This window comes from Micromonospora sp. NPDC000207 (assembly GCF_040300925.1).
GTDB lineage: Bacteria > Actinomycetota > Actinomycetes > Mycobacteriales > Micromonosporaceae > Micromonospora.
On the sequence record NZ_JBEPEQ010000011.1, the window covers coordinates 1 to 57671 of the forward strand.

Annotated in this window: 45 protein-coding genes, 1 tRNA gene and 1 pseudogene (1 of these 47 running past the window's edge); 25 read left to right on the top strand and 22 right to left on the bottom strand. The window is 72.8% G+C overall.

Annotated elements, in window-relative coordinates; genetic code table 11:
* Positions 1-1120: carboxylate-amine ligase (locus tag ABT336_RS04885; RefSeq protein ID WP_502891106.1), on the bottom strand; the 1120-nt coding region annotated here is incomplete at its 3' end.
* Between the two features lie 233 nt (positions 1121-1353).
* On the opposite strand from ABT336_RS04885, the gene ABT336_RS04890 reads away from it, so the two are divergent.
* Positions 1354-2781 (top strand): carbohydrate-binding protein, encoded by a 1428-nt coding sequence (locus tag ABT336_RS04890; protein WP_350895176.1) that lies wholly within the window; start codon positions 1354-1356, stop codon positions 2779-2781.
* Between the two features lie 51 nt (positions 2782-2832).
* On the opposite strand, the gene ABT336_RS04895 is transcribed toward ABT336_RS04890, so the two are convergent.
* Together ABT336_RS04895 and ABT336_RS04900 are read right to left on the bottom strand one after the other, a co-directional pair.
* Positions 2833-3495, bottom strand: coding sequence for a DedA family protein (locus ABT336_RS04895; RefSeq protein ID WP_350895177.1), 663 nt, complete (start codon positions 3493-3495; stop codon positions 2833-2835).
* A gap of 117 nt (positions 3496-3612) precedes the next feature.
* Positions 3613-4227, bottom strand: coding sequence for a DUF1349 domain-containing protein (locus ABT336_RS04900; RefSeq protein WP_350895178.1), 615 nt, complete (start codon positions 4225-4227; stop codon positions 3613-3615).
* Positions 4228-4353: 126 nt separating this feature from the next.
* Between ABT336_RS04900 and ABT336_RS04905 the strand changes: the two genes are divergently transcribed.
* Positions 4354-6006 carry an alpha-amylase family protein gene (locus tag ABT336_RS04905; protein ID WP_350895179.1) on the top strand — a complete coding sequence of 551 codons (1653 nt, stop codon included), beginning with the start codon at positions 4354-4356 and terminating at the stop codon, positions 6004-6006.
* A 19-nt stretch (positions 6007-6025) separates the two neighbouring features.
* Here the strand turns inward: ABT336_RS04905 and ABT336_RS04910 are convergent, their stop codons facing one another.
* Positions 6026-6427: a hypothetical protein gene (locus tag ABT336_RS04910; RefSeq protein WP_350895180.1), complete on the bottom strand. Its 402-nt coding sequence runs from the start codon at positions 6425-6427 to the stop codon at positions 6026-6028.
* Positions 6420-6815, bottom strand: coding sequence for a hypothetical protein (locus ABT336_RS04915; protein WP_350895181.1), 396 nt, complete (start codon positions 6813-6815; stop codon positions 6420-6422). Before ABT336_RS04915 ends, ABT336_RS04910 begins: the two co-directional genes overlap by 8 nt.
* A gap of 171 nt (positions 6816-6986) precedes the next feature.
* Here ABT336_RS04915 and ABT336_RS04920 point away from each other — a divergent pair, with 171 nt between their 5' ends.
* Both ABT336_RS04920 and ABT336_RS04925 read left to right on the top strand, forming a co-directional pair.
* A complete protein-coding gene (locus ABT336_RS04920) occupies positions 6987-7886 on the top strand; it encodes a Gfo/Idh/MocA family protein (RefSeq protein ID WP_350895182.1) in 900 nt (299 codons plus the stop codon).
* A 74-nt stretch (positions 7887-7960) separates the two neighbouring features.
* On the top strand, positions 7961-9217 hold the full coding sequence (locus tag ABT336_RS04925) for an erythromycin esterase family protein (RefSeq protein WP_350895183.1): 1257 nt from the start codon (positions 7961-7963) through the stop codon (positions 9215-9217).
* A 56-nt stretch (positions 9218-9273) separates the two neighbouring features.
* Here ABT336_RS04925 and ABT336_RS04930 read toward each other — a convergent pair whose 3' ends face one another.
* From ABT336_RS04930 to ABT336_RS04950, 5 genes are all read right to left on the bottom strand, one after another.
* The gene (locus ABT336_RS04930) at positions 9274-11472 is read right to left on the bottom strand and encodes an MMPL family transporter (protein ID WP_350895184.1); all 2199 of its coding nucleotides are present in this window, start codon (positions 11470-11472) and stop codon (positions 9274-9276) included.
* An 86-nt stretch (positions 11473-11558) separates the two neighbouring features.
* On the bottom strand, positions 11559-12101 hold the full coding sequence (locus tag ABT336_RS04935) for a TetR/AcrR family transcriptional regulator (RefSeq protein WP_350895185.1): 543 nt from the start codon (positions 12099-12101) through the stop codon (positions 11559-11561).
* A gap of 91 nt (positions 12102-12192) precedes the next feature.
* Positions 12193-13437 carry a multidrug effflux MFS transporter gene (locus ABT336_RS04940; RefSeq protein WP_350895186.1) on the bottom strand — a complete coding sequence of 415 codons (1245 nt, stop codon included), beginning with the start codon at positions 13435-13437 and terminating at the stop codon, positions 12193-12195.
* An 84-nt stretch (positions 13438-13521) separates the two neighbouring features.
* Positions 13522-14424, bottom strand: a complete 903-nt coding sequence (locus ABT336_RS04945) for a TauD/TfdA dioxygenase family protein (RefSeq protein ID WP_350895187.1) — start codon at positions 14422-14424, stop codon at positions 13522-13524.
* A 64-nt stretch (positions 14425-14488) separates the two neighbouring features.
* Positions 14489-15229, bottom strand: a complete 741-nt coding sequence (locus ABT336_RS04950) for an SDR family NAD(P)-dependent oxidoreductase (protein ID WP_350895188.1) — start codon at positions 15227-15229, stop codon at positions 14489-14491.
* A gap of 234 nt (positions 15230-15463) precedes the next feature.
* On the opposite strand from ABT336_RS04950, the gene galE reads away from it, so the two are divergent.
* The 3 genes from galE to ABT336_RS04965 are packed head-to-tail and all read left to right on the top strand — an operon-like array spanning position 15464 to position 18605.
* Positions 15464-16486: a UDP-glucose 4-epimerase GalE gene (gene galE, locus ABT336_RS04955; protein ID WP_350895189.1), complete on the top strand. Its 1023-nt coding sequence runs from the start codon at positions 15464-15466 to the stop codon at positions 16484-16486.
* A gap of 59 nt (positions 16487-16545) precedes the next feature.
* Positions 16546-17802 carry an FAD-binding protein gene (locus ABT336_RS04960; RefSeq protein ID WP_350895190.1) on the top strand — a complete coding sequence of 419 codons (1257 nt, stop codon included), beginning with the start codon at positions 16546-16548 and terminating at the stop codon, positions 17800-17802.
* 17 nt (positions 17803-17819) lie between these two features.
* Complete coding sequence (locus ABT336_RS04965; protein ID WP_350895191.1) at positions 17820-18605, top strand: LLM class F420-dependent oxidoreductase; 786 nt, start codon at positions 17820-17822, stop codon at positions 18603-18605.
* Positions 18606-18651: 46 nt separating this feature from the next.
* On the opposite strand, the gene ABT336_RS04970 is transcribed toward ABT336_RS04965, so the two are convergent.
* Positions 18652-19851: a cytochrome P450 gene (locus ABT336_RS04970; protein WP_350895192.1), complete on the bottom strand. Its 1200-nt coding sequence runs from the start codon at positions 19849-19851 to the stop codon at positions 18652-18654.
* Positions 19848-22943 (bottom strand): non-ribosomal peptide synthetase, encoded by a 3096-nt coding sequence (locus ABT336_RS04975; RefSeq protein ID WP_350895193.1) that lies wholly within the window; start codon positions 22941-22943, stop codon positions 19848-19850. The genes ABT336_RS04970 and ABT336_RS04975 overlap by 4 nt, the downstream gene beginning before the upstream one ends.
* A 208-nt stretch (positions 22944-23151) precedes the next feature.
* Between ABT336_RS04975 and ABT336_RS04980 the strand changes: the two genes are divergently transcribed.
* The 4 genes from ABT336_RS04980 to ABT336_RS04995 all read left to right on the top strand — a co-directional run bounded on the left by ABT336_RS04980 (position 23152) and on the right by ABT336_RS04995 (position 29984).
* Positions 23152-26157 carry a type I polyketide synthase gene (locus ABT336_RS04980; protein WP_350895194.1) on the top strand — a complete coding sequence of 1002 codons (3006 nt, stop codon included), beginning with the start codon at positions 23152-23154 and terminating at the stop codon, positions 26155-26157.
* Between the two features lie 82 nt (positions 26158-26239).
* Positions 26240-28246, top strand: a complete 2007-nt coding sequence (locus ABT336_RS04985; RefSeq protein WP_350895195.1) for a non-ribosomal peptide synthetase — start codon at positions 26240-26242, stop codon at positions 28244-28246.
* Positions 28243-28968, top strand: coding sequence for a thioesterase II family protein (locus ABT336_RS04990; RefSeq protein ID WP_350895196.1), 726 nt, complete (start codon positions 28243-28245; stop codon positions 28966-28968). The genes ABT336_RS04985 and ABT336_RS04990 overlap by 4 nt, the downstream gene beginning before the upstream one ends.
* Positions 28965-29984: an alpha/beta hydrolase gene (locus ABT336_RS04995; protein ID WP_350895197.1), complete on the top strand. Its 1020-nt coding sequence runs from the start codon at positions 28965-28967 to the stop codon at positions 29982-29984. The genes ABT336_RS04990 and ABT336_RS04995 overlap by 4 nt, the downstream gene beginning before the upstream one ends.
* Before the next feature lie 58 nt (positions 29985-30042).
* Here the strand turns inward: ABT336_RS04995 and ABT336_RS05000 are convergent, their stop codons facing one another.
* Positions 30043-31329 (bottom strand): helix-turn-helix domain-containing protein, encoded by a 1287-nt coding sequence (locus ABT336_RS05000; RefSeq protein WP_350895198.1) that lies wholly within the window; start codon positions 31327-31329, stop codon positions 30043-30045.
* 242 nt (positions 31330-31571) lie between these two features.
* Between ABT336_RS05000 and ABT336_RS05005 the strand changes: the two genes are divergently transcribed.
* The 4 genes from ABT336_RS05005 (at position 31572) to ABT336_RS05020 (ending at position 36201) form a co-directional block, all read left to right on the top strand.
* On the top strand, positions 31572-32891 hold the full coding sequence (locus tag ABT336_RS05005; RefSeq protein WP_350895199.1) for an aminotransferase family protein: 1320 nt from the start codon (positions 31572-31574) through the stop codon (positions 32889-32891).
* 104 nt (positions 32892-32995) lie between these two features.
* The gene (locus tag ABT336_RS05010) at positions 32996-34063 is read left to right on the top strand and encodes a polysaccharide deacetylase family protein (protein WP_350895200.1); all 1068 of its coding nucleotides are present in this window, start codon (positions 32996-32998) and stop codon (positions 34061-34063) included.
* Between the two features lie 83 nt (positions 34064-34146).
* Positions 34147-34953 carry a phytanoyl-CoA dioxygenase family protein gene (locus ABT336_RS05015; RefSeq protein ID WP_350895201.1) on the top strand — a complete coding sequence of 269 codons (807 nt, stop codon included), beginning with the start codon at positions 34147-34149 and terminating at the stop codon, positions 34951-34953.
* A gap of 354 nt (positions 34954-35307) precedes the next feature.
* A complete protein-coding gene (locus ABT336_RS05020; protein WP_350895202.1) occupies positions 35308-36201 on the top strand; it encodes an aminoglycoside phosphotransferase family protein in 894 nt (297 codons plus the stop codon).
* A 106-nt stretch (positions 36202-36307) separates the two neighbouring features.
* Here the strand turns inward: ABT336_RS05020 and ABT336_RS05025 are convergent, their stop codons facing one another.
* The gene (locus ABT336_RS05025) at positions 36308-37429 is read right to left on the bottom strand and encodes a prenyltransferase/squalene oxidase repeat-containing protein (RefSeq protein ID WP_350895203.1); all 1122 of its coding nucleotides are present in this window, start codon (positions 37427-37429) and stop codon (positions 36308-36310) included.
* Positions 37430-37546: 117 nt separating this feature from the next.
* Here ABT336_RS05025 and ABT336_RS05030 point away from each other — a divergent pair, with 117 nt between their 5' ends.
* A complete protein-coding gene (locus ABT336_RS05030) occupies positions 37547-38725 on the top strand; it encodes a glycosyltransferase family 2 protein (protein WP_350895204.1) in 1179 nt (392 codons plus the stop codon).
* Positions 38726-38830: 105 nt separating this feature from the next.
* On the opposite strand, the gene ABT336_RS05035 is transcribed toward ABT336_RS05030, so the two are convergent.
* Positions 38831-39661, bottom strand: a complete 831-nt coding sequence (locus ABT336_RS05035; protein ID WP_350895205.1) for a glycosyltransferase family 8 protein — start codon at positions 39659-39661, stop codon at positions 38831-38833.
* A gap of 31 nt (positions 39662-39692) precedes the next feature.
* Positions 39693-40619, bottom strand: a complete 927-nt coding sequence (locus ABT336_RS05040) for an aminoglycoside phosphotransferase family protein (RefSeq protein WP_350895206.1) — start codon at positions 40617-40619, stop codon at positions 39693-39695.
* A 238-nt stretch (positions 40620-40857) separates the two neighbouring features.
* Between ABT336_RS05040 and ABT336_RS05045 the strand changes: the two genes are divergently transcribed.
* From ABT336_RS05045 to ABT336_RS05075, 7 genes are all read left to right on the top strand, one after another.
* Positions 40858-42813 (top strand): GTP-binding protein, encoded by a 1956-nt coding sequence (locus ABT336_RS05045; RefSeq protein WP_350895207.1) that lies wholly within the window; start codon positions 40858-40860, stop codon positions 42811-42813.
* A gap of 21 nt (positions 42814-42834) precedes the next feature.
* The gene (locus tag ABT336_RS05050; RefSeq protein WP_350895208.1) at positions 42835-44787 is read left to right on the top strand and encodes an ABC transporter ATP-binding protein; all 1953 of its coding nucleotides are present in this window, start codon (positions 42835-42837) and stop codon (positions 44785-44787) included.
* Complete coding sequence (locus ABT336_RS05055; RefSeq protein ID WP_350895209.1) at positions 44784-46568, top strand: ABC transporter ATP-binding protein; 1785 nt, start codon at positions 44784-44786, stop codon at positions 46566-46568. Before ABT336_RS05050 ends, ABT336_RS05055 begins: the two co-directional genes overlap by 4 nt.
* A gap of 67 nt (positions 46569-46635) precedes the next feature.
* Positions 46636-47928 (top strand): glycosyltransferase family 2 protein, encoded by a 1293-nt coding sequence (locus ABT336_RS05060; protein ID WP_350895210.1) that lies wholly within the window; start codon positions 46636-46638, stop codon positions 47926-47928.
* A 134-nt stretch (positions 47929-48062) separates the two neighbouring features.
* Positions 48063-48872 carry a polysaccharide deacetylase family protein gene (locus ABT336_RS05065; protein WP_350895223.1) on the top strand — a complete coding sequence of 270 codons (810 nt, stop codon included), beginning with the start codon at positions 48063-48065 and terminating at the stop codon, positions 48870-48872.
* The gene (locus ABT336_RS05070; protein WP_350895211.1) at positions 48869-49873 is read left to right on the top strand and encodes a glycosyltransferase family 2 protein; all 1005 of its coding nucleotides are present in this window, start codon (positions 48869-48871) and stop codon (positions 49871-49873) included. The genes ABT336_RS05065 and ABT336_RS05070 overlap by 4 nt, the downstream gene beginning before the upstream one ends.
* A gap of 129 nt (positions 49874-50002) precedes the next feature.
* On the top strand, positions 50003-50854 hold the full coding sequence (locus tag ABT336_RS05075; protein WP_350895212.1) for a glycosyltransferase: 852 nt from the start codon (positions 50003-50005) through the stop codon (positions 50852-50854).
* A 100-nt stretch (positions 50855-50954) separates the two neighbouring features.
* On the opposite strand, the gene ABT336_RS05080 is transcribed toward ABT336_RS05075, so the two are convergent.
* Together ABT336_RS05080 and ABT336_RS05085 are read right to left on the bottom strand one after the other, a co-directional pair.
* Entirely contained in the window at positions 50955-52163 is a 1209-nt protein-coding gene (locus ABT336_RS05080) for an MFS transporter (RefSeq protein ID WP_350895213.1), read from the bottom strand.
* 86 nt (positions 52164-52249) lie between these two features.
* On the bottom strand, positions 52250-53434 hold the full coding sequence (locus ABT336_RS05085; RefSeq protein ID WP_350895214.1) for a glycosyltransferase family 2 protein: 1185 nt from the start codon (positions 53432-53434) through the stop codon (positions 52250-52252).
* A 197-nt stretch (positions 53435-53631) separates the two neighbouring features.
* Between ABT336_RS05085 and ABT336_RS05090 the strand changes: the two are divergent.
* Positions 53632-54481, top strand: a pseudogene (locus ABT336_RS05090) (DNA polymerase domain-containing protein).
* Between the two features lie 21 nt (positions 54482-54502).
* Here the strand turns inward: ABT336_RS05090 and ABT336_RS05095 are convergent.
* From ABT336_RS05095 to ABT336_RS05110, 4 genes are all read right to left on the bottom strand, one after another.
* Positions 54503-54574: transfer RNA gene (locus ABT336_RS05095), tRNA-Arg, on the bottom strand.
* An 85-nt stretch (positions 54575-54659) separates the two neighbouring features.
* Complete coding sequence (locus ABT336_RS05100; RefSeq protein ID WP_350895215.1) at positions 54660-55352, bottom strand: winged helix-turn-helix domain-containing protein; 693 nt, start codon at positions 55350-55352, stop codon at positions 54660-54662.
* A 208-nt stretch (positions 55353-55560) separates the two neighbouring features.
* Complete coding sequence (locus ABT336_RS05105) at positions 55561-56226, bottom strand: DUF305 domain-containing protein (protein ID WP_350895216.1); 666 nt, start codon at positions 56224-56226, stop codon at positions 55561-55563.
* A 17-nt stretch (positions 56227-56243) separates the two neighbouring features.
* Positions 56244-57092, bottom strand: coding sequence for a thioredoxin-like domain-containing protein (locus tag ABT336_RS05110; protein ID WP_350895217.1), 849 nt, complete (start codon positions 57090-57092; stop codon positions 56244-56246).
* 100 nt (positions 57093-57192) lie between these two features.
* On the opposite strand from ABT336_RS05110, the gene argS reads away from it, so the two are divergent.
* A protein-coding gene (gene argS / locus ABT336_RS05115) for an arginine--tRNA ligase (protein ID WP_350895218.1) crosses the window boundary here: on the top strand, positions 57193-57671 show its 5' portion. 1186 nt of this gene lie beyond the right edge of the window; only the first 479 of its 1665 coding nucleotides appear in the window; the start codon lies at positions 57193-57195; its stop codon lies beyond the right edge, outside the window.

A 57671-nucleotide genomic window follows, 5' to 3' on the forward strand; every position in this document is an offset into this window, starting at 1 on the left:
CGGACCGGGCGTACACCGCCCGCTGCCGGGCCGCTGGGCTGCCGTGCCGCCGCAGCGCGTCGAGCAGTTCGGTGACCTCGGCCAGGTCGCCGTGCCGCTCCAGCGCCGGACGCAACCTGTCGACCATCTCGTCGAGCAGCTCCCACATGGGGCGGACCTCGCCGGTGGTGACGTCGACGCCGTCGCCCTCCAGGCCGTCGTGCGCGGCCCGCCAGTGCGCGGCGACCAGCAGGTGGTGATCGGTCGCGATGGCCGGGCGGCCGTCGGCGATGTCGGTCATCGCGGTGGCGACCATCCCCCGGACCAGGGCCGCCACCAGGACGGCGTCGTCGACCGAGGGGCACACGTCACCGAGGCGGATCTCCACGGTGGGGTACTTCGCGGAGAGCCTGGCGTACCAGTAGAGCATCCCCTCGTCGAGCATCACCCCACTGGAGATCAGCTGTCGGATCATCCGCTCGTAGTGTTCGTGGGAGAGCAGGTACGGGGTGGGGGCCACCGAGGGCCAGCGTTCCCACTCGATCGACCGCCAGCTGGCGTACCCGGTGTCCTCGCCCGCGCTGAACGGGGAGTTGGCGGTGACCGCCTGCAACACCGGCAGCCAGGGGCGGACGTGGTTGAGCACCTGGACACCGGTTTCCGAGTCCGGCACCCCGACGTGCACGTGCATGCCGTTGTTGCCGGGGCCGGGCACCAGGAGCCGGAACCGCTCGATCATCTTGTCGAACCGGGGCTTGTCGACCACCGGGGGGATCGGCCCGTCGACGGGCCCGGTCCCGATGGCCAGGAGGCGTACGCCGGCCCGGTCGGCGGCCTCGGCCAGCGCGGACCGCAGCACGCCGAGGGAGTGCCGGATGGAGGACAGTTCCAACCCGGGCGGGCTGCCGATCTCGATCTGACTGGTCTGGAACTCCCGTTCCACCTGTCCGTGCAGCTCCGCCGGGACCTGCTCCATGACCAGGTCGACGGCGGGGACCGCGACCCCGGTGTGCGGGTCGACGAGGAGGAACTCCTCCTCCACGCCCACGGTGAGCAGGTCGTCTCGGGCTGTGCCCGCCGCCTGCGCAGGATCCGTCGCCTCTGCCGGAGCCTGCACAACCTGCCCGGTCATCTCCACCACCGTCCATTCCGCAGCCGTCGGCCCGCCGCCGACGTGTGGCTCCTGGTTACCCGGAGTGGTCACTGCGGAAAACCAGTCCTCGGCGTGTCCGGCCACTTCCGCCCGTCGCGCAGACGACCGGGGGCGACACCCTCCGCCACGACGTGCCGATTGACATTGACAAATTAGTTAAGACTCCGTACAACTCCTGGGAGAGCGCTCTCTCGACCCCCGTCCCGCCAGAGAGGCACCCCATGACACCTGCCCCAACGGCACCTGCCGCCCCCACCTCGCGTCGTCGGCTGCGGATGGCCCTGGCCGTGGTCGCCACAGTCACCACCGGGCTGGCCGGCGTCGCCGTCAGCGCCAACGCCGCCGTCCCCACCCCCGCTCCCGGGTGGAGCCTGGTCTGGGCCGACGACTTCACCGGCGCGGCCAACACCCTGCCCTCGGCGGCCAACTGGATCATCGACACCGGCACCGGCTACCCGGGCGGTCCGCCCAACTGGGGCACCGGTGAGACTCAGACGTACACCAACAGCACCTCCAACCTCAGCCACGACGGCGCCGGCAACCTGCGGATCACCCCGCTGCGGTCGGCGAACGGCACCTGGACCTCGGCCCGGATCGAGTCGGTGCGCAGCAACTTCAAGGCCCCCGCCGGCGGCGTCCTGGCCATCGAGGGGCGCATCCAGATGCCGAACGTCACCGGCGACGCCGCCCTCGGCTACTGGCCGGCGTTCTGGGCGCTCGGCTCGCCGTACCGGGGCAACTACCAGAACTGGCCGAGCATCGGCGAGTTCGACGTGATGGAGAACGTCAACGGGATCAACCGGGTCTGGGGGGTCCTGCACTGCGGGGTCGCACCCGGTGGACCCTGCAACGAGTGGGACGGCATCAGCAACTTCCGCACCTGCCCGGGGAGCAGCTGCCAGTCGGCGTTCCACACCTACCGCTTCGAGTGGGACACCTCGGTCAGCCCCCAGCAGCTGCGCTGGTACGTCGACGGTCAGCAGTACCACACGGTCACCCAGGGTCAGATCGGTGAGCCGTACTGGAGCCAGATGACCAACCACGCCGGATACTTCCTGCTGCTCAACGTGGCGATGGGCGGCGGCTTCCCCGACGGCGTCGCCGGGTTCACCACCCCCACCTCGGCGACGGTGCCCGGTCGGCCGATGCTCGTCGACTACGTGGCGGTCTACCAGCGCGGTGGGGGAAGCACCCCGCCGCCCACCACGCCGCCGCCGACCACCCCGCCGCCGACCGGGGTACGCGACGCGTACTCGACGATCCAGTCCGAGTCGTTCAACACCCAGAGCGGCGTCTTCGTCGAGGCCTGCTCCGAGGGCGGGCAGAACATCGCCGGCGTCGGCAACGGCAACTGGGTCCGGTACGACAACGTCGACTTCGGGTCCACCCCGCCTCGGGACTTCGTCGCCCGGGTGGCCTCCGGTGCAGCCGCCGGGGTCAGCGGCCTGGTCGAGGTTCGGGTGGGCAGTCCGACGAGCACCCCGATCGGGTCGTTCTCCGTCGCCAACACCGGCGGGTGGCAGAGTTGGCGATCGGTCCCGGGGAACGTGACGACCCCGGTGACCGGCCGACAGACGGTCTACCTGACCTTCACCAGCGGGCAGCCCGCCGACTTCGTCAACGTCAACTGGTTCACCTTCCGCCGCTGAGTGGAGGCAGGGGTCCCGCGTCGCCGCAGAGCGTCGGCGCGGGGCCCCTGCTCACACGGAGCCGGCGGGTTCGCGGGTACGCCGGCGACGGCGGACCTTCTTCACCACCCAGTTGGCGATCATCAGCAGGATCAGGCCGATGATGGCGTAGTCGAACCAGCTGCTGTACCGGTCGATCTGCTCCCAGCGGGAGCCCAGGGCGTACCCGAGCCCGATGAACAGGGCGTTCCAGATGCCGCTGCCGATCGTGGTGAGCAGGGTGAAGGTGGGCAGGGGCATCCGGTTGGCCCCGGCCGGGACCGAGACCAGGCTCCGGACCACCGGCATCATCCGTCCGAAGAGCACCGCCCACCTGTCGTACCGCTCGAACCAGCGGTCCGCCTTCTCCAGGTCCGCCAGGTCCACCAGGGGGAGCCGGTCCAGCCACCGCTTGAGCCGGTCCTCCCCGAGAGCCGCCCCCAGCCAGTACAGGACCAGGGCCCCGAGCAGGGAACCGGCGGTGGCGGCCACCCAGACCACCACCAGGTTGAACCGGCCCTCCCCGGCCAGGTACCCGGCCAGGGCCAGGACGATCTCGCTGGGGATCGGGGGGATGATGCTCTCCAGGGCCACCAGCAGGGCCACCCCGACCGCCCCGGCGGACTCGATCACCCCGGCGACCCAGCCGGTCAGGCCACCGAGCTCACCAGGGTCGACGTTCTCGGCGAGGGCCATGGCGCGGTGTCCTTCCCGGCGCGTCCGGTGGGCGCACCACCGGACGGGACCACCCGGGGAGGTACCCGGCGGGCATCAGCCGGATGTACCCCACCCGGGCCCGACCACACCTGCCACTCACACCTCGGGGTGCACCCCGAGGTCGGCGGGGCCCTGCCGCCAGGCGGTGAAGTGCACCTGGAGCCCCTCCCGGCTGGGGGCGCAGCAGAAGGGGCCGGCCAGGGCGGTGGCAGCCGGGTCCAGGGGGGCCAGCCGGACCAGGTGCCAGGGCTCCCCCTCGGCCCGGGCCCGGATGGTCAGGGCGTCCCCGCTCCGGCTGACCCGGACGCTGACCACCCGTCCCGTCCACCCCGGGACCGGGGCCGTCGACCAGTCCGAGAACTCCCGGGTGACCACCGCACCGACCTGGGGCAGCCCGTCGCAGAACTCCACCCCCGTCTTGACCCAGTTCGCCTCGTCCACCCGGACCAGCACCCCGGCCTGGTCGAACTGCCCGGAGAAGTCCATCAGGAAGTCGACCTCCACCGCCTGCCCGACGGGCAGGGGGGCGAGCAGGGCCTCCCCGTTGTCGTGGACGAACCCGTAGCTGGTCCGCCGCCAGAAGTCCGCACCCTCGGCCGGCCGCACCCGCAGGCCCCCCTCGGGGGTCGGCTCGGCGCTGACCGGCGGGTTCAGCCAGGCCCCCTGGGACCAGTCGACGGGGTGGGCGGGGGGTACCAGGTCGGCGCTCATGCCGCGACCGTACCGGAGCCCACCCCGCCCCGTCCGACCCCGCACTCACCATCGACGGGTGTCAGCGGGCCGGGTCGAGGGGAACTCGCGTTTGCCGCAGCCGGCGTACGGAAAAGGGAAGTCCCCATGGGTGACAGGTGGTACCAGGAGGCGGTCGTCTACTGCCTCGACATCGACACGTTCGCCGACTCGAACGCCGACGGGGTGGGCGACATCCCGGGGCTCATCAGCCGCCTCGACTATCTGGCCAGGCTGGGTGTGACCTGCCTCTGGCTGCATCCGATCCACCCGTCGCCGAACAAGGACGACGGCTACGACGTCACCGACTTCTACAACGTGGACCCCCGCTTCGGCACCCTCGGCGACTTCGCCGAGCTGCTGCACCAGGCGAGCAACAGGGGTATCCGGATCATCATCGACCTGGTCGTCAACCACACCTCCGACGAGCACCCCTGGTTCGTCTCCGCACGTTCCTCGCCGGACTCGCCCTACCGGGACTGGTACGTCTGGGCCGACCACGAGCCGACCGACAGGCACCAGGGGATGGTCTTCCCGGGCGAGCAGCACGAGACGTGGACCTACGACCGGACCGCCAAGTCCTGGTTCTACCACCGGTTCTACAAGTACCAACCGGATCTGAACTTCCACAATCCGGAGGTACGCGCCGAGATCAAAAAGATCATCTCGTTCTGGCTCCAGCTCGGCGTCGCCGGTTTCCGGATGGACGCGGTGCCGTTCATCATCGAGCTGACCGAGCCCGGCCACCCCGACTCGCCGAAGGACTTCGACTACCTCACCGAGCTGCGCCAGCACGTGCAGTGGCGCCGGGGCGACGCGGTCCTGCTCGCCGAGGCGAACGTGGAACCGGACGAGCTGCCCCAGTTCTTCGGCGACAACGCCGGCTCCGGCAACCGGCTGCACATGCTCTTCGACTTCATGCTCAACGGACGACTGATGCTGGCCCTGGCCCGACAGGACCCGGAGCCGGTGATCGAGGCGCTGCGGGACACCCCGAAGCTCCCCGAGGGCGGGCAGTGGGCCACCTTCCTGCGCAACCACGACGAGATCGACCTGTCCCGGCTCACCGCCGAACAGCGTGAGCAGGTGTACGCGCAGTTCGGCCCCGAGGAGCACATGCGGATCTACGAGCGTGGCATCCGCCGCCGGTTCGCCCCGATGCTCGACAACGACAGGCGGCGCATCGAGTTGGCGTACTCGTTGCAGTTCTCCCTGCGGGGCACCCCCGTGCTGCGGTACGGGGAGGAGATCGGGATGGGGGAGAACCTCGACCTGCACGGCCGGGAGGCGATCCGTACCCCGATGCAGTGGTCGTACCAGCCGAACGCGGGGTTCTCCGCGGCGGAGGCGGAGAAGCTGGTCCGCCCGGTGATCGAGTCCGGGGAGTACGGCTACCCGACGGTGAACGTCACAGCCCAACGCAAGGACCGCAACTCGCTGCTGTCCTGGTTCGAGCGCATGATCCGGACCCTGCGGGAGGCCCCCGAGATCGGCTCCGGCTCGACCACCCACATCGACGTCCCGATGCCCGCCGGGGTGCTCGCCCACCGTGCCGACGGGGCGACCGGGACGATGGTCTTCCTGCACAACCTGGGCACCGAGGACGCCGTGGTCGACCTGGGTCTGCTCGCCGACGAGGCGGAACTGCCGATCGACGTGCTGGCCGACCGATCCTACGAGGAACTGGGCAAGATGGACACGGTCCGGATCAACGGGTACGGCTACCGGTGGATCCGGCTGCGCCGGGGTCCGCTGGGGTGAACCTCCCCGGGGGCCACGGTCAGGGCGGGGTGGGTCGGGAGTGCCAGAGCCAGGCGAGGCCGAGCACCGGCAGGACCAGCGGGATGTACCCGTACCCGCTGCCGAACTCCGACCAGACCGTGGCCTCCGGGAACAGGTGCGGCTCGACCAGGCTGAGCGTGCCCACCCCCAGGACACCGAAGAACTCCACCAGGCAACAGACCAACGCCGTACGCCGTCCACCGGTGCCGGCCCGGGCCAGCCCCACAGCGGCCACGATGTAGATCACCGCAGCGACCCCGGAGAGCAGGTACGCCACCGGGGCCTCGGCGAGCTTCGTCGCGATCTGCACCCCGGCCCGGGCGCTGGCGGCGATCGCGAACAGCAGGTAGACAGCGATCAGCAGCCGCCCCGGCCCCCTGTTGGTCGCCGTCTCAGCCACCGACGAACTCCCAGGTCTGCTGGAGCCGGACCACGACGACAGGGGTGGTCAGGCAGACCGCGCAGACGATCGCCGAACCCCACCTGGTGGGCTCCATCCTGGCCAGCACGGCGGCCAGCGGCGGCAGGCACACCAACGTCACCAGGTATCCGGCGAAGGTGGCAGGTTCACCAGGCCGTTCCCCACCGGCGAGCGCGACCAGCGCCAGCACCGTCAGGGCGAGCAGCCCGACCTCCACCACCGCCAGTCCGACGAACTGCACCCGGTCCGGTGGCCGGTGACGCAGCGCCGCCACCAGCGCCCAGACCGCGAGGAGCAGGGACGCCACGATCGTCGCCACGGCGAGGAAGCCGTCGATCGGCGAACCGGTCGGCACAGGGCTGCTCATCGGGGCCGCCCGGATTCTGTCTCGGTCACCGCCACAGCCTACTAAGCGTCGTAGTACATCTCGTCGGGTGGCGACCCGGTCGGCACCGAACGACCGCCCCCGCCTCAGGAGGGCTGCGGCGGTCCCCGTCGCCGACTAGCGTGGATCACCACGACGACGGAGGGGGTCCGCGTGTTGAGGTTCGGCCTGTTCGGCACCGGTCACTGGGCGACCGAGACCCACGGTGCCGCCCTCGACGCCCATTCCCGGGTCGAGCTGGCCGGAGTCTGGGGGCGGGACCCGGCGAAGGCCGCCGTCCTCGCCGACAGGTACGGGGTCGCTGCGTACGACGACGCCGACGCGTTGATCGAGGCGGTCGACGCGGTCTCGGTGGCGCTCCCGCCGGACGTCCAGGCCGACATCGCCCTCCGGGCGGCCACCGCCGGACGGCACCTCCTTCTCGACAAGCCGCTCGCGCTGACAGCTGCCGACGCCGACCTGGTGGTGTCGGCCGCCGAGCGGTCCGGCGTCGCGTCGGTGGTCTTCTTCACCGCCCGGTTCCAGCCCGCCGTCGACGCCTTCCTCACCGCCACGGCCGCCGCCGGGGGGTGGTACGCCGCACACGCGCTGCGGTCGGCGTCGGCCTTCCGACCGGAGAGCCCGTACCGGGACTCGCTCTGGCGTCGGCAGCACGGTGGGCTCTGGGACCTGGGTCCCCACGCCCTGTCGGTCCTCCTCCCGGTCCTGGGCCGGGTCACCCGGGTGGCCGCCGTGGACGGCCCACGCGGGCTGGTGAACCTGGTCCTCACCCACGAGGACGGGGCCAGCAGCACCGTGTCGCTGACCCTCGACGCCCCACCCGAGGTGGTCCGCCACGAGACGGTCTTCTACGGCGAGAACGGGGTCCGGTCGGTGCCGCTCGGCGAGGGCGGTCCGCTGCCCGCCTTCGCTGCGGCGATCGACCAACTGGTGACCGAGATCGACTCCGGCACCCGGGACCACCGCTGCGACGTACGGTTCGGCCGGGAGGTGGTGGCGGTCCTCACCGCCGCCGAGACCGCCCGCGCCACCGCCCGGACCGTCGAGGTCTGAGCAGTCGCCGTCGCGTACCCGGTGCGTCGCGGGCCATGCCGGTTTGTCCCACTGGTGCTCGGGTAGCCGCGACCATGCTGGTACGGCGGCTCGGCGCACCGAGCGACTTCGATCCGCTGCTGGAACGGGTCCGCGACGCCCGGGTGGTGATGGTCGGGGAGGCCTCCCACGGCAGCCACGACTACTACCGGATCCGGGAACAGCTCACCCGGCGGCTGATCGCCGAGGGCGGGTTCTCCTTCGTGGCGGTGGAGGGGGACTGGCCGGACTGCGACCGGGTCAACCGGTCGGTGCTCGGGATGCCCGGGAGCGCGGCGGACCCGCACGCCGCGTTGCGGCGGTTCGAGCGGTGGCCGACCTGGATGTGGGCGAACGCGGAGGTGGCCCGGTTCGCCCGGTGGCTGCGGGCCTGGAACCTGGACCGCCCCGAGACGGTACGGGTCGGCTTCCACGGGCTCGACGTGTACAGCCTCTGGGAGTCGATGCAGGCGATCCTCGACTACGTGGGCGAGGAGGACCCGGACTCGTTCGAGGCGGTGCAGGAGGCGTACGCCTGTTTCGAGCCGTACGGCCGACGGTTGGACGAGTACGGCGTGGCGAGCCGGTTCGTCTCGGCCCGCTGCGAGGAGGAGGTGATCCGGCTGTTGGCCCGTACCCGGGAACACGCCGCCTCGGACGGCCCGGACCGCTTCTCGGCCTGGCAGAACGCGGCGGTGGTGGCCGGTGCGGAACGGTACTACCGGGCGATGGTCGGCGGCGGGGCGCAGTCGTGGAACGTCCGGGACGTCCACATGGCCGACACCCTCGACCGGCTGCTCGACAGGTACGGCCCGCAGGCCAGAGGGATCGTCTGGGCGCACAACACGCACGTCGGCGACGGTCGGGCGACCGACATGTCAGACGACGGGATGGTCACCATCGGTCAACTGGCCCGAGAACGGTACGGCCCGGACGACGTGGTCCTGATCGGGTTCGGGTCGTACCGGGGCACAGTGACCGCCGCGCCGAGGTGGGGGGCGACGGTCGAGACGATGGTCGTGCCGCCGGCCCGACCGGGCTCGGTCGAGCAGCGGATGCACGAGCTGCTGCCGGAGCGGGCGGTGCTGGTCTTCGACGGCCCGGACCAGCCGGGCTGGGTGACCGAGACGGTCGACCACCGGGCGATCGGGGTGGTCTACGACCCGGCCTTCGAGTCCTGGGGCAACTACGTGCCGACCCGGCTGGCGCAGCGGTACGACGGGTTCGTCTGGTGTGACGAGACCACCGCCCTGCGCCCGCTGGCCGCAGTGCCCACCCCCGGCGAACGCGAGACCTGGCCCGCCGGGGTGTGAGCAGGGGCCCCCGTCATCGCTCTTCGATGGACGAGGGCCCCTGACGGTCAGCGTGGTCAGGCGCGGGCGGCCGGCTGCTCGTCGAGCCTGGCGCGCAGCTTCTCACCCTCGATGTCGACGTTGGGCAGGGCCCGGTCCAGCCACCGCGGCAGCCACCAGGCCCTCTTGCCCAGCAGCGACATCACCGCCGGAACGATGGTCATCCGGACCACGAAGGCGTCGATCGCCACCCCGATGGCGAGGGCGAACCCGATCGACTTGATCACCGGGTCGTCGAGGAAGAAGACGAAGCCCCCGAAGACCGACATCATGATCAGTGCGGCGGCGGAGACCACCCGCGCCCCGTGCCCCATCCCGTTGATGGTGGCCTGGTGGGCGGTGTCGCCGTGGACGAAGTCCTCCCGCATCCGGGAGACCAGGAAGACCTCGTAGTCCATGGCCAGGCCGAACAGGATCCCGATGAGCAGGATCGGCAGGAAGCTGATCAGCGGGCCGGGGGTGTCCAGCCCGACCAGTCCGGCAAGGGTCCCCTCCTGGAACACCGCGACCGTGATCCCGAAGGTCGCGGCCACCGTGAGCAGGAAGCCCAGCGCGGCCTTGACAGGCACCAGGATCGACCGGAACACCAGCATCAACAGCAGGATCGACAGCCCGACCACGATCACCAGGTAGACCGGCATGGCGTCGGCGAGCTTCTCGGAGACGTCGATGCCGACGGCGGTGGCCCCGGTCAGCAGGACGTCCACCGGGCCGACGTCGGGCACCGAGGTACGGATGTCGTGGACCAGTTCCTCGGTGGCCACGTCGGTCGGGCCGGACTGCGGGACGACCGCCACCAGGGCGGTGTCGCCGTCCGGGCTGAACTGCGGCGGGGCCACTGCCAGCACCCCCTGGGTGCCCTGGATGACCTGGCTGACCTGCGGCACGGCGGCCTGGACGGCCTGCGGCTGGTCCCCGGTGACGACGACCACGAGCCGACCGGTGAAGCCCGACCCGAAGCCCTCCTGGATCAGGTCGTTGTTGTCGCGGGCCGGGGAGCCCACCGGGGCGGTGCCGGCGTCCGGCAGGGCCAGCCGCATGTCCAACGCCGGCACGGCGAGCAGGCCGAGGCCGACCAGCCCGGCCAGGATCACCGGGATGCGGAACCTGGTGATCCAATTCGCCCACCGGAAGCCGAAGGTGGAGCGGTCCTCGGCCGGGGTCCGCCGCTCGACGTCCTGCTCGCCGGTGCCGGCGATCGCGGCCCGCTGCTTGCGGGAGAGCACCCGGAGACCGGCGAACCCGAGCAGGGCCGGCTGGAGGGTGATGGCGACCAGGACGGCGACGGTGACGGTGCCGGCCGCGGCCAGACCCATCGCGCTGAGGAAGGGGATGCCGACGACGGAGAGCCCGGCCAGGGCGATGACCACTGTCGCCCCGGCGAAGACCACCGCGGAGCCGGCGGTGCCGACAGCCCGCCCGACCGCCTCGTCGGGTTCCAGCCCCTCCATGAGGTTCTGTCGGTGCCGGGAGGTGATGAACAGGGAGTAGTCGATGCCGACCGCCAGGCCCAGCATCAGGGCCAGGACCGGGGTGACGTCGGTCATCTCGAAGACGTTGCTGAGCGCGTACAGGCCGGCCATGCCGACGCCGACACCGATCAGCGCGTTGAGCATCGTCATCCCGGCGGCGACCAGGGACCCGAAGGTGATCACCAGGACGACGGCGGCCACCACGACACCGAGCGCCTCGCTCGATCCGATCTCCGGTACGGCGGCGAGCACCTCACCGCCGGGCGCCACCTCCCAGCCCTGCTGTTCGGCTGCCGCCCCGACCTCGCCGTACGCCTCCCGCTGCTCCTCGGTGATGCTGTCGGCCCGGTCGGCGAACTGCACCTGGACGAGCGCGTACCGGCCGTCGGGGGAGACCGCGCCGGCCTGGAGGGGGTTCACCGCCCCGACGACCCCGGGCACCCGGGTCGCCTCCTCGACCAGGCTCTGCACCACCGCCTGCCCCTCGGGGGAGGCCAGCGCCCCCTCGGCGGGAGCCTTGACCGCGATGGTGCCGGTGGCTCCGCTGGCGGCCGGGAACTTCTCGGCGAGCAGGTCGAGTGCTTGCTGCGACTCGGTGCCGGGCATCGTGAGGTTGCTCGACATGGGGCCGCGCAGCGTCGCCGCGGCGAGGCCGAGGCCGACGAGCACGACGAGCCATACGGCGACGACGAGTCGCCTGCGGCGCAACGATGCCCGGCCGAGCCGGTACAACAGGGTCGCCATGGAGATCCTTGTCCTCGGGGTTGGTGGGATCGGTCGGGAGGGGTGGTACGCAGTGGCCGCCCGTCTCGGACGACCACCCCTGCCGGTCAGTCCGGCGGTTCGACGGCCCGACGGAGGACCGCCAGCAGAGCGGGGCGTAGTTCGTCGTCGGAGAGGTCGCCGAACTCCGGGCAGGCGTGGGCGATGCCGGAGAGGACGACGAGGGCGGCGACCCGGGCGGACGGTCGGTCCGACCCGGCGAGGGCCTCGATCAGCCGTTCGCTGGCGTGCTGAACGGGAGCGAACTCGGGCAGGCAGAGCAGTTCGGGCAGGTCTCCCCGGAGCAACGTGATCTCCCGGCGGAACCGCACCGCGAGGTCGACGAAGCCTTCGGCGGCGGCCTGCTGGGCGGCGGCACCGGTCAGCCCGTCGAAGGCGTCGACCATGGCGTGCAGCGCCGCGATCGCCGGTGCCATGAGCTCCCCGAGCAGGGCCTCCTTGCTGGCGAAGTGGTAGAGCACCGCCGCCTTGGAGCACCCCACCTCGCGGGCGATGTCCTGCAACGAGGTGCCCTTGTACCCGGAGACGGCGAATCGTCGCGCCGCCGCCGCGAGGATCTCGTCGTGTGTCTCCGGTACCGCTCTGGCCATCGGTCCACCCCCTGCCGACCAGGATGCCTGACCGATCGGTCAGAGCCTGACCGATCGGTCAGAATCGTGGCGTGCGCCACACTCCGTCGCGTCAGGGCAGGCGGTGGCGAGGGCGGGAGACGGCGTACAGGAGGACGGCGGCGGCGACGAAGAAGACGGCGGTCGCCGCGGCCATCGGCAGCAGCGTGTCGTAGCCGAGCAGACCTGTCACCGGCGTCACCAGGGCGCCGGTGAGGAAGCTCAGCCCGCCCTGGAGGGCGGCGGCGGTGCCGGCGGAGCGACGCCCGGCCTCCTGGGCGAGGGCCGTCGTGGCGGGCATGGTGAACCCCATCCCGCCCACCACCAGGCAGAGCAGTGACCACGGGAGGGCCAGCGGCACCACCGCCGGGTCGAGCAGGGCGGTGGCCAGCAGGGCCAGCGCGCCAGCAGTGGAGACGGCGACCCCGACGACCCGGAGGCGTTCCGCCCCGACCCGCAGCACCAGCACCCGGAAGAGCAGCCCGGCCCCGGCCATCGCGGCGGCGTTCGTGGCGAAGACGATCGTGTACGTCGACGGCGTGACGTCGAAGGCGGTCTGGAGGACGAACGACGAGCCGCCGATGTAGATGAAGAAACCGCCGGTGGCCAGGCAGACCAGCACCACGTGCCGCATGAACCCCCAGTCCCGGGCCAGGTCGGCCATGCGCAGGCCGGTCTGGCGCAGGCCCGCCGGTTGCCGCCGGTGCGCCGGAAGGGTCTCCCGGATGCCGACCAGCACCGCGACGAACATCACCACCCCGAGCCCGGCCAGGGCGAAGAAGACAGTACGCCAGGTGCCGTTGGCCAGGATCACCCCGCCGACGGCCGGGGCGATCACCGGGCTGAGGAAGGTGATCGACGAGATCAGGCCGAAGGTGGCGGCGGCCCGGTCGCCCCGGTGGGTGTCGGTGACGGTGGCCCGGGCCAGCGCCACCCCGCCGCCGGCGACGACCCCCTGCAACAGCCGGGCGGTGACCAGGACGGTGCCGTTCGGGGCGACGGCGCAGACCACGGAGAGGACGACGAACAGGGCGCACCCGGCCAACAGCAGTCGCCGTCGGCCCCACGCGTCGCTCAGCGGCCCGAGCAGGAGCTGCCCGGTGGCCAGCCCGACGACGAACGTGGTGAGGGTGAGCTGGGCGACGGTGGCGCTGGTGGCCAGCGACTCCTGTAGCTGGGGGAGCGCGGCGATGTAGGTGTCGGTGGCGAACGGCCCGACCCCCAGCAGGAGGACCAGGGCGACCAGGGACGGGGTCCGGACCTTCGGATCCGTGGTGACCGTCTCGGCCGGTACGTCGGACTTCTGCGCTGCTGTCACAGGGACCTCGACTCAGCTTCGCAGGGACGGGGGTCGCGGACGGCGGTGGACCGGGTCACCGCCGCCCGCGACGCCGATGGTGGGTCAGTCGCCGGTGCCGGAGTACGTCGACGTGTCGCCCCGGAGGACGACGGCGGGTCGGCCGTCCACGCCGACCGGGACGTCCCCGGCGACGGTGACCCGCTCGCAGCGGCGGTGTTCGGTGCCGTAGTCGTAGATCGCGTAGTGCTGGGTGGCCCGATTGTCCCAGATCGCGAGGTCCCCGACGCGCCACTGCCACCGTACGGTGTGCTCTGGAACGGTGACGTACTCCTGCAGGGCCCGCAGGACGTCACGGGAGGCCGACGGGCTCAGCCCGCTGATCCGCTTGGCGAACCCGCCGAGCACCAGGGCCCGTTCCCCGGTCTCCGGGTGCACCCGGACCGCCGGGTGCTCGGTCTCGTACACTGTGGAGACGTAGTCGAGCCTGCCGTGGACCACCGTCGCGTCGGTGTAGTCGGAGTCGTTGCTGTGCACGACCCGCAGCTGATCGGCCAGTTCCCGCAGTTCCGCCGGGAGCGCCTGGTACGCGGCGACCGCGTTGGCCCACATGGTGTCCCCGCCCACCGGCGGGATGACCACCGCGTGCAGGAGGGCGATCGCCGGTGGCCGGTCCACGAAGGTCAGGTCGGTGTGCCAGTGGTTGGCCCGGGTGCCCTGGGCGGAGTCGATCTCCCGTAGGAACGGCTTCTGCTGTGGCGGGGCGAAGATCGGGTGGCCCTGGGTCAGCTCGCCGAACCGTTCGGCGAAGGCGACCTGCTGGGCGTAGTCGAGCTGCTGGTCGCGGAGGAACACCACCTTGTGCTCCAGCAGGGCGGCCCGGATCACTGTGATCACGTCGTGGTCGAGCGGTCCGCCGGCGTCCACGCCGGTGATCTCGGCACCGATCGCACCGGCCAGACGGCGTACGCCGATGCGGGGGGTCGACGGGGCGTGTGTGTCGAGCATGTCGGTCTCCTCTCTGGGCGCGGGTCGCCGCGCAGGTGTCCCTCCGGTGCCGGTGGGTCGGGCCTCACCAGGGGACGGGCCCCCGGTCGCCGAAGAAGCCACCTGTCGGTCCGTCGGCCGGCAGGGTGGCGAGGTCGACGATGATCCGGGCACCGTCGGACACCGGTCGGGTGCCCCGGAAGGCGTTCATGTCGGTGGCGGTGTAGCCCGGCGTCGCCGAGTTGATCTTCACGTGGGCGTGTTCCGGGTCGTGTCGGAACGCCCGCGCGTACTGGATGGTCAGCATGTTCAGGGCGGCCTTGGCGCAGGTGTACGCCATCCGGACGTCGGCGTCACCGGGCAGGTCGGCCCCGTCGGCGGTGAGGGTGAGCGAGGCCGTCGTGCTGGACACGTTGACGATGCGCGGTGCCGTGGACCGGGCCAGCAGGGGCAGCATCGCCTGGGTCACAGTGACCACCCCGAAGAGGTTCACCTCGAACAGTTCCCGCAGGACCGGTGCGGTGGTGGCCAGGGCGGTGGCGGGCTGGAACGCACCCGCGTTGTTGACCAGGATGTCGAGCCGGCCCAACCCGTCGTCGAGTTGCCGGGCGACCGCCGACACGCTCTCCGGGTCGGTGACGTCGAGCGGCACCGCCACGACGTGGGCACCCTCGGCGGCCAGTTCGGCGGCGACCGCCGCACCGCGTCCGGGGTCCCGGCTGCCCAGCAGGACGGTGATCCCCTGGTGGGCCAGTTGCCGGGCGGTCTCCCGACCGATCCCTCGGTTCGCCCCGGTCACCAGTGCCACCTCGCCCGTCGCGGCCACCGCGTCCTCCCTCTCGGCTGGGTGCCAGGCCGATGGCCTGCGCTGCCCTCAGCGTCTCACGGACTTGACTAACTTGCCAACTTGTGTGGACGCTGGTTGGCAAGTTTTGGCAATGGTTGGCACACTGGAGTCTGCCGTCCGGGCGGTACCGCCGGGGCGCGGACGGTGAGGCGGAGAGGCGGAGACCATGCGACTGCGGTACCGATCCCGGGCCGACGTGCCCCGGAGACCGAGATGACCTGGCTGGTCGTCGGCGGCGCCGGTTACATCGGCTCCCACGTCGTACGACGACTGCGTGCCGAGGGACGCCACCTGGTGGTCCTCGACGACCTGTCCACAGGGGTCCGGGAACGGGTCCCCGCCGACGTCCCACTCGTCGTGTCCGGCCTGGACCGGGCCGTCGTCACCGACACCCTGCGGCGGTACCGGATCACCGGTGTGGTCAACCTCGCCGCCCGCAAGTCGGCCCCCGAGTCGGTGGCCCTGCCGCTCTGGTACTACGAGCAGAACGTCGAGGGGATGCGCTCCCTGCTCCAGGCGATGGTCGACGTCGGCGTGACCCGGATGCTGCTGTCGTCGAGCGCTGCGGTGTACGGCAGCCCGCCGTGCACCCGGGTCACCGAGCAGACCCCCACCGCCCCCATCAACCCGTACGGCGAGACGAAGCTGATGTGCGAGTGGATGCTGCGGGCCTGCGGGGCGGCCCACGACGTCTCCTGGATCGCCCTGCGGTACTTCAACATCGTCGGCACCGCCGACCCGGTCTGCTCCGACACCGGCGGGGAGAGCCTGTTCCCCCGGGTGTTCCAGCGGCTCACCACCGGTCGACCCGCAGTCGTCACCGGGGTCGACTTCCCCACCCGGGACGGAACCGGGGTACGCGACTACGTCCACGTCGCCGACGTCGCCGACGCTCACGCGGCGGCCGTCGCCCGGTTGGAGTCCGACCGGTGCGCCGACGTCTACAACGTCGGCACCGGCAGCGGGTACTCAGTCCTGGAGGTCCTGGCGGCGGTCCGGGAGGTGACCGGCCTGCCGGTGGAGGTCGAGGTGGTCCCGTCCCGCCCCGGTGACCCGCCCGAGGTGGTCGCCGCCGTCGACAAGATCGGCACCGAGATGTCCTGGTGGGCCCGGAACGGCCTGCACGACATGGTGGCCAGCACCTGGCAGGCCTGGCGACCGTCGGCGCTCACGCCGACCCGGGCGGTGCGCCGCCGCCGGGCACCCGGCCCCGGTCGTCGGCAACGCGTCCGCTGACCCCGTCCACCGCCGGCGGGCAGCGGCCCGTCGGCCCGACCGATCGGAAGTGGTGATCAATGTCCGACACCCTGGTCAGGGTCCGAAACTGGGCCGGCAACGTCACCTTCAACGCGGTCCGGCTGCACCGGCCGGGCACCCTCGACGAACTGCGCGCGACGGTGGCGGCGAGCCGCCGGATCCGGGCGTTGGGCAGCGGCCACTCGTTCAGCACCGTCGCCGACACCGCCGGGGACCTGGTCCGGCTCGACCGGCTGCCCCGAGCGGTCCGGCTCGACCCGGGGACCGCCACCGTCACCGTCACCGGCGGGGCGACGTACGCCGAGGTCGCCGCCGCCCTCGAACCGGCCGGGTACGCGCTGGCCAACCTCGCCTCGCTGCCGCACATCTCGGTGGCCGGGTCGGTGGCCACCGGCACCCACGGCTCCGGTCGGGACCTGCCCGGCCTGGCGGCGGCGGTCCGGGCGGTCCAACTCGTCGGCCCCGAGGGCGACCTGGTGGAGTTGAGCCGGGACGCCGACCCGCAGACCTTCCCCGGCGCGGTGGTCGCCCTCGGCGCGCTGGGGGTGGTGACCCGGCTGACGCTCGACGTCGAACCGAGTTACCTGGTCGCCCAGCACGTCCGGGTCCAGGTCCCGCTCGACGAGGTCACCGAGCAGGCCGACGAGGTCTTCAGTGCCGCCTACAGCGTCAGCGTCTTCACCGACTGGTCCTCGGGGGAGGCGGTCGTCTGGCTCAAGCGGCGTACCGACCGGCCGGCGGGGGAGTGGGCCGGGGGCCGGGCCGCCACCGAACCGCTGCACCCGGTGCCGGAGCTGCCGGCTGACAACTGCACCGAGCAGCTCGGTGTGCCGGGGCCGTGGCACGAGCGGCTGCCGCACTTCCGGCCAGACCACGTCCCCGGCTCCAGCGGTGAACTCCAGTCGGAGTACTACCTGCCCCGGGACCGGACGGCGGAGGCGGTCACCGCCCTGCGTCGACTCGCCCCGACCCTGGCCCCGGTGTTGCAGATCTCCGAACTGCGGACGGTCCGCGCCGACGACCTGTGGCTCAGCCCCGCGTACCGGCGGGACAGCACGACGATCCACTTCACCTGGGAGACGGATCCGGTCGCTGTCGCGCCCGCGATCCGGGCCGTCGAGGCGGCGCTGCTGCCGCTGGGCGCCCGCCCGCACTGGGGCAAGCTGACCGCCGCCGACCCGGCCCACATCGTCGCCACCTACCCGCGCGCCACCGACTTCCGCGAACTGACCGCCACCCTCGACCCGACCGGAACGTTCCGCAACGCCTTCCTCGACGCACTCTTCCCGGCCTAGAGAGACGGAGACCACCGATGCGCCCGATACGGATCGCCCTGCAACTGCAACCCCAGCACGCCGAGTACGCGAAGATCCGCGAGACGGTGGCCGAGGCGGAGGAGCTCGGGGTGGACGTCCTGTTCACCTGGGACCACTTCTTCCCCCTCGACGGTGATCCGGACGGCCGACACTTCGAGTGCTGGACGATGCTGGCGGCCTGGGCCGAGGCCACCACGCGGGTGGAGCTGGGTCCCCTGGTCAGCTGCGTCGGCTACCGCAACCCGGACCTGCTGGCGGACATGGCCCGGACCGTCGACCACGTCAGCGGCGGCCGGGTGATCCTCGGCCTCGGGTCCGGCTGGTTCGATCGGGACTTCACCGACTACGGCTACGACCCCGCCACCCCGGCCCGCCGCCTCGACGACCTGACCCGGGCACTGCCCCGGATCCAGTCCCGGCTGACAGTCCTGAACCCCCCGCCGGTACGGCGGATGCCGGTCCTCGTCGGAGGCAGCGGGGAACGCCGTACCCTGCGGCTGGTCGCCGAGTACGCCGACATCTGGCACGCCTTCGGCGACCCGGACACCCTCCGGCACAAGGCGGGGGTGCTGCGGGAGCACTGCGCGGCGGTGGGCCGGGACCCGGACCGGATCGAGATCTCCGGCAGCGTCGGGGGTGGACCCTCCCCGGCCGGGGAACCTGACGACCTCGGCCCGAAGCTGCGCGACGCGGGGGTCTCGCTGTTCACCCTCGGTGTCAGCGGACCGGACTACGACCTCGGGCTGCTTCGCCGCTGGCTGGCCTGGCGCGACGCCCAGTGACCCGGTGCCGGCCGGGGCGGGGGACCGACCCCGCCCCGGCCGTCGGTCACCGGGGGTTGATCAGTAACGGGAGGTGCTCGGGGCCGGCCACGGCGATCGACCGGACCCGCTGCACCGGACCGGCCGACTCGATCCGCCCGGCGGTGTCCAGCAGGGCGGTGAGGAGGATCCGCAGCTGGGCGCGGGCCAGCGTGCCGCCGATGCAGACGTGCTCACCGATGCCGAGCGCGAGGTGCCGGTTGGGGGTGCGTCCGACGTCGAACCGGTCCGGCTGGTCGAACACCGTCTCGTCCCGGTTGGCCGACGGCACCCAGAGGACCACCCGGTCCCCGGCGGCGACGGGTACCCCGTCGATCTCACAGTCCCGGGTGGCGGTCCGCATGCTGTGGGTGGCGCTGGAGGTCCAGCGCAGGATCTCCTCGATCGCGGTGGGCAGCAGGTCCCGGTCGGCGCGCAGCCGCGCCCACTGCTCCGGGTGTTCCAGGAGGGCCTGCATCCCGCCCGCGATCGCCAACCGGCCGTTCTCCGTGGCACCGATGATGTTCTCGCAGTTGAGCACGATCTCCTCCTCGGTGAGGAGGTCGTCGCCGAGGGTGCCGCCGGCCATCATGCTGACCAGGTCGTCGGTCGGGTCGTCGATCCGCTGCTCCATCAGGTCGATGAAGTACGCCATCAGCTCCCGGTGCGCGGCCAGCGAGACACCCGCCTCGAACGCCTCGTTGGTCCACCGGAACAGGGCGTCGTGGTCGCGTTCGGGCACCCCCATGATGGTCCCGATGACGTGCATCGACAGTCGCCCGGCCACGTCGTGGACGAAGTCGCACCGACCCTGCTCGTACGCCCGGTCCAGCACCGACCTGACGCAGTCCTCGATCCGGTCGGTGAGGGACCGCACCGCACGGGTGGTGAACCAGTCGGCGACCACTGCGCGCAGCTGCTTGTGCCGGGGCGGATCGGTCAGGGCGAGGGTCATCCCGCCGCCCGGGTCCTCACCGAGGGCGACCGGGCGCAGCAGCACCCCGTGCCGGGAGCTGAACGTCTCCGGATCGCGGTACACGGCCCGGACGTCGGCGTAGCGGGTCAGCGACCAGAAGGCGGGCAGGTCCCCGGCCGGATGCCTGTGGACCGGGGTCTGCCTGCGCATCCGGTGCCAGATCGCGTACTGGTCGCCGTGGACGTGCACCTCCGGGTCGACCAGGCGGTGGGGGTCGAGGTCCAGGTCGGGTCGGTCGGCGACGACGCTCATCGGTGGCCCTCCGGGGTGATCGTGTGCAGCCGCTCCTCGAACCGTTTGGCAAGTTCCCTGGCGCAGGAGCCGGTCACCGCGTCCGGTCGGTGCCAGACGGTCAGCCGGAGCCCCCCGTCGGCGCTCGGCCACAGCTCGGTGTGCAGCTCCAACGGCAGGTCCAGGTACGGCTGGCGGACGAAGGTGGTGCCGACCCCGGCCAGGTCCAGCGTGGGTGGTGGGTTGTCCTGGAGTGCGAACAGGGTCTGGAACAACGGCGGGCGGTGTCCACCGGGCAGGTCGGTCATCCGCAGCAGGTCGGGCACGGGGACGTCCTGGGCGGCGAAGGCGGCCCCGAAGGCCCGGCCGGTCGCCGCCAGGGCGGTCGGGGCGTCGGAGAGGGCCGACTCGCGCAGCCGTACGCAGACCATGCTCAGGTGGCAGCCGACGGCGTCCTCCGATCCGCTGCCGTGGCGTTGCGCGACCGGGACCCCGACGGCCAGGTCGGTGTCCCCGGTGACCTCGGACAGCGCCGCCCCGTGGTGGCGCAGCAACGCCACGAACCGGCTGACCCCGGCGTTCCGCGCCTCGGCGTCCACCCGGGCCACGACCTCCGGTGGGATCGTGAGTTCGACCAGCCCGGGTTCGGTACGCCCCACCGGGGTCGGGAAACCCGGCCAGGTGATCGCGGGCACCCCGGCCAGCTCGACCCGGAGGTGTTCCCGGTGCTCGTCGAGCCCTGCCTCGGCGAGCCGTTCGGTGTGGTCGCGCCACGCCCGGGCCAGGGACGGCGGAGCGGGCCGGGACGGGGGTACGGTGCCCAGTCGGGCGGCGTCGTACCCGGCGGCGAGGTCCCGGGCGAGGACCGACTCGGACCAGCCGTCGAAGGCGATGTGGTGCACCACGATGCCGAGGACTGTGACCGCCCCGGCCGGGGCGAGCGCCACCCGCCACACGTCGGCCTCCTCGATCAGCAGTTCGGCGGTGAACAGGCCCCGGAGAGCGTCGACGGCGGCGGCCACCGACGGCTGCTCGGGCAACTCCTCCACCGGCGGCGGGTCGACGTCGAGGACCTGGGCGACCGGCCGGGGGTCGGCCAGGTACGCGGCGCGCAGCGGCTCGTGCCGGGTCTGCACGTGGGTGACCGCAGCGCGCAACGCCGCCCGGTCCAGGTCGCCCTCCACCACCCAGGTCAGCAGGCAGTGTGAGGTCAGGTCGGCGGGATCGAGCAGATGCCGGGTCAGGTAGACCAGCTGCATCGGGGTCAGCGGGACGATGCCGGCCTGCGGGTCGGTGTCGGCCCGCTCCGGTCGGTCGGTGCCGTCCAACCACTCGGCGAGGGCGGCGACGGTCGGTGCGGCCAGGAACCGGCCCAGGGGAACGGGCCGGTCGAGTCGGGCGGCGAGCCGGGCGCAGACCCGTCCGGCCGCCAGGGAGGTGCCGCCGAGTGCGCCGAAGGGCACGTCGGTGCCGACCGAGGCGCGGCCCAGGACCTCCGCGAAGACCTGGGCGACCACCGGGGCGTGGCGGCTCCGTGCCGGGTCGGGGCCGTTCCCGGACAACGGCTCGGCACCGTCGGACACCGGTGTCGGACGGTACGCGGCCAGCAGTGCCCGCTCGTCCAGCTTCCCCTGCGGGGTGACCGGGAACGCGTCGACGCCGGTCACCTCGGCCGGTACCTGGTAGCCGGGCAGCTCCGCCCGGAGGAGGTCGAGGGCGTCGTCGAGGGGGTCCCCGGGGTGCCGGGGGACGCACCAGGCCAGCAACCGGGGGTCGGCGTCGGCCTGCCGCTCGACGAGCACCCGGGCGGCCCGGACCGGCAGGAGTTCCACCAGTCGACGTTCGATCTCGGCCGGCTCGATCCGGTGCCCCCTGATCTTCACCTGCCGGTCGGCCCGGCCCTGGAAGTGCAGGAGCCCGTCGGTGTCCCACCGGCCGAGGTCCCCGGTCCGGTACGCGCGTACCTTCCGGCCGTCGACCTCGACGGTGACGAACTTCTCGGCGGTCAGTGTCGGGTCACCGACGTAGCCGAGGGCGAGGCCGTCGCCGACCACGCAGATCTCCCCGGTCTCGCCGACGGCGCAGGGCCGGTCGCCGTCCAGGACGTGGACCTGTGTGCCGGGGACCGGGCGGCCCAGTGGGATCCCGTCGGGGCGGTCGCAGTCGGCCCGGGTGATCCGGTGGGTGGTGGCGAAGACCGTGTTCTCCACCGGGCCGTACCCGTTGAGCAGCAGGACGTCGGGGTGGTGACGCAGGAACCGGGCGACGTGGCCGGGGCTGAGCCGCTCCCCACCGATCATCAGTTGGCGCAGGCCGGTCAGGGCCGCCGGGTCCTCGTCCACCACCATGTCGAACAGGCTGCTGGTGAGCCAGGCGGTGGTGACCCCGTGCCGGCCGATCACCTCCCGCAGGGCGTCGGCGGTCAGGTACGGCTCCTCGACGAGCACCGCCGTACCGCCCTGGTGCAGGGCCGCCCACAGTTCCAGGGAGAAGGCGTCCCACGGGACCGGGGCGGCGACCGCGACGACTGTCCGCTCGTCGAAGGTGGCGAAGGTGCCGGGGGTGAAGAGCCGGGCGGTGGCCCGGTGCGGGGTGAGCGCCCCCTTGGCCCGCCCGGTGGTGCCGGAGGTGAAGAAGACGCAGCAGGGGGCGTCCCCGTCGACCTCGGCGGGCCGGAAGTCGACGGGTCCGCTGTCCGTCCCGACCTGCGGGCGCAACACCGGCACCGCCACGTCGGGCGTCTCCTCGTCGGTGACCAGCAGCGGGGCGTCGAGGGTCGCTGTGACCTCGCGGAGCCGGGCCGCCGGCCAGGCGGGGTCGACCAGGGCGTACGCGGCCCCGGTCTTGAGGACCGCGAGCAGGGCGGTGACCAGTGTGGTGCCCCGGGGCAGCCGGATCGGCACCAGGTGACCGGGGCGGACTCCCGCCTCGACGAGCCGGGCGGCGAGGGCGTCGGCGGCGCGGTCCAGCTCGGCGTAGCCGACGTGCCGGTCGCCGTCGATCAGGGCGGTGGCCGTCGGTCGCCGTGCCGCGACCCGGGCGACCTGTTGGTGCAGACCCTCGTCGGGCAGCGTGGACGGTGGCCCGGCGGTCCACCTCGGATCTGGCTGCACGCGTTTCCTCCCTCGACGTGGTGGAACCGGCATCGTCGCCGCAAGATCGACACTTCTTTGTTGCCAACTGTGCCTCCCACGTTGCCAGAGGTTGCCTGATGGGGCAACCTGGAGTGGCCGCCGCCCCGAGCGGTGGTCCGGACCCCGCCGCGGTCGCATCCCGGCTCGCCGGGGCGGACCGGTGCGAACCCGCGTCGAAGGTGAGGACATGAGCCGAGACCGATCACTCGACATCGCCGTCACCGGTGTGTACGCCCGCTTCCCCGCCGTGGCCGACCTTGACGACTGGTGGGAGGCGATGCTCGCCGGTCGGGTGCTCACCACCCGACTGGACCGCGACGGGCTGCTCGCCGCAGGAGTCCCCGCCGACCTCGTCGACGACCCGGACTACGTGCCGGTACGGGGCCTGCTCGCCGACGCCGACCGGTTCGACAACACGCTGTTCCGGATCAGCGGACGCGACGCCGAACTCATGGACCCCCAACACCGGCTGATGCTGGAGGCGGCCTGGGCCGCCCTGGAGGACGCCGGTACGGCCGGCTGCGGTGACCGGATCACCACCGGGGTGTACGCCTCAGGCAGCGGGAGCGGCTACCTCCGGACCATGCTCGCCGGCGGGCCGCTCGACCCGCTCACCCTCGACCAGGCGTTGCACGGCACCGAACCCGACTTCGTCGCCGGCCTGATCTCGTACAAGCTCGGCCTGACCGGCCCGGCACTCGGGGTGCAGACCGCCTGCTCGTCGTCGCTGGTCGGAGTCCACCTGGCAGTTCAGGCGCTGCTCAACGGCGACTGCGACCAGGCGGTGGTGGTGGCCGCCGGGATCGACTTTCCGCAGGGGGGCCACCTGCACGTCCCCGGCGGTATCCAGTCCGTCACCGGTGACTGCCGACCGTTCGACGCCGCCGCCGACGGGGTGGTGGCCGGTTCCGGGGGTGCGGCGGTGGTGCTGCGCCGCCTCGCCGACGCCGTCGAGGAGGGGGCCGAACCGTACGGTGTCCTGCTCGGCACGGCGATCAACAACGACGGGGCCGAGAAGGCGGGCTTCTACGCCCCCTCCCAGACGGGGCAGGAGGCGGTGATCAGGGCCGCACTCGCCGCCGCCGACGTCGACGGGGAGTCCATCGGGTACCTGGAGGCGCACGCCACCGGAACCCGGGTCGGGGACCCGATCGAGTGGTCGGCGGCGTCCACGGCACTGGCCGCCGCCGGGGCCCGCCCCGGTCAGGTCGCCGTCGGTGCCCTGAAGGCCGCCGTCGGGCACCTCGACGCGGCCTCCGGGCTGGCCGGGCTGATCCGGGCGATGCGCGTGGTCAAGGAGGGCGTCGTCCCCCCGGTCGCCGGGTTCACCGCGCTCAACCCGCTGCTGGAGACCGAGGACTCCCCGCTGTACGTCCCCACCGAGGCCACCGCCTGGTCGGGCCCGCAGCCACGGCGGGCCGGGGTCAGCTCGTTCGGCATCGGTGGCACCAACGCCCACGTGGTGGTGGAGGCGCCGCCCCCGCCCCCGGCCACCGGTGCCCGGCCCCGACGGGACCGGCTGGTGGTGCTCTCGGCAGCCGACCCCGAGGCGCTGACCCGGACCGCCGGGCGGCTCGCCGAGCACCTGCACCGGGACGAGCCGGACCTGGCGGACGTGGCGTACACCCTGGTCACCGGGCGGGCCGCGCTGCCGGAGCGACTGGCCGTCACCGGGCGGACCAGCGCCGAGGTCGCCGAGCGGCTGACCCGCGACGCCGAGGCGGTCCGGGGTCGGGTGCCCGCCGACGGACCGGCACCGGTGGTGTTCCTCCTTCCCGGCCAGGGGACCCAGCAGCCCGGGATGGCGGCACCGCTGGCCGCCGCCCTCTCCGGCTTCGACGACGCCCTCACCGAGGTGCTCGACGCCGTCGACCCGGAGCTGTCCGAGCGGCTGGGCCGGGCGCTGTACGACACCGACTTCCCCGCCGAGGACCTCGCCGCCACCGCCCTCGCCCAACCGGCGCTCTTCGCCGTCGGGTACGCCGCCGGTCGGGCCCTGACCGCACTCGGGGTGACCCCGGCCGCCCTGGTCGGGCACAGCCTCGGCGAGCTCACCGCCGCCTGCCTGGCCGGGACGTTCGGGTTGGCCGACGCGGTCCGCTTCGTGGCCGCCCGGGGGCGGGCCATGCAGGACTGCCCGCCCGGGGCGATGCTCGCCCTCGGCTGCGACGCGGCCACCGCCCGGGACCTGCTCCGCGAGGCCGACGCCGAGCTGGAGGTCGCGACTGTCAACAGCGCCGACAGCTGCACCGTCGCCGGAACCCCGCAGGAGGTACGCCGCTTCGCCGACCTGCTCGGCGACCGGGTGTTCCACCGGATCCTGCGGACCAGCCACGCCTTCCACAGCGCCCTGATCGCCCCGGCCCTGCCGGAGCTGGCCCGGGTCCTCGACGGGATCACCCTGCACTCACCGGTGGTGCCGTACGCGGGCAACCTGACCGGTCGGCTGATCGACCCGGGGGAGCCGGTACCGGCGCAGACCTACGTCGCCCAGGCCCGCCAGCCGGTCCGCTTCGGCGACGCCCTCGCCGACGTACTGGGCCGGTTCCCCGGGGCGGTGGCCGTCGAGGTGGGGCCCGGCCGGGTCCTGACCGGGCTGGCCGAGGCGGCCGGGATGGCCGGGGTGCCGCTCTGTCCGCTGCGCGACGGTCGGGGGGAGGCGGAGGTGCTGACCGCCCTCGGCACCCTCTGGACCTGGGGGCAGCCGATCGCCCTGGACCGGCTCGCCGGAGCCGACGGGTACCCGGTCCACCTGCCCGGGTACGCCTTCGGCGGTCGGCGGTGGCTCGCCCCCGAGGTACGGGTGGCCGCCGCCACCCCGCAGGGGCCCGACCCGGCGTCCGAGGCCACCGGGACGGCCCCGACCGGTGCCGCGTCCGCCGAGGCGACCACCACCGGGTCCGGGACCGCGCCCGGGAGGTCCGGACCCGACCCGGCGGTCCTGGTGCCGAAGCTCTGGGCCGAGGTGCTCGGCCATCCGGAACTGGACGACGACTCCGACTTCTTCGCCCTCGGCGGGGACTCGCTGCTCATCACCCAGCTCGCCCGCCGGATCCACGACGAGTGGGGCCTGCGGGTGCCGCTGCGGGAGATGCTCGCCGGCCGGACCCTCGCCCGACAGACCGCGATCGTGCAGGACACCCTGCGTCGCCACCGGGCCGCCGAGGGCGACCCGACCGGGCACCCGTCCTGACCGTCGGCGGCCCGGCCGACCGGGACCGGCCCCGCCGACGGGCGCGGGGCGGACCCGCCACGACGACACGTGAGGAGAAGCCATGATCGACACTGACCTGCGGGGGACCTCGGGAGATCCGACAGCGGAGCCCGCTCGACCCGACCCGATCGCCCTCGGCCGTGGCGAACCGTTGCCGCAGACCGGCCGGGAGCCGGTGCACCAGGCGGTCGCCCGGTTCGCCGTCGACCGCCCCGACCATCCCGCAGTACGCGGGGACGGCACCACCCTCACCTACCGGGAACTCGACGCCCACGCCGCCCGGATCGCCGAGGCGCTGACCGAGGCCGGGGTCGTCCCCCGGGACCGGGTGGGGGTGCTCGCCGAGCCGTCCCCGACGGCGGTCGCCGCCGTACTCGGCATCCTGCGCGCCGGTGCCGCCTACGTTCCGGTGGACGCCGGGTGGCCGGACCGACGGATCGCCGAGGTGCTCACCGACGCCGGTGTCACCGCAGTGGTCACCGGGGACGGGGTGGACGCGACCCGGATCGCCGGGACGGCCGTACCGGTGGTCGCCGGGGGCGACGCGGCCGGTGCGCCGACCGTCGGCGATGCCGACCGGGCCGACGTCGTGGTGGGCGACGACGACCCGGCCTACCTGATCTACACCTCCGGCAGCACCGGTGAGCCGAAGGGGGTCCAGGTCAACCACTGCCACCTGGCCGCCTCCACCCTGGCCCGGCGGATGGTGTACCCCGGTGCCCCGGTCTTCCTGCTGGTTTCGCCGCTGGCCTTCGACTCCTCGGTCGCCGGGCTGTGGGGCACCCTGACCGCAGGCGGCACCCTCGTGGTCGCCACCCGCGACGAGGTACGCGACCCGCAGCGTCTGCTCGACCTCGTCCGTCGGCACGAGGTCACCCAGCTGCTCTGCGTCCCGTCGCTGTACGGAGTGCTGCTGGACGCCGCCGACCGGGCCGAGGCGGACCCCCTGGCGTCGCTGGACACCGTGGTGGTCGCCGGTGAGCCGTTACCGCAGCCGCTCGTCGACAGGCACTTCGCCCGATCCCCGCGGACGGCCCTGGTCAACGAGTACGGCCCCACCGAGGCCACCGTCTGGGCGACCTGGCACCGGCTGACCCGGCCGGGTCCGGTCTCGATCGGACGGCCCGTCCCGGGTGCCCGGATCTACCTGCTCGACGACGAACTGCGCCCGGTGCCGAGGGGGGTCGAGGGGGAGCTGTGCGTCGGCGGGGCCGGGGTGACGGCCGGCTACCTGGGCCGCCCGGAGGCCACCGCCCGGGCGTTCGTGAAGGACCCCTTCGCCGACGACGACGCCGCGCTGCTGTACCGCACCGGCGACCGGGCGCTGTGGAACCCCGACGGGACCCTGCACTTCGTGGGACGCCGCGACCACCAGGTCAAGATCCGGGGTCACCGGGTCGAGCTGGGCGCGGTCGAGGCGGCGCTGCGGACGGTGCCCGGCGTCCACGACGCGGTGGTCGTACCCGACGCCGAGGGTGTCACCCTGGTCGGGTTCGTCCAGGCCGACTCCGACACCGACCCGGAGCAGGTACGTCGGCTGCTCGCCGACCGGCTGCCGACGGTCATGGTGCCCGCCCGGATCCGGGTGCTGGCGCACTTCCCGCTGACCTTCAGCGGCAAGGTGGACCGGGAGCAGCTGCGCGCCGCCGCCGACGAGCCGCAGCCGGTCTCGGGAGCGGCCGGTCCGGAGGACGTACCGACGGGAGGTGCCGACGGGACCACGGCGGCCGGTCGGACGGCGGTGGTGGCGGCCTGGACCGAGGTGCTCAAGGTCGACGAGGTTCCGGCCGACGCCAACTTCTTCGACCTCGGCGGGCACTCGTTGGCGATGTTCCAGCTCCAGGACGCCCTGGAGCGGCACACCGGGGTACGCCCGTCGGTGGTGGCGCTCTTCCAGCACCCGACCGTCTCGGCGCAGGCCGCCCTGGTCGCCGCCGGTGGTGTCCGCCCCGGACGCAACCGGCCGGACCGGTCCCCGGCGGTGGCCCGCCGGGCCCAGGCGGTGGCCAGGCGTACCCAGGCCATCCGGGCCCGCCGGTCGGCCGCCACCCGGGAGCGGACCTCATGACCGGCGACGGGGACCGCTGGTTGCACCGCGCGGTCGAGTGCCCGGACCCCCGACGTCGGCTCGTCGCCTTCCCGCACGCCGGGGGGTCGGCCACCTTCTTCCGGGACTGGGGTCGGCACCTGCCCGGCACCGAGGTCCTCGCCGTGCGCTATCCCGGTCGGGCGGAGCGGATCGACGAGCCGCTCCCGTCCGACCTGACCCGGCTCGCCGCCGACGTCGCCGACGTCCTCACCGAGCGGGCTGACCTGCCGCTGGTCCTGTTCGGACACAGCATGGGGGCGGTGGTCGCCCTGGAGACCGCCCGGGCCCTCCAGGACCGGGGCGTACGCCCCGCCCACCTGGTCGCCTCCGGCTCGCGTGCCGCCCCGCTGCCCCCGCCGGAACCCGACGACTCCGACGGCGACGACCTGGCCCTGCGCCTGGCCGAGCTGGGCGGGACTGACCGGGCGATGCTCGACGACCCGTTCTTCCAGGAGCTGGTCCTGCCCTACATCCGCAGCGACGGGGAGATGTTCCACAGCTACCGGCACCGCACCGATCCGGTCCTGCACTGCCCGGTCACCACCGTCGTCGGGGACGTCGACGCGGACGCCGACCGTCGACCGTGGCCGGAGCTGACCGATGCCGGATTCCGGGAGCACGTCGTCCCCGGCCACCACTTCTACCTTGTCGACCAGCCGCCGTACGAGCTGCTCGACGACCTGGCGGGGGTGCCCCGGTGACCGCGGCCGTCCGGCTCGGTGCCGACCGGCCCGTGGGCCCACCGCCGCCGGTGGACCACGAGCTGGCGGCACCCCTGACCCGGATCCTCGCCGACCTGCCCGGCCCGCTCGGTCCCGGTCTGGTCGCGGACCGGCGGGCCAGGACCGTCGCCGGTCGCCTCCCCGACGACGAGATCCGTCGGGGCGGCGCGTTCGACCTGCGGGAACTGACGGTCCCCGGCCCACCGGGCGATCCCGACATCCGGCTGCTGGTCTGCCGTCCGACGACCGGGGCGGGGCCCTACCCGGTCATCTACAACACCCACGGTGGGGGGATGGTGGCGGGCGGCACCCGCAGCGTCGAGCTCGCCGACGAGCTGGACCGGGCCGAGGCGCTCGGGCTGGCGGTGGTGGCGGTGGAGTACCGGCTCGCCCCCGAGCACCCCGACCCGGCACCGCTGGCGGACTGCTACGCCGGGTTGCTCTGGACCGCCGAGCACGCCGCCGACCTGGGGCTCGACCCGGACCGGATCGTGGTCAGCGGGAACAGCGCCGGGGGGTGCCTTGCCGCCGGCCTGGCCCTGACGGCCCGGGACCGACACGGTCCCCGCCTCCTCGGCCAGATGTTGCAGTGCCCGATGCTCGACGACAGGTGTGCCGCCCCCTCGCAGCTCCAACTCGCCACCGCCGGGCTGTGGGACGGCACCTCGAACCGGTACGGCTGGACCGCCCTGCTCGGTGCCCGCCGGGGGACCGGGGAGGTGTCGCCGTACACGGCACCGGCCCGGGCCGAGGAGCTGGCCGGTCTGCCCCCGGCCTTCATCGACGTCGGGTCGGTGGAGGCGCTGCGTGACGAGGCGGTCGACTACGCCACCCGGATCTGGCAGGCAGGTGGGGAGGCGGAGCTGCACGTCTGGTCCGGTGCCTTCCACAGCTTCGACGAGTGGGTGCCGGAGGCGATCGTCTCGGGCACCGCCAAGCGGGCCCGGGAGGACTGGTTGCGTCGGCTGTTGGAGCGCAGCGGACGTCGCTGCTGACCGGTGTCGGACGACGCCCGGTCCCGGACACCGCGTCCGGGGCCGGGCGTCCGGCTGGTCAGCGACGGGTGCGGGTGGCGGTCCGGCGGGGCGACTTGGCCTCCACCGGTTCGTACCCCCGGGCCAGGGTCTCCGCGAGGGTCCGCCAGATCTCGGCGGCCAGTTCGGCGTTGCGTGCCTCCTGCGCCTGTTCGGCGAGGTGCTGGAGGGTCTGGATGCCGCCGTCGCGGTCACCGCCGAGGATGCTCAGTCGGCCGCACAGCGCCCGGAACCGGATCCGGTCCCGGAAGGAGAGCAGGAGCGCCTGCTCGTCGATCTGTTCGCAGACGGCCCTCGCGTCGTCCAGGCGTCCCTGCTCGAACGCGAGGTGGGCGCGGAGCGTCAGGAGCTGCTGGTGGTGCAGCTCGGTGCCGACCAGGTCGAGGGCGGGGGCCACCTCGTCGAGGTAGACCTGGGCGCGGTCGGTCAGGGCCGGGGTGATCTGGAGGTAGAGGGAGGCGGCGGCGAGTCGCAACCGGACCCAGAGCGTCAGGTCCTGTCGGCTGTCGAGGCTCTGCAGGGCCTGCTCCAGCACTTCCTGGGCGCCGGTGTGGTCACCCTGGCGGATGCGTACCGTGGCTGCCGCCCAGAGCGCCTCCACCCGCAGCGGACCGCCGGTCGGCGCGGTGAGCGCTGACAGCTCGTCGGCGTGGGTCCGGGCCTCGACCAGCAGCCCCAGCTCCGCCTCGGCGGAGACCAGGGCGTGCAGGACCCCGGCGCGGTCGGCCACCGACAGGTCGTCGGTCACCCGGCTGGCCTGCAACGCGTGGTCCCTGGCGGCGGCGTTGTCCCCGAGCAGCCGGGCGCACCGGGACAGCTGGGTCCGGGCGCGGGCCCGGAGCGCCGGGGTGCCGAGTTCGTCGCTGAGCTGGGTCAGCTCGGTGAGCAGGGAGTGCTCCTCCTCGTGCCGGCCCTGACCGTCGCGGAGCTGGGCCAACAGCCACAGCGCCTGCCACCGCAGCGCCGCGTCCCAGCGGTCTCCGGTCCGCAGCGCCTCGGCGAGGGTCTCCCCGAGTTCGTCGTCGGGCGTACCGGAGATGACGGCGGCGAGCAGGTGGGCCAGGGACGAGGTCTGCACCGCCGGGTGCCCGTTCTCGCCGTTTGCCGGGGCCTCGAACTCCGATGTCGGTACGCCGAGGCGCTCCGCCAGGTGGGTCACCACCCGGGTGGTGGGGCGGCGGGCGCCGGACTCCAGCCGGGACAGGTAGCCGGTGGACATGCCGTCACCGGCGAGTGCGGCCTGGGACAGGCCCTGCTTGACCCGCAGCGCCCGCAGGCGTTGACCGAAGACCGGTTGTTCGAGCACGTCCCCAGTATGGCCAACCATTGCCCGCTTGACAAATCGTGCCACAGCCGCCAAATGCGGTCGGGGGTGCGATTTTCTCTTCGGGACGGCCGTCGGTCCAGGTCGACCCGGGTGCGGAGTTGGCAAATCTTGGTAAGGTTGTGGCACAACTTTGTCAAGGCGTGGGAGCCGAAACCCGACCCAGCCGATCCGTCCCGCAGGAGCGGACGACGTGGCTCGGTCCTTCCCCCGAGGAGCAGCAGATGGCCTCCATCGACGCGGTACGACCCACCCCCCGGCACGCCGACCCCGACCTGGTGCGCGAACGGGACCGACGACACGTCTGGCACACCTGGACCCCGGTCGGGGCCGACCGGTCCGGCACGACGTTCACCCACGCCGACGGGTACCGGATCTTCGACCTCGACGGCCGGGAGTACATCGAGGGCTCGGCGTTGAACTCGACCTGCGGATACGCCCACCCGGACGTGGTCCGGGCCGTCGCCGAGCAGGCCGGGCGGCTGCACCAGGTGGACGTCTCGATGACCAGCCACGACCTGCTCGGCGCACTGGCCGAACGGATCGCCTCGTACCTGCCCGCCCCGTTGAGCCGGACGCTCTTCGTCAACAGCGGGTCCGAGGGGTTCGACGCGGCCCTGATAATGGCGGTGGGGCATGCCGCGCACCGGGGCCGCCCCCGGTCCCGGGTGGTCGCCTTCGCCAGGGGGTACCAGGGGGCGACGATCCTCGGTCGGAGTCTGTCGGCCCTGCCCCGGTGTCGGCATCCGATGACCGCCCCGCTGCCGGTCACCCTTGTCGATCTGCCCCTGCCGCCGAGGGAGCTGCGACGCCCGGAGGCGCTGCCGGTGCTGCTCGACGCCTTCGAGCGGGCCGTCCTGGCCGATCCGGACAACCCGCCGGCGGCGGTGGTGGTCGAGCCCTTCCTCAACGTCGGGGGCGGGGTGGTCCTGCCCCCGGGCTTCCTGGCCGGGCTGCGGGCGCTCTGCGACGCGACCGGGGCGCTCCTGGTGGTCGACGAGGTGTTCACCGCGTACGGGCGGGCCGGGGCGATGTTCTGCTGTGCCCGGGACGGGGTCGCCCCGGACGTGCTGGTCTCCAGCAAGGGACTGGCCGGTGGGTACGTGCCGATCGCCGCGGTGACCGCAGGTGAGCACGTGTTCGAGGGGTTCGCCGCCGATCCGGTCATCGGTGGGCTGCGGTACGGCCACACCACCTCCGGGCACGCCGTCGCCTGTGCGGCAGCCCTGGCCACCCTGGACGTGCTGGAGAAGGAGAACCTGGTCGAGCGGGCCGAGACGCTCGGTGCGCGGATGTCGGCCCGGCTGGCACACCTGGCCGGGGCGGGCGAGGTGGTCGACGTACGCCGGTTGGGGTTGGTGGTGGTCCTGGAGATGGCCACCGAGGAGGCGGCCCTCGGCGTGCTGGACCGGGCGCGGGCCGGGGGTCTGCTGCTGCGGCGGCAGGGCGCGGCGGTGATGGCGGTCCCGCCGTTGGTGATCGACGACGCCGGGGCCGACCTGCTGGTGGAGCGGTTGACGGCGGCGCTGCCGTCGGCGGGTTGAGGGGAGGTCCGGGCACTCCACCGACTTGCCAAGTGTTGACAACTGTAGGCAACATTTGTCAATGTCGGAGGTGACGTGAAATCCGGCGAGGGAAGGACATCGGCATGTGGTACGCGGGAGTCGCCTGGGGCACCGACGGTTACACGGTCGAGACGGTGGACGACACCGGCGGGTCGGTACGCCCTCGCGCCCGGTTCGGCCGGGACCGGATCGACGACCTGATCCGCCACCTCGCGGCGGCCCGACCCCCGTCCGGCGGGTCGGGCCCGGCCGACGGGGCGCTGGTCACAGTGGTGGACAGCACCAACGGCATCCTCGACGGCCGGATGATGTCCGCCGGCCTGACAGTCCACCGCGCCGACCCGCCGGTGCTGCCGTCCCGCCCGGCCTTCGGCTCGGTCTCCGCCCTCGACCTGGCCCGGGCCGCCCAGCGGGACCTGACCGCGCTGACCCGACTCGACCCCCGTCGGGGCACCCAGACCGGCCGGGAGTCGGACCTGGAGGCGGGGATCGCCGCCAGCGCCCCGGAGCTTGACGCGCTCACCGCCGCCGGGCGCTGCCTGCGACACGGCGACCGGAACCGCCCCGAGGTCGCGCTGACCTTCGACGACGGCCCGCAGCCGCCGTACACCGGGCAGGTCCTCGACGTCCTGGAACGGTACGGGGTCCCGGCGACGTTCTTCTGCGTCGGACTCCACGTCGGCGGGTACCCCGACGAGGTGGCCCGGATGCGGGAACAGGGCCACGAGGTGGCCAACCACACCTGGTCCCACCCCTTCCTGCCCGAGCTGACCCGGTCGGAGCTGGCGGCCCAGATCGAGCGGACCGCCGAGGCGGTCGAGCGGACCGGAGCGGCGGTACCGACCCTCTTCCGACCCCCGTACGGCTCCCGGACGCCACAGGTCATGCGCTGGCTGGCCGAGCTGGACCCGCAGGTGGTGCTCTGGGACGTGGAGCCCTTCGACTGGGCGATGCCCGGGGCGGACACCATCGCCCGGATCACAGTGGAACAGGCCCGGCCGGGGTCGGTGATCCTGCTGCACGACGGGGGAGGCGACAGGTCCCAGACCGTGGCCGCGCTGCCGGCCATCATCGAGGGGCTGCACGAACGCGGCTACCGCTTCGTCCCCGCCGGTCAGCTGGCCGTACCCGCCCCGGCTTCGGTCGCCTGAACCCGGTCGCCCCTTTCCGACCACCCCCACCGGCGGTGGACCCCGCCGTTCGCCCCGGTGCCGACCAGAGCGGAGACACCGCAATGGCACTGACTGCCCTGACCGCCGAAGCCCCCGCCCCGCTGTCGCCGACCGAGGTCGAGCGGTTCCACCGGGACGGGTTCCTGGTCCTGCCCGCCTTCCTCCCCGACGACCTGGTCACCCGACTCCGGCCGGAGGTGGACCGCTGGGTCGACGACGGCCTGCGGGCCCGCTCCATCGCCTGCGCCACCGACCCCGAGCGCAACGGGTTGCCCGAGATCCTGGAACTGGAGCTGCCCGCCCACGGTCGACTGGTCGCCCACCCGCCGTTGATGGAACTCCTGGCCCAGTTGATGGGGCCGGCCTTCGCCTTCCACCACCTGCACAGCGACAGGCAGGAGCCGGAGCGCCCGGGTAAGCCCTGGCACCACGACTACGAACAGCGTCCGCAGACCGACCGCCGGTACGCCATGATCCACGCTCTGCACTACCTGGACGGGCTCACCGAGGAGACCGCGTCACTGGTGGTCCTGCCCGGCTCGCACCGGGAGGTGGCCGCCAAGGACGCCCGGGCTGGGGCCGGCACCGACCCGCTGCCCGGGGAGGTGGTCCTGGACCGGCTGCCACCCGGCTCGACGGTGGTGGTGCACTCGGCGCTGTTCCACGCCCGACGTGCCCTGCCCGCCGGACGGGGCAGCGACAGGTACTTCCTCGACTCGTCGTACTGCCAGGCCGGCACCGGGTGGCCCCCGGTGAAGCCGTACTGGCGGCACGCCCTGCGGCGGGCCCGGGACCTGGGGCTGGACCAGGGCAGGTGGCCGGACCTCTTCGCCGAACGGCACTTCACCGAGTACGAACCACAGGCCTGAACCGTCGCCGTCCTGACAGGTGGATTCGATCGACTGCGACCGTTTAGAAATGCCCCCGCCGGGAGACATGCATTGACGGAAATGGTTCCGTTCGGGGGAGAGACATCAGCATGGTCACCTGGTGCGTCAGTCGGATGTTCATCCACTCCTACCAAGCCGCAGCGCTGTTCGTCTCGGCCGCTGTGATCACCGGTTCCGCGCGGGGAGCCCTACCGGTGAGGGGGGACGCGGTGGCAGCCCACGCCAGCTCGGACATCGACTGGCCGTGACAGCCGCTGTGAGATCCTCGACGGGCCGTCGTTCCCGGGAACGACGGCCCGTCACCGTCGCCCCCTCGGGAGAAGAGGAACCGTCGTGACCCCGGTACGGATGCACGCCGACGAGGTGCACACCGACGTGTCGCTTGTCGGTCGGCTGGTCGCCGCCCAGCTGCCCCGCTGGGCGCACCTGGCCGTCGAACCGGTCGCCTCCTCCGGCACCGACAACGCGATGTACCGTCTCGGCGACGAACTGGTCGTCCGGTTGCCCCGGATCCCGTCCGCCGTCGACGCCATCGCCCGGGAACTCCGGTGGGCACCCCGACTCGCCCCCCACCTCCCGGTGGCGGTACCGGTGCCCGTCGCGTCCGGCCGTCCCGCAGCGGGCTACCCGTTCCCCTGGTCGGTCCTGCCCTGGCTGCCGGGGCGCAACCCGCTCGCCGGTCGGGTCACCCGAGCCGACCGGCTCGCCGTCGACCTGGCCGGATTCGTCAGGGAGCTGCGCCGTGTCGACCCGACCGACGGCCCACCGGCAGGTCGGGGGGTGCCACTGGCCGCCCGGGACGACGACACCCGCGCCGCGATCGCCGCACTGGACGGTGTGGTGGACACCGATGCGGTGACGGCGGTCTGGGCCGACGCGCTGCGTCCGGCCGCCGGATCGACGTCGGTCGCCTGGTGCCACGGTGACCTCTCCCCGGGCAACGTGCTGGTCCACGAGGACGGGACCCTCGCCGCCGTCATCGACCTCGCGGGGGTCGGGGTCGGTGACCCCACAGTGGACCTCTCCGTGGCATGGAACCTGCTGCCCGCCGACGCCCGGCCGGTGTTCCGGGACGCACTCGGCGTGGACGAGGCGACGTGGCTACGCGGTCGGGCGTGGGCGCTCTCCATCGCGCTGATCCAGCTGCCCTACTACCGGGAGACCAACCCGGTGCTCGCCGCCAACTCCCGGCACGTGATCGCCGAGGTCCTCGCCGACGCCGGTTGACCGCGACCTCCCGCGATTCGGTGTGGCGACCGGGCGGGCCCGGCCGGTCCGGGTATCAGGGCCGAGTGGCGGTCAGGCCGGTCCGGGTGTCAGGACCGTTCGGCGGTCAGGACCGTTCGGCGGTCAGGGCCGGGTGGCGTCGGCGGGCGTCGGCGGCGTGTTCCAGGACGGCGTCGGCGAGGAACTTGGCCGCCCAGTTGGGGAAGGCCAGCGGCTCGAAGCCACCCGACAACGGCCAGGAACCGGCGAGGGCGCCGACGGCGGCCGGCTCCAACGGCTGGTGGACCTGGAGTCCGGCCAGCCGGTCCAGCACCGCGACGGCACGCCCGCGCACTGTCTCGTCGCCGGTCCGGCGGGCCACGTCCAGCCAGACGGTGACGAACTGGGCGTCCCCGGTGAGGCAGGCGTAGTCGACGAGCGGGGTGAACCCGGGGCCGATCTCGCCGGGCAGCAGGGGGTCCAGGTCGGTCCGTACCCCGGCCAGCCGTACCGCGCAGGTCACCGCGGCGTCCGCGCAGCGTCGGGCCGCGTCGGGCAGCTCCGCCTCGACCAGGTCCGCGCAGCGCAGCAGGCCGCGCAGCGCGTACCCGATCGTGTGGGTCCAGGCGGTGTGTTCGGCGCTGAAGGACATTCCGTCGATCCAGCCGTCGGGTCGTACCTGCTCCAGCAGCCAGGCCAACGACCGGCGGACCCCGGCGAGGTACGCCGGTTCGCCGGTGGCCCGCCACAGCTCGGCCAGCGCCCAGGTCACCCGGGACGAGTAGGTGTTGGGGTGGTCGAAGTGCGACAGCCAGGCGCCCGACGGCTGCTGCGCGTCGAGCAGCCAGTCTCCGGCGCGGACCGCCGACTCCGACAGCTCCGGCCCCCCTGTGTGCCGGTGCAGGGCCGACAGGCCGAGCAGGATCTGCCCGGTGTCGAAGACCACCGCAGGACCCTCGGTGCCGGTGCCACCGGGAAAGCTCCCGTCCGGGCGTTGCAGTCCGAGCAGCCACCCACCGATCCGGGCCGCCCGGTCGGCCAGCTCCGGCCGGTCCAGGGCGACGGCCCCGCGCAGCAGGGTCGGGATCAGGTAACCACTGGTCTCCGGGTACGTCGGTTGCCAGCCGGTACGCAGGTCGTACCCGGCGGAGACGCCGTTGCCCCCGGTGGCGTCGTGAGCGGCGCAGACCCAGGTCAGCGCGGCGTCGAGAACCTGACGATACGGCAGCTGGTGGTCTTCCTCGGGCATCCTGACCGGCCTCCATCTCCGTCTGACGGGCACCTGGTTGCCAAGCATGTTGTCAGATTGCGGCGTGTTTTGCCAAAGGTTACCTTGGGTCGACGACTGTGGAGAGGTGGTCTGGACGTGCTCAAGTGCAGTGTGGTCATCCCGTACCGGCAGCGGCTGCGCAACGTCGGCATCGCCCTCGCCGCGCTCGCCGAACAGACGATGGACCGCGCCGAGTTCGAGGTCGTCGTCGGTGCCCTCGAACACTGCCCCGAGTACGCCGAACTGGCCCGGTCGTACGCCGACAGGCTGAACCTGGTGACGGTCATGCGGGACGGAGAGTGGAACCCGAGCCGCGCCCGCAACCTGGCCCTGCGGCACGCCACCGGTGAGGTGGTGGTCCTGCTCGACGCCGACATGGCCGCCCCCGCCGACTTCCTCGACCGGCTCCACCGCCACCACTTCGCCCACGGTCAGCGGGTCTGCGTGGTCGGGCAGATGGCCGGATACGACGAGATCATGGAGAAGGACCTCGACGACGTCTCCGTCCCGCCCTGGGAACACCACCGGGAGGTCCTGGCCGGGCTGCGCACCGACGGGGCGACGCCGCTGGACCGGCGGTGGACCGACAGGTACGCCCCGGCCACCGTCCGGTTTCCCTGGGCCTTTGCCAGGACCGCGGTGATGGCCCTGCCGCGATCCCTGATCGTCGAGCACGACCTCTACTTCGACGAGGGGTTCCGGGGGTGGGGTGCCGAGGACCAGGAGTGGGCCTTCCGGATCCACCTGACCGGGACGCCCATCCTGATGTGCCGCGACGTCTTCGCCCTGCACGTACCGCATCACCGCGACGCCGGGGCGGAGGAGCGGTCGGCCCAGGCCAACCGTCGGTACTACATCGCCAAGTGGCCGCGCCTGGACCTGGAGATGGCGTACGCCTACGGCTGGTTCGACACCGCCGAACGCTACGACGACCTCCGTCGGGAGGTCGCCGAGGCGGCCGGTCCCGGCCGTACCCTCGGGATCGTCGAGGGTACTGCCGTCGGGCGGTCCCTGCTCGTCGTCGGGGCGTCGCTGGACGCCGTCGACCACACTCCGACTCCGCAGGTGGCGGCGTTGTTCGACAGGGGGACCCGGCCACGGGCGTTGCCGCTGGTCGGCGTGGGTCTCCCGCAGGACGACGGCGCTGTCGACACCGCTCGGATCCTGCCCGACGTGCTCCGGCTGGACCCGAGTCACAGCGAGCGGATCCGGCAGGAGGCCGGGCGGGTGGCCCGCACCGTCGTCGAGCCGACCCCCGCCGGCAGCCCTGGGTGAGAGCGGTGCCCGCACCGGCTGCGTCACCGCCGGGCAGGGCCCCTGCGCGGCGGGACCCCCGCTCCGGTACGTCACCGGGGCGGGGGTCCCGCTCCGTTGCCCCGGTCAGCGGGCGGGGGCCAGGGCGTACTCCTCGTACCGGTGGCGCAGCGGGTTGTCCGGGAAGGCGTCGTGCCACGGCTTCACCTCACCGATGTAGTGCACGATCCCCTCCTGACGGGTCAGGTGGTCCATCCGCCCGTTGCCGAAGATCCCGTGCACCGAGTGCTCGATGAGCTTGTTCCACTTCTCCGGCAGCGGTGTCCACCGGCCGGCGAAGATGTGGTTCAGGATGTCCTGGTCGATGTTGGGCAGGTCCCGGCCGTACGAGCGGTGCAACTCCATGCACCGCTCGGTGGCCCGTTCGGCCCGCCACCGGTCCATGTCGATCAGGAGCACCCCGGAGTTGAAGTGCCCCGGCGGCAGCGCCCCGGTCTGGTGCTGGTGGGCCCGGCCGTCGGCGAAGGTGAGCGACCGGGCCGGGCCGACCTCGTTGAGTCCGGCCCCCACCGCATTGCCCGCCAGGTCCTCGGCGAGCAGGTCGGTCAGGTCGTCCAGGACCAGGGTGTCCGCGTCGAGGTAGACCACCCGGGGGATGCCGGTGGGGATCACCGCCCCGATGTGCAGCCGACCCAGCGCGGCGTCGGTCCACCACTTGCGGGGAACCTCCATCACCAGCGGGTCGGCGACCCGGTGCAGCTCGACCTCGCCCTCGGCGGCCAGCCCTTCGATGACCACCGCCCGGCCCTCGTCGGCGAGGCCCGAGTCGATGACGTGGAAGACGAGGCGGGTGCCCTCGTCGCGCAGGTTGCGGCGGACCGACCGGCCGGTGACGACGGCGGGGCGGGCGTACCGCTCGTCGATCGCGAAGACCACGTGGACGTCCTGTCGGGACATGAGACTCTCCTTCTCGGCTGAGGTGGGCGGCTCAGGGTTGCCGGCGGTGGTCGGCGACGATCTCTTCCAGCCTGCGGCGGGCGACGACCCCGTCGACCGGGTCGGCGAGTTCCAACGGGTCGGGCAGGATGCCGGTCAGCCCCCAGGCCCGACCCCGGGTCCAGGTCGCGTCGTCGACAGCGATGGCGGCCCGGAAGGTGTCCCGGGACGCCGCGTCGAAGAACGTCCAGGCGGCGATCAGGTCGCAGGCCGGATCGCCGACGGCGAGCGTGCCGAAGTCGATGACGGCGCTGAGTCGCCCGTCGCGCATCAGCATGTTCGCCGGGTCGGGGTCGCCGTGGATCCACACCGGGGGGCGGTCCCACTGTGGGGCGGCGACAGCCGTCTCGTACACCTCGGTCAGCGCCTCGGTGTCGAAGAGGCCGGACAGGGCCGCGATCCGGTCGCGGACCCGGGACTCCACCACCGGGGAGTCCCGCCGGTCGGCCAGGGATACGCCCCGGAACCCGTTGCTCGCCTCCGGCGGTGGCCCGTCGGTGGCGTCCACCGACTGCAACGTGGTGAGGAATCCGGCCAGCTCGACGGCGGTGGCCTGCGGATCGGTGATCCGGTCGAGGTCGGCGTTCTCCCCGTCCAGCCAGCGGTAGACAGACCAGGGGAAGGGGTAGCCCTCCCCGGGCGCGCCCAGCGCCACCGGGACCGGGATCGGCAACGGCAGGTGCGGGCCGAGGTACGGCAGCCACCGCTGCTCCCGTCGCACCTGCCCGACCCAGCGGGGTAACCGGGGCAGCCGGACGAGCATGTCGTCGCCGAGGCGGTAGGTGGCATTGTCCACACCCGACCGGGCGACAGGCCGTACGGGCAGGTCGGCCCAGTCCGGGAACTGGTCGGCGACCAGCCGGTGGACGAGCGGGGTGTCGACGGGCACCTCGCCCGGACGAAGGGTGGAAGTGGACACTCGGTGGTACCTCCTCGCGCTGTCGATGCACCCTCGACGGTAGGAGTGGTGCCGGGGTCTGTCAAAAGGACAGGCAACTTTCACTCCGGTCCTGGAAACCCCTCTGAGCAGGTAAGAAGACAGCCTGTCGGGGTGGTTGTTGACAAGTTCTGTGGGGCGGCGGGTATTCGTGTTGCCAGCCCTGCGGGGGTTTGGTCTACTGAGGGCGACCGGCCCCGCCGGAGAGGACACCCGCCTGATGAGCACCCTCAACCTCGGCATCCTCGCGCACGTCGACGCCGGCAAGACAAGCCTCACCGAACGGCTCCTGTACACGGTGGGGGTCATCGACGAGATGGGCAGCGTGGATGCCGGGAGCACCCGTACCGACTCGTCGGAGCTGGAACGACGGCGCGGCATCACCATCCGGTCGGCAGTGGTGTCGTTCCGGATCCACGACCGGACCGTCAACCTCATCGACACCCCCGGTCACCCTGACTTCATCGCCGAGGTGGAGCGGGCTCTCGCCGTCCTGGACGGGGCGGTCCTGGTGGTCTCGGCGGTGGAGGGGGTGCAGGCGCAGACCCGGATCCTCTGGCGCACCCTGCACCGGCTCCGGGTGCCCACCCTCCTGTTCCTCAACAAGATCGACCGTGCCGGGGCGCGCTGCCCACAGGTCTTGGCCGACGTCGCCGACCGGCTCACCCCGGCGGTGCTCCCGATGGGCGAGGTCACCGGGGCGGGCACCCCGGCCGCCGCGTTCCGCCCGTACGGGCCGGCCGATCCGGAGTTCACCGCCCGCCTCGCCGAACTGGTCGCCGAGCACGACGAGGCGCTGCTGGCCGCGTACGTGGCCGACGAGGGGTCCCTCGGATACGGGCGACTGCGTCGGGCACTGGCCCGACAGACAGGGCGGGGGGAGGTGCATCCGGTGCTGGCCGGCTCGGCGATCACCGGTGCCGGGGTCGGCGACCTCGTCCACGCGCTCGCCGAGCTGCTGCCGGTCCCGCCCCAGCGGCGTACCGGTCCGGCCGGTGGCACGATCTTCAAGATCGACCGGAGTGGGTCGGGGGAGCGGATCGCGTACCTGCGGATGCGGACCGGGACGGTCCGGGCCCGGGAACGGCTCCGGCTGCGCCGCGACGGACGGACCCTCCCGGCGGGGCGGATCACCGGGCTCGGCGTCGTGGAGGGCCACGCGGTCACCCCTCGGGAGGCGGTGTACGCAGGGGAGATCGGGGTCCTGCGTGGGCTGACCGACGTACGGATCGGCGACCGGGTGGGAGCCGCCCCGGGCGACACCGACAGGCAGTTCCCCCCACCGACCCTCCAGACCGTCGTCGTCCCCACCGACCCGGCCGACCGGTCGGCCCTGCACACCGCGCTGACCCGGCTGGCCGAGCAGGACCCGCTGATCGGGCTGGACCGCGACGACGTCGCGGCGGAGCCGACGGTCTCCCTCTACGGGGAGGTGCAGCAGGAGGTGCTGGCGGCGACCCTCGCCGAGGAGGCCGGTATCCCGGTCACCTTCCGGGACACCACCACCATCCACACGGAACTACCTGTCGGCACCGGGGCGGCCGTCGAGGTGGTGCACACCGACACGAACCCGTTCGTCGCCACCGTCGGCCTGCGGGTGACACCCGGTCCGGTCGGCGGCGTCCGGTTCCGCCTCGCCGTCGAGCCGGGTTCCCTGCCGGCCGCCTACCTGCGGGCCGTGGAGGAGGCCGTCCGGGAGACCCTCCGGCAGGGCCTGCACGGTTGGCGGGTCACCGACTGCACTGTCACCATGACCCACTCCGGATACGTCAGCATGATCAGCACCGCCCGGGACTTCCGGCTGCTCACCCCCCTGGTGCTGATGGACGCGCTGCGCCGCGCCGGGACCGTGGTGCACGAGCCCGTGCACAGGTTCCGGCTGGAACTGCCGGGCGACACCGTGGGGGCGCTGCTTCCCGTACTGGCCCGGGCGCAGGCGGTGCCCGACGCGCCGCAGCCCGGGCGGGGTGCCTGGGTGGTGACCGGGGAGATCCCGGCGGCCCGGGTGCACTCGCTGCGGCAACGGATCCCCGGGTCGACCCGGGGCGAAGGCGTCCTGGAGACGACGTTCGCGGGACACCGACCGGTCCGCCCCCCGGTGCCGTACCGGCCCCGGACCGACCACAACCCGCTCAACCGCAAGGAGTACCTGCTGCATGTCGTACGACGGGTGTGAGTCCGGCCCGGGGGGTCGGCGGTGAGCGGGGCTGTCGGCCGCTTCGGCGGGATCGTCGACGCGGCACGGGCCCGCGCGCACGTCGCCCGGCTGATCCCGCGCGCGGGGTGGCCGCTCGCTGTGGGTGGCCTCGTCCTCAACGTGGTCCTGGGCCTGCTGCCGGTGGTCTTCCTGGTCGCCACGAGTGTGCTGCTCGGCCACGTCCCGGCGGCGGTCCGGGACGGGTTGGACTCGCCGGCCTGGGAACGGCTGGTGACGATGCTGGTGCTGGCCGGTGTGGTGATGGTCGTCCAGCAGGTGCTGACCCCGGTCCAGGCCGCCCTGGGTGAGCTCGTCGCCAGACGGGTCGACGGTCACGTCTTCGGTCGGCTGATGACCGCCTCCCTTGCCCATCCCGGTCTGGCCGCCGTCGAGGACCAGACCGTCCGGGACGACCTGGCCATCGCCGGTCGGGAGCTGGAACACGGATACCAGAGCCCCGGCGGGGCCTGCGCCGGGCTCCTGGCACTTGTCGCCCGCTACGTCCAGCTGACCGGCTGCGTGGTGGCGATCGGTGTCGCCTTCTCCTGGGCGGCGGCGCTCGCGGTGGCCGTCGCGGTCCTGCTGTTCCGGCAGGCCCAGCGGGGTGGTCTGCGCCGGTACTCGGCGGTGTTCCGTCGGCTGGCCCCGCTCCGCCGGGAGAGCACCTACCTGCGGGACCTGGCGACGGGTCGCCAGGCCGGCAAGGAGATCCGGGTGTACGGCCTGACCGGCTGGCTCGCCGACCGGTACGAGCAGGTCTACCTGGGTTGGATGCGTCCGGTGTGGGCGGAGCGCCGCCGGGTCTACCTGCGCCCCTTCATCTGGCTGACGCTCGTCGGCCTCCTGGTGACAGGGGTCGTCCTCGGTTCGGTGGGGGTGAGCGCCGACCCGGCCGCCCTGACCCGGTTCGTCCTGGTGGCCCAGGTGGTGCTGGCGGCGGTACGGCTGGGCGACTACTACCCCGAGGCCGACGACCAGACCCAGTTCGGAATGAACGCGTACGACGCCGTCCGGTCCGTCGAGGCGAAGACCGCCCGGCACCGGGACCTGCCGGAGACGACCACCGCCACCAACACGCCCGACGGCCCGGGGGAGATCCGGTTCACCGGGGTCGGGTTCGCGTACCCGGGCACCGACCGGGCGGTCCTCGACGGGCTGGACCTGACCATTGCGGCCGGTCGCTGCACCGCCCTCGTCGGGTTGAACGGTGCCGGCAAGACCACCCTTGTCAAGTTGCTGGCCCGGCTCTACGACCCGACCGCCGGGGCCGTCCTGGTCGACGGGGTGGACCTGCGCGACCATCCGGTGGGGGCGTGGCGGGCCCGGCTCGGGATCACCTTCCAGGACTATCTGCGCTACGACGCCACGGCAGCGGACAACATCGGGTTCGGTGCGGTGGAGCACCTCGACGACACCGACGGGATCCTCGACGCGGCCCGCCGGGCGGGGGTCGCCGACACGCTGCTCGCCCTGCCCGACGGCCTGGACACCGTGCTGACCCCGGAACGGGCCGGCGGGGTGGACCTCTCCGGTGGGCAGTGGCAGCGGGTGGCCATCGCCCGGTCCCTGTTCGCCCTCCGGCACGGGGCCTCGGTGCTGGTCCTCGACGAGCCGACGGCCAGCCTCGACGTCCGGGCCGAAGCCCGCTTCTACGACGAGTTCGTCAGTCTCACCCGGGGGGTGACCACGGTGTTGATCTCCCACCGGTTCGCCACCGTACGCCGGGCCGACCACATCGTCGTCCTCGCCGACGGCCGGGTGCTGGAACAGGGCTCGCACACCGAGCTGATGGACCTCGACGGCCGGTACGCGCAGCTCTTCAGCTACCAGGCACAGCGGTTCACCGACCCGACCGCGTCACCGACCGACCCGACGCCGGAGACCGCACCGACCGACCCGACGACGTCGGCGTCGGATCCCGACCCGACGACGGAAGTGGCGGCACGGGCATGAGGCAGACCCTGGCGAGCTGCCGACAGCTGCTGGGCATCGCCTGGCGGCAACACCGGGGCCGGACGATCACCGCTGTGGTGCTGATGCTGGCCGGGGCGGTCGCCGCACCGCTGGGCGCGCTGGCGTTGCGCAGTGCGACGAACGCGGTGCTGGCCGGGCGGACCCGGGAGGCGGCGGTGGCCGGGGTGTTGGTCGCGGTCGCCGCGATCGCCGCCCTGACCTTCGGCCACTTCGCCCACATCGCCTACTACGAGTTGTCCGAGCTGAGCGTCCTGGACCTGGATCGGCAGCTGATCGAGCTGGCAAACGGCTCCGGCGGGACCGGACACCACGAGCGGCCGGAGTTCGTCGACGCGATCACCCTGGTCCGCCAGGACGTCCAGCGGTTCAACACGGCCCTCCAGTCGTTGCTGTCACTGGGTGGTTTGGCGCTGGCGATGGGGCTGACCACTGTCCTGCTGGCCCGGCTCAACCCGGTGCTGCTGCTGTTGTTGCCGCTGGCCGTACCGCCGCTGCTGGCCGGGCGGCGGGCCGAGGAGGTGCTCGAACGGGCGAAGCTCGCCACCGCCGAGCGGTCCCGGGTGGCGATGGGGTTGTTCCGAATCACCGCCGACCCGGCACCCGGCAAGGAGCTGCGGGTGTTCCGACTCCGCGACGAGGTGCTGCGTCGGCACCGGGCGATCTGGACCGAGGTGACGGGTCGACTCTTCCGGGCCCACCTGCACGGCACGGCGCTGCGCGCCGCCGGTCAGCTGCTCTTCGCCGTCGGATACCTGGGTGGACTGCTGCTCGTGGTCCGGGAGGCGGTGGCCGGGCGGCGCACCGTCGGCGACGTGACCCTCTCCATCGCCCTGGCCGCGCAGGTCAGCCTCCAGGTGGCCACCGCCGTCACCCTCCTCACCGACCTGCACCGGATGAGCGGCACCCTGCGCCGCCTCGGTCAGCTGCGAACCATGGTGGCCGCCACCGACGGCCCGGAGCCGGACCACCGGGCCCCGGACCGGCTGCGGCGGGGCATCGAGCTGGTCGGGGTGTCGTTCACCTATCCGGGGGCGCACCGGCCGAGCCTGAGCGGGGTCGACCTGACCCTGCCGGCCGGGTCGACGGTGGCGGTGATCGGCGAGAACGGGGCGGGGAAGACGTCGCTGGTCAAGCTGCTGTGCGGGTTCCACCGACCGGACGCCGGGCGGATCCTGGTGGACGGCACCGACCTGCGTCGGATCCCGCCGCAGCAGTGGCAGGCCCGGATCGCCGCCGGGTTCCAGGACTTCGTCAGGTTCGAGTTCACCGCGCGGGAGGCGGTCGGGGTGGGCGACCTGCCCCGGATCGACTCGACCCCGGCGGTGCTGGCCGCCCTGGAGCGGGCCCGCGCCGTCGACCTGCTGGACCGGCTCGACGGCGGCCTGGAGACCCGGCTCGGCGGCGGTCACCCGGAGGGCACCGACCTCTCCGGCGGGCAGTGGCAGAAGCTGGCGTTGGGTCGGGCGTTCATGCGGGAACAGCCGCTGCTCCAGGTCCTCGACGAGCCGACCGCAGCCCTCGACCCGCAGGCCGAGCACGCCCTCTTCGAGCGGTACGCCGAGCACGCGGCCCGCTCGGGGCGGCGGACCGGGGCGATCACCCTCCTGGTCTCGCACCGGTTCTCGACCGCCCGGACGGCCGACCTCATCGTGGTGGTGGCAGACGGGCGGATCGCCGAGGTCGGCGAGCACGACGCCCTGATCGCCCGGGGTGGCCTCTACGCCGAGCTGTACCGGATCCAGGCCGCCGCGTACTCCTGATCCACGTCGGGCAACTCGTGTTGCCAACTTTTGTCAATTCCGGCAACATGGTGGCAGGGAGGCGTGGATGCAGAAGCTCAGGGTCAGCGTGGTGATCCCGTACCGGCAGCGCCTGCCGTGGTTGCGCCGGGTCCTCGCCGCGCTCGCGGAGCAGACGTTGCCCCGTACCGAGTTCGAGGTGGTGGTGGGGGCGGTGGACCACTGCCCGGAGTTCCTGGCCACCTGCGCCGAGTTCGACGACAGGTTGACGGTCGTCGCGGTGGTCGCCGGTGGCGAGTGGAACGTCGGCCGAGCCCGCAACCTCGCGTTGCGGCAGGCCCGTGGCGAGGTCACAGTCCTGCTCGACGCCGACGTGGCGTTGCCACCGACGGCCCTGGCTCGGCTCTACGACAGCCACTTCGCCGCCGGGCAACGGGTCTGCGTCCTGGGCCGGATGCACGGGTACGACGCCCGGGTCGAGGACGACCGGGACCTGCTCCCCTTCGACGCCTACCGCGACGTCCTGCGGGACCTGGAGCGCCCGGAGGGCGCCCCCGACGACGTCCGGTGGCGGCTGCCCGACACCCCGCTGGCCTGGACCCTGGTCTGGACCGGACTGGTGGCCCTGCCCACCGCCGACCTGCACCGCCACGACCTCTGGTTCGACGAGGAGTTCCGGGTCTGGGGGTCGGAGGACCAGGAGTGGGGGCTGCGGGTCGCCGAGGCCGGGGTGCCGATCGTCCGGGGCGACGGACTGACCGGGCTGCACCTGCCGCACTCCCGGGACGTGACCTCGAACTACCGGGCGCTGCGGGACAACAAGCGGTACCTGCTGGCCAAGTGGCCCCGACTCGACGTCGAGCTGTACCTGGCGGTCAACTTCACCGACGCCAACGCCGAGTACCCCGCGGTGGCCCGGGAGGTGGCCGACCTGGCCGCCCCCGGCACCCGACTGGGGGTGGCCCGGGGTCTCGTGGACGGCGTCACCGCCCTGGACGTCGGGGTGGTGCTGGACGAGGCGGACCGGATCGTCGATCCGCAGCTCGCCGCCCGGTTCGACGGCGGTACGCCGACCGAGGTCCTGCCCCTGGTCGGCCTCGCCCTGCCCTGGCCGGACGGAAGCGTCGTCGAGTGTCGCCTGCTGCCCCCGATCGAGGCGTTGACCCCCCGATACCGGGAGGCGGTCACCCGCGAGGCCCGGCGCGTGGCAGGACGGGTGGATCCGCCCCCGGACACCGGAAAGGAAACCAGATGCTCTACTCGGGAATCTCCTGGGACAAGGCCGGCTTCGAGGTGGAGGTGGTCGACGCCGACGGCCGGACCGTCGCACCGGCCGTCCGGTTCCCGGCCCGCCGCGCCGCCGAGATCGTCGGCCACCTGAACGGGTTCGGTGAGCCGGTCGTGGCCATCGTGGACAGCACCAACGGGGTCCTCGACGGCGGGCTGACAGTCGCCGGGATCGAGGTCCACCGGGCCGACCCGCAGCTCCTGCCCGACCGGCCGTCCTTCGGTTCGGTGCCCGCCGGCGTCCTGGCCCGGGTCGCCCTGCGCGACCTCGACCGGCTGCCCCGGCTGGACCTCGCGGACGGGACACTGCGGGGCCGTGGCGACGACCTCAACGCCGGCTTCGCCGCCAGCGCCGACACGGTTACGGAGTTGACCGCCGCCGGTCGGTGCCTCACCCACGGTCGACGCGACCGCGACGAGATCGCCCTCACCTTCGACGACGGTCCGCTGCCGCCGTACACCGGGCAGATCCTCGACATCCTGGACAGCTACCAGGTCAAGGCCACGTTCTTCTGCGTCGGGCTGCTCGTCGACGCGTACCCGGAGATCGTCGACGAGATCCGGCGGCGGGGACACGAACTGGGCAACCACACCTGGTCCCACCCGTTCCTGCCCGAGCTGAGCCGGGCCGAGTTGGGCGAGCAGGTCCAGCGGACCGGGGAGGCCCTGGCCGGGGCGACCGGCACCGCACCGCCGACGCTGTTCCGCCCGCCGTACGGGGGTCGGTCCCCGCAGGTGCTGACCGGCCTGGCCGAGATGGGCATGACGACTGTCCTGTGGGACGCCCTCGGTTGGGACTGGGCGCTTCCCGGCGTGGACCGGATCGTCGAGTCGGTGTCGACGGGCACCGGGCCGGGCTCGGTGGTCCTCCTGCACGACGGGGGAGGGGACAGGTCGCAGACCGTTGCCGCCCTCCCGGAGATCCTGGACGGGCTGCTCGCCCGGGGTCTGCGCTTCGTCACCGTCGATCACCTGCTGGCCACGTCGCGCCCGGCGCAGGCGCGACCGGCCGCGCCGCACCCAGTGGAGGCGAGATGAGCCGTACGCCGACCCGACGACCGACGTGCAGCGTCGTCGTCCCCACCTACCAGCGCTCGGGGCTGCTGCGGCGGACCCTCGACTCGCTGATTCGCCAGGACCTCGGCCTCGACCGGTTCGAGGTGCTGGTGGTCGACGACGGGTCGACCGACGACACGGCGGCGGTGGCCCGCGAGTACGCCGACCGGCTCCCGCTGCGCTACTTCCACCAACCGGACGAGGGTTTCCGGGTGGCGGCGGCACGCAACGTGGGCATCGCCGCGGCCCGTGGCGACATCTGCGTCTTCGTCGACTCCGGGGTGTTGCTGCACTCCGGGGCGCTGCGCGCGCACGTGGCGCTCCACGCGGGGCCGACCCCGACAGCAGTGGTCGGCTACGTCTACTGCTTCAACCACGACAACGAGGACGCCGCGCAGATGCTGGCGACCCTCGACTTCGACGACCCGGACGCGACGGTGGCCCGGCTGCGCGACGAGGGGCGGTGGCTCGACGTCCGGGAGAGCTTCTACGACCAGTACACCGACGCCGTCGACGAGCTGCCCGCCCCGTGGTTGATCTACTGGACCTGCAACACCTCTGCCGACACCGAGCAGCTGCGTCGGGTCGGCGGGTTCGACGAGGCGTTCCGCACCTGGGGCGGGGAGGACGTGGAACTGGCCTACCGGCTCTTCCTCGACGGGGCCCGGTTCGTGGTGGGGCGGGAGGCCGCCGCGATCCACTATCCGCACGAGAAGAGCCACGAGCACAACAAGAAGCTCGGGGTACGCAACTACCAGTACATCGCCCGCCGGTACGACACCCCGATCAGTCGCCTGTTGGAGCCGGACCCACCGTTGGAGTTCTTCGCTCTCAACGCCCTGATCCGGGAACGCGCCCTGCCCGACTGCGTCGACGTCCTGCGGCGGCGGGATCCGCTGCCGGACTGGCTCGGGTTCCTCCGCGACGGCCGGCCGACCGGCTCCGGGGACCGGTCGGGGGAGCTGTCCCTGCCTCGTACCTGAGTCACCGCTCACCCACGGCGTCCGTGACGAAAGCGGTCCGCCGCACCAGGGATGTCACCGGTGCGGCGGACCGCCCCTGCCCACCGGTCGGGTGTGATCCGACCGGCCAGCCGACCGGAAAGGATCCGCATGCCGACCGAGACGATCGGGGTCGTGACGCTGACCCGGCACCGCAACGACCTGCTCCGCCGTGCCATGGCCTCGGTGCACGACCAGGACTTCCCCGGCGAGATCGAGCACGTGGTGGTCGTCGACGACGACCCGGACGCGGTGCCTGTGGTCGAGGCCGCCCCGACCCGCCCGGGGCTGCGACACGTGGCGCACCTGGTGCCCCGCAGCGCCGCCGAGCGCGACGAACCCCCCGGCGACAAGCGGTACGTCTATCCCCGGCTGTCCCGGCTGTTCAACGTCGGTGCCCGGGTCGGCACCGCCGACTGGATCGCCTTCCTCGACGACGACAACGAGTTCGAACCCGACCACCTGAGCAGCCTGTACGCGTGCGCCCAGCGCAACGGCGCCGAGGCGGTCCACTCCGGGCGGACGATGTGGCACGCCGACGGGACGCCGTACACCGAGGAGGTCTGGCACACCGCACCGGACCGGGCCGAGGGGGAGCGGATCTTCGCGCTGATGTGCGACAGGGGGGTCCGTCGCCGGGGCACCAACATCCTGCTCGACCGGGCCGATCCGGTGTTGCCCTCGACGCTGCGGACCAGCACCGTCCTGCAACCGGAGGACCCGGTGCTCCTGGTCGACCAGAGCGTCTGGTTGATCCGCCGCGAGCTGCTGCTGCGGGTACCCATCCCGGAGACGTTCACCGCCGACGACCACGCCAAGAACGCCGCCCCCGACGACAAGCTCCTGGAGGCGCTCCTGCGGGCCGGGGTACGCCTGCACACCACCGGTCGGCCCACCGTCCGCTACTACCTGGGCGGGGTGTCGAACCACCACCGGTCGGACCCGGCGTACGCCGGAACCTGACAGTCCCCGTACGCCGCGAGGGCCCCCGGGTGACCGGGGGCCCTCGCCACGTTCGGCCTCCGACGGGTCAGGCGCTGCGCGGGGTTACCGGCCCGCCGGGTCAGATCCGGCGCAGCCCGGTGACCAGGGTCAGGGCCAGGACGGCGAGCAGGACGGCCAGGGTCAGCGTCAGCCCGATTCCACTGGCCGACCAGCCCACCAGCACCGGACCGAGGAGCATCCCGCTGTAGGTGAGGGTCTGGACCTTGGCCAGCGCCGCCGCCGCGTTGGCGTCGCCGGACTCGGCACCGCTGTGCCCGACCGCGCTCATGATCAGCGGCACGAGGACCGACATGCCGACACCGAGGACGGCGAAACCGGCGACCGCCACACTCGGCACCGGACTGAGTACCACGATCGACAGTCCGACGACCGCGACGACGCCACCCCACCGGATCAGCCGCCCGGCGCCCACCCGCTCCTGGATCCGGTCGCCGACCAGCCGGCCGGCGGCCTGGAAGACGCTGAACGCCAGGTAACCCAGGCTGGCGGTGGCCAGGGTGGCGCCCAACTCGTCGTGGAGGAAGACCCCACCCCAGTTGCCGACCGCCCCCTCGGCCACCAGGACCACGGTTCCGGTGACCCCGAGCAGGACCACCCGGGGGGTCCACCCCTCGTACCAGCGGACCTTCGGTTTGGTCTCGGTGGCGTACCCCTCGGACCGGTCGGCCGCGGCAGGCAGCAGGTGCCGGCCGGTGAAGAGGCCGAGCAGCAACAGGAAGCCGCAGATCAGCAGGAAGTGCCGGGTGGGGGAGAGGTCGGCCTTGATGGCCAGTGCGCCCAGCGCCGCGCCCGCCATCGCCCCGATGCTCCACCCGGCGTGGCAGCTGTTCATGATGGGTCGTCGCAGGGCCCGCTCCACTGTCACCGCGTGGGCGTTCATCGAGACGTCGATCAGCCCGTCGAAGATGCCGAAGAGCAGCAGGGCGAGCGCGAACTGCCACCGGTTGTCGGCGAATCCGATGCCCGCCAGGGAGAGCGGCAGACCCACCATCGTGACCCGGATGACCGGGGCGCTGCCGAAGCGGGCGACCAGGTTTCCGGTCGCCTGCATGGCGAACAGGCCGGTGACCACCGGCAGGACGAAGAAGAGCCCCAACTCGCCGTCGGTGAACCCGTACTTGATCTTCAGGGACGGCACCCGGACGAAGTAGCTCGCGAGCACCAGACCGGTGACCAGGAACGCGGCTGCCGTCGCCCACCGGGTCCACGGGGTGGGGTGCGCCGGCTCCGGCCCGAGGGGTGACGCCTTGACCTCACTGCTCACCATCGGTGCTCGTGTCCTTCCTGTCCGTGTCGTCGGTCCCCCTGTGCCCCACGGGGTCGTGGATCATGCACGTCGCGGAGCCGGCCCGGTCATCGGCGTCGGTCGTCGTCGGGGGCGGCCACCTTCCGGGCCACCCGCTCGGCCTCCCGGTGGATCGCCTCCCGGTAGCGCTGCCCGAGCCCGTCGATCGCCGGCAGCAGGCGGCACTCCTCGACGTCGTCGTCCGGGTAGGGCAGCCCGAACCCGGCCAGCGGGTACGTCTGCACCGGACGCACCGTGTCGAACAGGGCGGCGACCTCGGGCTCGGGCGTACCGGACCCGGTCTCGACGCGGGCCCCGACCACCAGGACGTCCCGGCCGTCGACGTCGCCCCGGACCACCGCCAGCGACCGGCCGGGACCGGCGGCCCCGGCCAGTTCCCGTTCGACCTCCGGATAGCACCGGTCCGCCTCCAGCCACCCGAAGGCCAACGCCAACTCCAGGTCGAGTCGGGGCCACTTGGCCAGGTAGTAGCGGTTGTTCGGCCACGCGGTCGCCCCGTTCGCCGCGACGTCCCGGGGGTGTGGCAGGTGCACAGCGAAGAAGGCGTCAGCCTGCACGATCGGGGTGCCGGTCCGGGACACCCGGAACGCCCACTCCTGGTCCTCCGGTCCCCAGCCCCGGAAGCCCTCGTCGAGCAGGAGGTCGTGTCGACGGACCACGTCCAGTGGCAGGGCCACCAGGCCCGTGCCGACGAAGGCCCACGGGAACCGGGCGATGGCCGGGGCGTACTCGGGGGTCCAACGGACGTCACCCCGGACGTCCCCGGAGGTCTCCACCCGGGCCATCCGGTCCCGGTAGGTGTCCCAGGAGAGCACCTGCGCGTCGGCCACGTCGCTGTCCACCACGTCGTGGTAGCCGATCGCCTGGCCGGTGACGCAGATGTTCTGCCCGTGGGCGAAGTGCCTGTCGTAGAGGTGCCGCAGGCCGTTGGCGGGCAGCGCCATGTCCGCGTCGAGCAGGAGGAGTACCTGTCCGGACGCGTGCCGGATGGCGAGGTTGCGGGCCCGGCTGACGTTCCACTCCTCGCCGGTGAGGACCGAGACCACGTCGATCCGGTCCTCGAACTCCCGGCACAGCGTCACGTACTCCGGGGAGTACTCCATCGCGCCCACGACGACCTCGAACTCGTCGCGCCCCAGGGTCTGTTCGGCCAGGGACGCGAAGACCAGCCGGAGCGTGGCCAGTCGCTGCTTGTACGGGATCACGATGCTGAACTTCAGTCTGCGCTCCATGTCAGCTCCTTGCGACCGTCACGTGTTGTCAACAGCTTGCCACCGATCTGGCAAGCCTGGCAACATGAGCGGTCGGGAGACCGTACGCCCCGAGACGCGTCGCGTCGCGTCGACCTCCCGAGACGCGTCGCTTCGACTCTCGGTGAGACGGGCCGCGCCTCGTTGACCTCGGGGTGCGGGCAGGCGAGGGTGGACCGATGAGCGGAACCGACGAGACCCGGGGCGACGTACCGCTGACCAACCTGGACCAGCCCCTCTTCGACGGGGCCGACGCCGACAAGCGGGACCTCGTCGACTACCTCGACGCCGTCCGGGACCGGATCCTGCCGTACCTGCGCCGTCGACCGCTGTCAGTGGTCCGGGTCCGTCCCGGACAGCCTGCCTTCATGCAGAAGAACCTGCCGAAGTACACCCCGGACTGGGTGGCCCGGACCCGGGTCTGGGCCGAGGCGTCCCACCGGGAGATCGCGTACGCCCTCTGTGACGACCGGCGGACGCTGCTCTGGTTCGCCAACCAGCGCGCCGTCGAGTACCACCCGACCCTCGCCACCGTCGAGGACCTGCACCGCCCCACCCACCTGGTGCTCGACCTCGACCCGCCGGAGGGGGACTCCTTCGCGAAGGCCGTCGCCGCGGCCCGGCTGGTCCGGCAGGCGCTCGCCGACGCCGGGCTGACCGGTGCGGTGAAGACCAGCGGCGCCAAGGGCCTGCACGTCTTCGTGCCGATGGAGGCGGGGACCGACCCGGCCGACACTGCCGCCGCCACCCGGGCACTGGCCGCTCGGGCCGAACGCCTGGACCCGGCGCTGGCCACCACCGCCTTCATCCGTGAGGACCGACCTCGACGCCGTCGCCCCGGCCGACTTCACCATCCGGACCGTGCCCGCTCTGGTCGCCGCCGGGGATCTCTGGTCGGCCGCGCTGCCCACGCCGCAACGGCTCCCCGCCGACCTGGTCGCCGAGGGGCACACCATCCCGGTGGCACGGGTCCAGGCGATGCACGAGGGAAAGCGCCGGGCACGGGCCCGGCGCTCCGCCGAAGGATGAGTGGAACAGAGTGGTGAAAGGTGCCCCCGGCAGGATTCGAACCTGCGCCCCCGCCTCCGGAGGGCGGTGCTCTATCCCCTGAGCTACGGGGGCTCAGCGACGGGGAAAGACTAGCAAAGGTCCTCCCGGTTCGCCGAATCGGTGCCCGGCGGTCCGCCGCGTGTCGCTGCGGGCCTGGTCAGGCGGCCAGGGGGCGTCCGCAGCTGGGCAGGGGGTGCAGCACCACCCGGCGGGGCAGTCGGCGGGGCCACTCGCCGCGCGGCCAGGAGCCGTCGACGATCAGGTGCACCGTCCGCTCCTCGGCGCCGCTGAGTCGCAGGACGAAGTCCCGGGGCAGCGGCGGGTCGACCGACGGAGTGGTGATCATGAACCGGACCCGGCCCCGGGAGGAGACCGCCGAGATCACGTCGGCGGCGGGCATGGTGCCGCGCAGGCGTACCCGGCCGATCCAGTAGACCTCGGCCACGTGCTCCTGGGCGGCCCGGGTGATCGCCGGGTACTCCAGGCGTACCCAGTGCTCGACCGCGCTCACGCAGAGCCCGCAGGCCCGCTCGCGGGGCTCGCGTGGCCCCAACCCCCAGGCCCGCAGGTACGCACCCACCGCCCCGTGGTCGAGCGGGAGCCCGAACCGGCGCTGGATGAGCAGGCCCAGGCTCTGTCGGGTCCAGAGCTCCTCGTCCAGGCCGAACTCGTCGGGGTGGACCCCGCGCAGCACGTCGATCAGTTCGAGTTCCTGTTCGCGGCTGAGCGCTCCGGGCTCGCTCTGCCGATGTCCGCGACGGACGGCTGCCACCGCCCCGTCACCGCCGATCGTGTGCCGTCGGCACCAACTGGTCACCGAACGGCGTGCGTCTCTCAGTGCAACCCCCACGTCCTGCGCAACGAGCCCGAATCACTACGGGTCACGATATGTGGGTAGAAAAACCTCTAACCTACACAATCGTCCAAATCGGTCTTATGCGTTCGAAAGCCGCGAACAGTGATCAGTCCGGCAGGAGGTGGTACGGCGAGAGGGTGGTGGCGGACCCGGGAAGCGGGTCGCCACCACCCTCTCGGTGGTACGGGTACGGGGCTGCCGGTCAGGGGCGCAGGCGCTCCAGGGCGTTGCGGAGGTTGACCAGGTCCTTCTGCTGGGTGTTCTTCATCGTTTGCGCGGTCCGGACCACGTCCGTCTCGTCGCTGGCCCCCAGGAGTCCGTCGATCATGTGGACGCCACCGATGTGATGCTTGATCATCATCTCCAGGAACAGGACGTCCACCTCCGGGCCCCGGGCCGCCTCCAGGCGGGCCATCTCCTCGGTGGTGGCCATGCCGGGCATCAACCCGTCACGGACCATCTCCTGCCCGCCCGGCATCCAGGCCATCCGGGGCTGGGTGCCGGACGGGTCCAGCTCCCAGGAGCGCAGCCAGGCCTGCATCCCGCCCATCTCGCCCTGCTGGGCCAGCGCGATGTCGAGCCCGATCTGCCGCACCTCGGGGTCGGTGCCGTGCTGGAAGGCGACCAGCCCCATCTGCACCGCCTGGGCGTGGTGGGTGGTCATGTCCCGGGAGAACCCGGCCTCGACCGACGCGTCCCCCGGACGGGTCAGGCTGGGGGTCAGGAGCCCACCGGCGTACCCGAGGAGCAGACCGACCACGACGGCGGCGGCGAGCGCCAGAGTGCCGAACCGTCGGGTCGGCGAGGGGCGACCGGCCGGTGCCGAGACCGCCGTGTCGTCGCGGCCGGTCGTCGTGGACGTGGTCATCGTTCCTCCCGCTGGTCTCAGCCCTGGGTCTGCGGCATCTGGGCACCGTCACGCGGCGTGGTGCCGGTGGCGGTGATGCCCTGCGAGCAGAGCGCGTTCGGCCCCTCGATCGAGGCGTTCACCCGGAGCGTGCGGGTGAACTCGTCGATCCTGCTGTCCCCGGCGTCGTCGACCTTGAGCTGGTAGCCCCAGGCCTGGAGCGAGATCGGCCTGTCCAGCCCCTCGTACGGGCTGAGCATCATCTTCTCGGTGCCCTGGACCTTCTCGGTCAGCTGCTGCACCTGGTCGGCGGGCAGGTCCGGCCGGTAGGTGATCCAGATCGCCCCGTGCTCCAGGCTGTGCACCGCGTGCTCGTTGGCAATCGGGGCGTCGTAGACGTCACCCATGCAGTTCTGCCAGCTGTTGTTGTGCGGACCGGCGACCGGCGGGCTCTGTGCGTACTCCACCGGTCCGGCCTGGTGGTTGGCGCCCTTGACCAGCTCCGGGTCGCTCTTGCGGAAGTTCTGGATGTCGGCGATGTTGTCGGCCCGCTCCTCCCAGGGACGCGATCCCTGGAAGGACGCCCAGGCGCCGTAGCCGATGATGGCGGTGGCCAGCACGCCGACGGCGACGAAGAGGGCGATGGGACCCCATGGCCGGCTCTGGCTGACCTTGACCGGGGCGATCGACTTGCGTCCGCCCTTGCCCTTGCCCTTGCCTCCCCCGGCCCGGCCCGGGGTGCCGGCACCGGGCTTGCCGCCCGGCCTGGCTCCGGACTTGCCGGCAGGGGGCTTCGCACCGGCGGCGGGCCGGTCGGCCGCCGGCTTCTTGCCGGTGCTGACCACGGACGGACGGCTGTGGTTGCCGCCCGGGGTGCTGATGCTCATCGGGCCTCGTCAGGATCGGTCGGTCAGGGGAGCCGGCGGTCCTGGCCCCGCACCGGGTCGCCGCCGCGGGGACCGAGTCTACCCCCGATAACATGGTTCGGTGACTCCCGCAGAACTCGCCGAGGTTGTACTCTCCGCTGCCCACGCCGTCTTCGCCGAACGGGGCCTGGACCGCTCCGCCCTGCCGGAACGGACCGCGGTCGAGCGACCCCGCAACCCCGAGCACGGGGACTACGCCTCGACGCTGGCCCTCCAGCTCAGCAAGCGGGTGGGGGTCGCCCCCCGTGACCTGGCCGCCGCCCTGGCCACCGAGCTCGGCCGGGCCCCCGGCGTGAAGTCGGTGGAGATCGCCGGTCCGGGCTTCCTGAACATCCGGCTGGACGCCGCCGCCGCCGGGCAGCTCGCCCGGACGATCGTCGAGGCCGGCCCGGAGTACGGCCGCAGCGCCACCCTCGCCGGGCTGAAGATCAACCTGGAGTTCGTGTCGGCCAACCCGACAGGCCCGGTGCACATCGGCGGGGCCCGGTGGGCGGCGGTCGGCGACGCGATGGGCCGGCTCCTGCGGGCCACCGGTGCCGA

Bases quoted from the DNA above. Each gene is read 5' to 3' on its own strand.
- ABT336_RS05105 (WP_350895216.1), bottom strand. From the start codon at position 56,226: ATGACCACGTCCACGACGACCGGCCGCGACGACACGGCGGTCTCGGCA.
- ABT336_RS05110 (WP_350895217.1), bottom strand. From the start codon at position 57,092: ATGAGCATCAGCACCCCGGGCGGCAACCACAGCCGTCCGTCCGTGGTC.
- ABT336_RS04930 (WP_350895184.1), bottom strand. From the start codon at position 11,472: ATGGCGACCCTGTTGTACCGGCTCGGCCGGGCATCGTTGCGCCGCAGG.
- ABT336_RS04905 (WP_350895179.1), top strand. From the start codon at position 4,354: ATGGGTGACAGGTGGTACCAGGAGGCGGTCGTCTACTGCCTCGACATC.
- ABT336_RS04935 (WP_350895185.1), bottom strand. From the start codon at position 12,101: ATGGCCAGAGCGGTACCGGAGACACACGACGAGATCCTCGCGGCGGCG.
- ABT336_RS04895 (WP_350895177.1), bottom strand. From the start codon at position 3,495: ATGGCCCTCGCCGAGAACGTCGACCCTGGTGAGCTCGGTGGCCTGACC.
- ABT336_RS05010 (WP_350895200.1), top strand. From the start codon at position 32,996: ATGTGGTACGCGGGAGTCGCCTGGGGCACCGACGGTTACACGGTCGAG.
- ABT336_RS05025 (WP_350895203.1), bottom strand. From the start codon at position 37,429: ATGCCCGAGGAAGACCACCAGCTGCCGTATCGTCAGGTTCTCGACGCC.
- ABT336_RS05080 (WP_350895213.1), bottom strand. From the start codon at position 52,163: ATGGTGAGCAGTGAGGTCAAGGCGTCACCCCTCGGGCCGGAGCCGGCG.
- ABT336_RS04985 (WP_350895195.1), top strand. From the start codon at position 26,240: ATGATCGACACTGACCTGCGGGGGACCTCGGGAGATCCGACAGCGGAG.
- ABT336_RS05035 (WP_350895205.1), bottom strand. From the start codon at position 39,661: ATGTCCCGACAGGACGTCCACGTGGTCTTCGCGATCGACGAGCGGTAC.
- ABT336_RS04945 (WP_350895187.1), bottom strand. From the start codon at position 14,424: ATGCTCGACACACACGCCCCGTCGACCCCCCGCATCGGCGTACGCCGT.
- ABT336_RS04980 (WP_350895194.1), top strand. From the start codon at position 23,152: ATGAGCCGAGACCGATCACTCGACATCGCCGTCACCGGTGTGTACGCC.
- ABT336_RS04990 (WP_350895196.1), top strand. From the start codon at position 28,243: ATGACCGGCGACGGGGACCGCTGGTTGCACCGCGCGGTCGAGTGCCCG.
- ABT336_RS04915 (WP_350895181.1), bottom strand. From the start codon at position 6,815: ATGAGCAGCCCTGTGCCGACCGGTTCGCCGATCGACGGCTTCCTCGCC.
- ABT336_RS04925 (WP_350895183.1), top strand. From the start codon at position 7,961: ATGCTGGTACGGCGGCTCGGCGCACCGAGCGACTTCGATCCGCTGCTG.
- ABT336_RS05060 (WP_350895210.1), top strand. From the start codon at position 46,636: ATGCAGAAGCTCAGGGTCAGCGTGGTGATCCCGTACCGGCAGCGCCTG.
- ABT336_RS05055 (WP_350895209.1), top strand. From the start codon at position 44,784: ATGAGGCAGACCCTGGCGAGCTGCCGACAGCTGCTGGGCATCGCCTGG.
- ABT336_RS05070 (WP_350895211.1), top strand. From the start codon at position 48,869: ATGAGCCGTACGCCGACCCGACGACCGACGTGCAGCGTCGTCGTCCCC.
- ABT336_RS04970 (WP_350895192.1), bottom strand. From the start codon at position 19,851: ATGAGCGTCGTCGCCGACCGACCCGACCTGGACCTCGACCCCCACCGC.
- ABT336_RS04960 (WP_350895190.1), top strand. From the start codon at position 16,546: ATGTCCGACACCCTGGTCAGGGTCCGAAACTGGGCCGGCAACGTCACC.
- ABT336_RS05075 (WP_350895212.1), top strand. From the start codon at position 50,003: ATGCCGACCGAGACGATCGGGGTCGTGACGCTGACCCGGCACCGCAAC.
- ABT336_RS05015 (WP_350895201.1), top strand. From the start codon at position 34,147: ATGGCACTGACTGCCCTGACCGCCGAAGCCCCCGCCCCGCTGTCGCCG.
- ABT336_RS04965 (WP_350895191.1), top strand. From the start codon at position 17,820: ATGCGCCCGATACGGATCGCCCTGCAACTGCAACCCCAGCACGCCGAG.
- ABT336_RS04890 (WP_350895176.1), top strand. From the start codon at position 1,354: ATGACACCTGCCCCAACGGCACCTGCCGCCCCCACCTCGCGTCGTCGG.
- galE (WP_350895189.1), top strand. From the start codon at position 15,464: ATGACCTGGCTGGTCGTCGGCGGCGCCGGTTACATCGGCTCCCACGTC.
- ABT336_RS05085 (WP_350895214.1), bottom strand. From the start codon at position 53,434: ATGGAGCGCAGACTGAAGTTCAGCATCGTGATCCCGTACAAGCAGCGA.
- ABT336_RS05045 (WP_350895207.1), top strand. From the start codon at position 40,858: ATGAGCACCCTCAACCTCGGCATCCTCGCGCACGTCGACGCCGGCAAG.
- ABT336_RS04900 (WP_350895178.1), bottom strand. From the start codon at position 4,227: ATGAGCGCCGACCTGGTACCCCCCGCCCACCCCGTCGACTGGTCCCAG.
- ABT336_RS05005 (WP_350895199.1), top strand. From the start codon at position 31,572: ATGGCCTCCATCGACGCGGTACGACCCACCCCCCGGCACGCCGACCCC.